Origin of the sequence: Caballeronia cordobensis (genome assembly GCF_001544575.2) — a bacterium.
Taxonomy (GTDB): domain Bacteria; phylum Pseudomonadota; class Gammaproteobacteria; order Burkholderiales; family Burkholderiaceae; genus Caballeronia; species Caballeronia cordobensis.
Genome location: NZ_FCNY02000004.1, coordinates 229,538 through 286,047, shown reverse-complemented (window position 1 = coordinate 286,047; position 56,510 = coordinate 229,538). Strand labels below are relative to the sequence as shown.

At 64.4% G+C, this 56,510-nt stretch carries 50 protein-coding genes, 1 pseudogene and 1 riboswitch (2 of these 52 running past the window's edge); of the genes and pseudogenes, 32 read left to right on the top strand and 19 right to left on the bottom strand.

Translation table 11 applies throughout. From position 1 onward, the window contains the following. Positions 1-1,157, top strand: the 3' portion of a protein-coding gene (locus AWB70_RS09945; RefSeq protein ID WP_053571864.1) for a metal-dependent hydrolase family protein. It extends 79 nt beyond the left edge of the window; only the last 1,157 of its 1,236 coding nucleotides appear in the window; its start codon lies beyond the left edge, outside the window; it ends in the stop codon at positions 1,155-1,157. A 48-nt stretch (positions 1,158-1,205) separates the two neighbouring features. Continuing rightward, on the top strand, positions 1,206-1,895 hold the full coding sequence (locus tag AWB70_RS09940) for a GntR family transcriptional regulator (protein ID WP_014253069.1): 690 nt from the start codon (positions 1,206-1,208) through the stop codon (positions 1,893-1,895). Here AWB70_RS09940 and AWB70_RS09935 read toward each other — a convergent pair. Together AWB70_RS09935 and AWB70_RS09930 are read right to left on the bottom strand one after the other, a co-directional pair. After that, positions 1,882-2,322, bottom strand: coding sequence for an aconitase X swivel domain-containing protein (locus AWB70_RS09935; protein WP_053571865.1), 441 nt, complete (start codon positions 2,320-2,322; stop codon positions 1,882-1,884). The two genes, AWB70_RS09940 and AWB70_RS09935, sit on opposite strands and share 14 nt — an antisense overlap. Continuing rightward, positions 2,309-3,562: an aconitase X gene (locus AWB70_RS09930; protein WP_053571866.1), complete on the bottom strand. Its 1,254-nt coding sequence runs from the start codon at positions 3,560-3,562 to the stop codon at positions 2,309-2,311. The genes AWB70_RS09935 and AWB70_RS09930 overlap by 14 nt, the downstream gene beginning before the upstream one ends. A gap of 145 nt (positions 3,563-3,707) precedes the next feature. Here AWB70_RS09930 and AWB70_RS09925 point away from each other — a divergent pair, with 145 nt between their 5' ends. Next, on the top strand, positions 3,708-4,868 hold the full coding sequence (locus AWB70_RS09925; RefSeq protein WP_053571867.1) for a CaiB/BaiF CoA transferase family protein: 1,161 nt from the start codon (positions 3,708-3,710) through the stop codon (positions 4,866-4,868). A gap of 59 nt (positions 4,869-4,927) precedes the next feature. On the opposite strand, the gene AWB70_RS09920 is transcribed toward AWB70_RS09925, so the two are convergent. Beyond that, a complete protein-coding gene (locus AWB70_RS09920) occupies positions 4,928-6,814 on the bottom strand; it encodes a feruloyl-CoA synthase (protein ID WP_053571868.1) in 1,887 nt (628 codons plus the stop codon). Positions 6,815-7,109: 295 nt separating this feature from the next. Between AWB70_RS09920 and fae the strand changes: the two genes are divergently transcribed. Next, positions 7,110-7,643, top strand: a complete 534-nt coding sequence (gene fae / locus AWB70_RS09915; RefSeq protein WP_053571869.1) for a formaldehyde-activating enzyme — start codon at positions 7,110-7,112, stop codon at positions 7,641-7,643. Here fae and AWB70_RS09910 read toward each other — a convergent pair whose 3' ends face one another. Both AWB70_RS09910 and AWB70_RS39185 read right to left on the bottom strand, forming a co-directional pair. Then, the gene (locus tag AWB70_RS09910) at positions 7,644-8,123 is read right to left on the bottom strand and encodes an HVO_A0114 family putative DNA-binding protein (RefSeq protein ID WP_053572140.1); all 480 of its coding nucleotides are present in this window, start codon (positions 8,121-8,123) and stop codon (positions 7,644-7,646) included. It lies immediately after the preceding gene. After that, on the bottom strand, positions 8,120-8,422 hold the full coding sequence (locus AWB70_RS39185) for a toxin-antitoxin system TumE family protein (protein ID WP_045461980.1): 303 nt from the start codon (positions 8,420-8,422) through the stop codon (positions 8,120-8,122). The genes AWB70_RS09910 and AWB70_RS39185 overlap by 4 nt, the downstream gene beginning before the upstream one ends. A gap of 444 nt (positions 8,423-8,866) precedes the next feature. On the opposite strand from AWB70_RS39185, the gene katG reads away from it, so the two are divergent. Together katG and AWB70_RS09895 are read left to right on the top strand one after the other, a co-directional pair. After that, the gene (gene katG / locus AWB70_RS09900; protein ID WP_053571870.1) at positions 8,867-11,131 is read left to right on the top strand and encodes a catalase/peroxidase HPI; all 2,265 of its coding nucleotides are present in this window, start codon (positions 8,867-8,869) and stop codon (positions 11,129-11,131) included. A 157-nt stretch (positions 11,132-11,288) separates the two neighbouring features. Continuing rightward, positions 11,289-12,113 (top strand): isocitrate lyase/PEP mutase family protein, encoded by an 825-nt coding sequence (locus AWB70_RS09895; RefSeq protein ID WP_053571871.1) that lies wholly within the window; start codon positions 11,289-11,291, stop codon positions 12,111-12,113. Positions 12,114-12,146: 33 nt separating this feature from the next. On the opposite strand, the gene AWB70_RS09890 is transcribed toward AWB70_RS09895, so the two are convergent. From AWB70_RS09890 to AWB70_RS09860, 7 genes are all read right to left on the bottom strand, one after another. Continuing rightward, on the bottom strand, positions 12,147-13,025 hold the full coding sequence (locus AWB70_RS09890; RefSeq protein WP_053571872.1) for an isocitrate lyase/PEP mutase family protein: 879 nt from the start codon (positions 13,023-13,025) through the stop codon (positions 12,147-12,149). Between the two features lie 20 nt (positions 13,026-13,045). After that, a complete protein-coding gene (locus tag AWB70_RS09885; protein ID WP_053571873.1) occupies positions 13,046-14,458 on the bottom strand; it encodes an MFS transporter in 1,413 nt (470 codons plus the stop codon). 56 nt (positions 14,459-14,514) lie between these two features. Further along, a complete protein-coding gene (locus tag AWB70_RS09880; protein WP_053571874.1) occupies positions 14,515-15,219 on the bottom strand; it encodes a GntR family transcriptional regulator in 705 nt (234 codons plus the stop codon). An 83-nt stretch (positions 15,220-15,302) separates the two neighbouring features. Continuing rightward, positions 15,303-16,124 (bottom strand): cytochrome c, encoded by an 822-nt coding sequence (locus AWB70_RS09875; protein ID WP_053572141.1) that lies wholly within the window; start codon positions 16,122-16,124, stop codon positions 15,303-15,305. A gap of 31 nt (positions 16,125-16,155) precedes the next feature. Beyond that, entirely contained in the window at positions 16,156-17,763 is a 1,608-nt protein-coding gene (locus AWB70_RS09870) for an acyl-CoA synthetase (protein WP_053571875.1), read from the bottom strand. 51 nt (positions 17,764-17,814) lie between these two features. Further along, positions 17,815-19,371: an MFS transporter gene (locus AWB70_RS09865; protein WP_053571876.1), complete on the bottom strand. Its 1,557-nt coding sequence runs from the start codon at positions 19,369-19,371 to the stop codon at positions 17,815-17,817. Further along, positions 19,368-19,856 carry a MerR family transcriptional regulator gene (locus AWB70_RS09860; protein WP_053571877.1) on the bottom strand — a complete coding sequence of 163 codons (489 nt, stop codon included), beginning with the start codon at positions 19,854-19,856 and terminating at the stop codon, positions 19,368-19,370. The genes AWB70_RS09865 and AWB70_RS09860 overlap by 4 nt, the downstream gene beginning before the upstream one ends. Positions 19,857-20,029: 173 nt before the next feature. On the opposite strand from AWB70_RS09860, the gene pssA reads away from it, so the two are divergent. After that, positions 20,030-20,638 (top strand): CDP-diacylglycerol--serine O-phosphatidyltransferase, encoded by a 609-nt coding sequence (gene pssA / locus AWB70_RS09855; RefSeq protein ID WP_014253085.1) that lies wholly within the window; start codon positions 20,030-20,032, stop codon positions 20,636-20,638. On the opposite strand, the gene AWB70_RS09850 is transcribed toward pssA, so the two are convergent. Together AWB70_RS09850 and AWB70_RS09845 are read right to left on the bottom strand one after the other, a co-directional pair. Further along, complete coding sequence (locus AWB70_RS09850) at positions 20,628-21,578, bottom strand: LysR family transcriptional regulator (RefSeq protein WP_053571878.1); 951 nt, start codon at positions 21,576-21,578, stop codon at positions 20,628-20,630. The genes pssA and AWB70_RS09850 overlap by 11 nt on opposite strands. A 92-nt stretch (positions 21,579-21,670) precedes the next feature. Continuing rightward, entirely contained in the window at positions 21,671-22,894 is a 1,224-nt protein-coding gene (locus tag AWB70_RS09845; RefSeq protein ID WP_014253087.1) for an MFS transporter, read from the bottom strand. A 226-nt stretch (positions 22,895-23,120) separates the two neighbouring features. Between AWB70_RS09845 and AWB70_RS09840 the strand changes: the two genes are divergently transcribed. The 17 genes and pseudogenes from AWB70_RS09840 to aroQ all read left to right on the top strand — a co-directional run bounded on the left by AWB70_RS09840 (position 23,121) and on the right by aroQ (position 46,879). Continuing rightward, entirely contained in the window at positions 23,121-23,477 is a 357-nt protein-coding gene (locus tag AWB70_RS09840; protein ID WP_235024191.1) for a response regulator transcription factor, read from the top strand. Positions 23,478-23,605: 128 nt separating this feature from the next. Further along, positions 23,606-25,456: a PAS domain-containing sensor histidine kinase gene (locus AWB70_RS09835; protein ID WP_053571880.1), complete on the top strand. Its 1,851-nt coding sequence runs from the start codon at positions 23,606-23,608 to the stop codon at positions 25,454-25,456. Then, on the top strand, positions 25,446-26,108 hold the full coding sequence (locus AWB70_RS09830) for a response regulator transcription factor (protein ID WP_053571881.1): 663 nt from the start codon (positions 25,446-25,448) through the stop codon (positions 26,106-26,108). The genes AWB70_RS09835 and AWB70_RS09830 overlap by 11 nt, the downstream gene beginning before the upstream one ends. A gap of 280 nt (positions 26,109-26,388) precedes the next feature. After that, positions 26,389-27,129, top strand: coding sequence for a response regulator (locus AWB70_RS09825; protein WP_053571882.1), 741 nt, complete (start codon positions 26,389-26,391; stop codon positions 27,127-27,129). A 31-nt stretch (positions 27,130-27,160) separates the two neighbouring features. Continuing rightward, complete coding sequence (locus AWB70_RS09820) at positions 27,161-27,823, top strand: response regulator transcription factor (RefSeq protein WP_060854076.1); 663 nt, start codon at positions 27,161-27,163, stop codon at positions 27,821-27,823. A gap of 448 nt (positions 27,824-28,271) precedes the next feature. Continuing rightward, positions 28,272-28,379 (top strand): annotated as a pseudogene (locus AWB70_RS39690) (ESPR-type extended signal peptide-containing protein); the annotation flags it as partial. A 54-nt stretch (positions 28,380-28,433) separates the two neighbouring features. Next, positions 28,434-30,746, top strand: coding sequence for a two-partner secretion domain-containing protein (locus tag AWB70_RS09815; RefSeq protein WP_053571884.1), 2,313 nt, complete (start codon positions 28,434-28,436; stop codon positions 30,744-30,746). A gap of 291 nt (positions 30,747-31,037) precedes the next feature. Beyond that, the gene (locus tag AWB70_RS09810) at positions 31,038-32,954 is read left to right on the top strand and encodes a peptide transporter (protein WP_159680206.1); all 1,917 of its coding nucleotides are present in this window, start codon (positions 31,038-31,040) and stop codon (positions 32,952-32,954) included. A gap of 311 nt (positions 32,955-33,265) precedes the next feature. Then, entirely contained in the window at positions 33,266-34,978 is a 1,713-nt protein-coding gene (locus AWB70_RS09805; RefSeq protein WP_053571885.1) for a ShlB/FhaC/HecB family hemolysin secretion/activation protein, read from the top strand. Positions 34,979-35,050: 72 nt separating this feature from the next. Continuing rightward, positions 35,051-36,907 carry a peptide transporter gene (locus AWB70_RS09800; RefSeq protein ID WP_053571886.1) on the top strand — a complete coding sequence of 619 codons (1,857 nt, stop codon included), beginning with the start codon at positions 35,051-35,053 and terminating at the stop codon, positions 36,905-36,907. Positions 36,908-36,914: 7 nt separating this feature from the next. Beyond that, on the top strand, positions 36,915-38,702 hold the full coding sequence (locus AWB70_RS09795; protein WP_053572142.1) for a methyltransferase domain-containing protein: 1,788 nt from the start codon (positions 36,915-36,917) through the stop codon (positions 38,700-38,702). A 196-nt stretch (positions 38,703-38,898) separates the two neighbouring features. Further along, a complete protein-coding gene (locus AWB70_RS09790) occupies positions 38,899-39,315 on the top strand; it encodes a hypothetical protein (protein WP_143281623.1) in 417 nt (138 codons plus the stop codon). Positions 39,316-39,429: 114 nt separating this feature from the next. Beyond that, positions 39,430-40,260 carry a response regulator gene (locus tag AWB70_RS09785; protein ID WP_327349141.1) on the top strand — a complete coding sequence of 277 codons (831 nt, stop codon included), beginning with the start codon at positions 39,430-39,432 and terminating at the stop codon, positions 40,258-40,260. After that, entirely contained in the window at positions 40,260-43,538 is a 3,279-nt protein-coding gene (locus AWB70_RS09780) for a hybrid sensor histidine kinase/response regulator (RefSeq protein WP_053571889.1), read from the top strand. The genes AWB70_RS09785 and AWB70_RS09780 overlap by 1 nt, the downstream gene beginning before the upstream one ends. Positions 43,539-43,830: 292 nt before the next feature. Next, complete coding sequence (locus AWB70_RS09775) at positions 43,831-45,252, top strand: MFS transporter (RefSeq protein ID WP_045459641.1); 1,422 nt, start codon at positions 43,831-43,833, stop codon at positions 45,250-45,252. Positions 45,253-45,342: 90 nt separating this feature from the next. Continuing rightward, positions 45,343-46,401: a Gfo/Idh/MocA family protein gene (locus tag AWB70_RS09770; RefSeq protein ID WP_075644318.1), complete on the top strand. Its 1,059-nt coding sequence runs from the start codon at positions 45,343-45,345 to the stop codon at positions 46,399-46,401. Positions 46,402-46,432: 31 nt separating this feature from the next. After that, positions 46,433-46,879, top strand: coding sequence for a type II 3-dehydroquinate dehydratase (gene aroQ / locus AWB70_RS09765; RefSeq protein ID WP_014253094.1), 447 nt, complete (start codon positions 46,433-46,435; stop codon positions 46,877-46,879). Between the two features lie 60 nt (positions 46,880-46,939). Here the strand turns inward: aroQ and AWB70_RS38990 are convergent, their stop codons facing one another. Both AWB70_RS38990 and AWB70_RS09760 read right to left on the bottom strand, forming a co-directional pair. Then, positions 46,940-47,101 carry a hypothetical protein gene (locus tag AWB70_RS38990; RefSeq protein ID WP_167351020.1) on the bottom strand — a complete coding sequence of 54 codons (162 nt, stop codon included), beginning with the start codon at positions 47,099-47,101 and terminating at the stop codon, positions 46,940-46,942. An 85-nt stretch (positions 47,102-47,186) separates the two neighbouring features. Further along, positions 47,187-47,450 (bottom strand): hypothetical protein, encoded by a 264-nt coding sequence (locus AWB70_RS09760; protein ID WP_053571890.1) that lies wholly within the window; start codon positions 47,448-47,450, stop codon positions 47,187-47,189. Between the two features lie 347 nt (positions 47,451-47,797). Here AWB70_RS09760 and AWB70_RS09755 point away from each other — a divergent pair, with 347 nt between their 5' ends. Next, entirely contained in the window at positions 47,798-49,186 is a 1,389-nt protein-coding gene (locus AWB70_RS09755; protein ID WP_053571891.1) for an amino acid permease, read from the top strand. Between the two features lie 24 nt (positions 49,187-49,210). Beyond that, the gene (locus AWB70_RS09750; RefSeq protein WP_053571892.1) at positions 49,211-50,410 is read left to right on the top strand and encodes an amino acid aminotransferase; all 1,200 of its coding nucleotides are present in this window, start codon (positions 49,211-49,213) and stop codon (positions 50,408-50,410) included. Positions 50,411-50,413: 3 nt separating this feature from the next. Here AWB70_RS09750 and AWB70_RS09745 read toward each other — a convergent pair whose 3' ends face one another. Next, entirely contained in the window at positions 50,414-50,785 is a 372-nt protein-coding gene (locus tag AWB70_RS09745; protein WP_053571893.1) for a hypothetical protein, read from the bottom strand. 146 nt (positions 50,786-50,931) lie between these two features. Between AWB70_RS09745 and AWB70_RS09740 the strand changes: the two genes are divergently transcribed. From AWB70_RS09740 to AWB70_RS09730, 3 genes are all read left to right on the top strand, one after another. Next, positions 50,932-51,180, top strand: a complete 249-nt coding sequence (locus AWB70_RS09740) for a hypothetical protein (RefSeq protein WP_014253098.1) — start codon at positions 50,932-50,934, stop codon at positions 51,178-51,180. A gap of 53 nt (positions 51,181-51,233) precedes the next feature. Next, a complete protein-coding gene (locus AWB70_RS09735) occupies positions 51,234-51,557 on the top strand; it encodes a hypothetical protein (protein WP_014253099.1) in 324 nt (107 codons plus the stop codon). 166 nt (positions 51,558-51,723) lie between these two features. Continuing rightward, positions 51,724-54,213 carry a glucose/quinate/shikimate family membrane-bound PQQ-dependent dehydrogenase gene (locus tag AWB70_RS09730; RefSeq protein WP_053571894.1) on the top strand — a complete coding sequence of 830 codons (2,490 nt, stop codon included), beginning with the start codon at positions 51,724-51,726 and terminating at the stop codon, positions 54,211-54,213. Between the two features lie 22 nt (positions 54,214-54,235). Here AWB70_RS09730 and AWB70_RS39520 read toward each other — a convergent pair whose 3' ends face one another. Beyond that, complete coding sequence (locus AWB70_RS39520; RefSeq protein WP_268760626.1) at positions 54,236-54,370, bottom strand: hypothetical protein; 135 nt, start codon at positions 54,368-54,370, stop codon at positions 54,236-54,238. A 154-nt stretch (positions 54,371-54,524) separates the two neighbouring features. On the opposite strand from AWB70_RS39520, the gene AWB70_RS09725 reads away from it, so the two are divergent. After that, positions 54,525-55,001 (top strand): hypothetical protein, encoded by a 477-nt coding sequence (locus AWB70_RS09725; RefSeq protein ID WP_053571895.1) that lies wholly within the window; start codon positions 54,525-54,527, stop codon positions 54,999-55,001. Here AWB70_RS09725 and AWB70_RS09720 read toward each other — a convergent pair. Then, positions 54,998-55,444, bottom strand: a complete 447-nt coding sequence (locus tag AWB70_RS09720) for an ester cyclase (protein WP_063786755.1) — start codon at positions 55,442-55,444, stop codon at positions 54,998-55,000. The genes AWB70_RS09725 and AWB70_RS09720 overlap by 4 nt on opposite strands. 99 nt (positions 55,445-55,543) lie before the next feature. Beyond that, positions 55,544-55,715, top strand: a riboswitch (yybP-ykoY riboswitch). 8 nt (positions 55,716-55,723) lie between these two features. Here AWB70_RS09720 and mntP point away from each other — a divergent pair. Both mntP and alr read left to right on the top strand, forming a co-directional pair. Next, positions 55,724-56,293, top strand: coding sequence for a manganese efflux pump MntP (mntP, locus tag AWB70_RS09715; RefSeq protein WP_045459656.1), 570 nt, complete (start codon positions 55,724-55,726; stop codon positions 56,291-56,293). A 131-nt stretch (positions 56,294-56,424) separates the two neighbouring features. Continuing rightward, a protein-coding gene (gene alr / locus AWB70_RS09710; protein WP_053571896.1) for an alanine racemase crosses the window boundary here: on the top strand, positions 56,425-56,510 show its beginning. It continues 1,018 nt past the right edge of the window; 86 of the gene's 1,104 nt are visible here — the first part of the coding sequence; it begins with the start codon at positions 56,425-56,427; the stop codon falls past the right edge of the window.

Genomic DNA, 56,510 nt, shown 5'->3' with positions numbered 1-56,510 from the left:
GCGATACGATTCGCGAAGTCACGCGCGAGCCCGTCGAGGCGAGCGGTGCGAAGGTCATCGACGTCGGCGGCAGGACGGTGATGCCCGGCATGATCGACTGCCACGCGCATGTGATCGCATCGGTCGCGCATCTCGGCAACAACAGCCGTCTGCCGAATACGTTCGCCGTCTTGCGCGCGGTGCCGATTCTCGCGGGCATGCTCAATCGCGGCTTCACGACCGTGCGCGATGCGGGCGGCGCGGACTACGCGCTCTCGCGTTCGATCGAAGACGGCACCATCGCCGGGCCGCGCCTGTTCGTCGCGGGCAAGGCGCTTTCGCAGACCGGTGGCCACGGCGATTTTCGCGAGCGCTTCGACAACTCGGACCCCGACCCGTGCGGCTGCAACCGCAACATGGGCGCGATCGGCCGCGTGGTCGACGGCGTCGATGAAATGCGCCGTGCCGTGCGCGAGGAGATGCGCGCGGGGGCGCATCACATCAAGATCATGGCGTCGGGCGGCGTGGCGTCGCCGACCGATCCCATCGGTAATCTGCAATTCTCCGTCGATGAGGTGAAGGCCGCCGTCGAGGAAGCGGAGTCGCATCAGACCTACGTGATGGCGCATGCGTACACGCCGAAGGCGATCGCGCGCGTGGTGAAGCTCGGCGTGCGCACCATCGAGCACGGCAATCTCGCCGATGAAGAAGCCGCGAAGGTCATGGCGGAGCACGGCGCGTATGCGGTGCCGACACTCGTCACGTATGACGCGATGTCGAAAGTCGGCGCGCAAATGGGGCTCGCGCAAGACACGCTCGACAAGAACGAATCGGTGCGCAAGCGCGGTCTCGAAGCGCTGGCGATGCTGCACGGCCTTGGCGTGAAGATCGGCCTCGGCACCGATCTGCTCGGCGACATGCATCAGTATCAGAGCGATGAACTCGCGATACGCGCGGATATCGTCGGCGCATTCGAGGTCATCCGGCAAGCCACGGCGACCGGCGCGGAGATCGTCAACATGAAGGGCAAGCTCGGCGTGATCGCGGCCAACGCGTATGCGGATCTGCTCGTGGTCGATGGCGATCCGCTGAAGGATATTCGCGTGCTGACGGGGCAGGGCGAGCGCATCGCGGGGGTGATGAAGAATGGCGCGTGGGTGCGTCAGACTTTGCTGTGAAAGCGCGTGCTACGATGCCGCAACCCTTCGAATAGCACCTGAAAAGCCATGTCTCGCGTCGCCACGAATCCGAGCCCAAGCGACTCCACGCACAAGATCGTGCGCACGACGACGGTCGAGCTCGTCACGACGGCGCTGCGGCAACGCATCCTGTCGGGCGATCTCGCGCCGGGCGAAGTGCTGCGCCAGGAAGCGCTCGCCGACGAGCTCGGCGTGAGCCGCGTGCCGGTGCGCGAGGCGATCACGCGGCTGACCGGCGAAGGCCTGCTGACGAAAGTGCCGCACAAGGGCGCGTATGTCGCGGAGCTGTCGATCGAAGAGGTGCAGGAGACGTTCGAGATTCGCCTGCGGCTGGAGCCGTGGCTTTTTTCGCAGGCGATTCCGCGTATCACCGAAGCCGAAATCGCGAAGGCCGAACGGCTCGTGCGCGACATGGACGATGCGGATTCGGGCGTCTGGGGTCAACTGAACTGGCGTCTGCACGAAACGCTTTATCTGCCCGCGCGGCGCGATATCACGCTGCAAATGCTGCGCGTGCTGCACGATCGCAGCGACCGCTACTTCCGCTTTCAGGTCGTGCAGGTGCCGATCCGCGAGCAATCGCACGACGAGCACATGAACCTGATCGATGCATGCCGCAAGCGCGATGCGAAGCTCGGCGCGAAGCTGCTCGAACAGCACGTGAAGACGGCGGGCCAGCAGATCATATCGGTGGTCGAGACGATCATGGCGCGATGAGGCGCACCGTCGCGGGCTGTGCCGCATCGCGCGCCTCGATTTCGATGTCGAGGCGCGCTTCGGCGCGGGCGAGTTGCGCGAACGCGGCTTCATCGACCATGACGACGGGCACGTTGGACGCATAGAGTTCGTTCGCAACGATCGCCCCGATCGACACGATGAGATCGCGCTCCGCGAGCACGATGCCGGCGGGCCCGGTGCCGTTGCGCAACGCTTCGGCCAGCACGCTGCTGCTCGAACTCGATCCGCGCGCCCGCGGCATCACGAGAATGCGCGACGCGAGACTTTGGCCGAGACCGGCATGCGTGGCATCGACAATCACACCCCGTCCGGCGTCGTAGCCGCCCCAGAAGCTGAGCGGCGGCAACGCGATGGCCGCGGCGCGCGCGCGTCCCGGCACGAGCGTGACGGCTTCAAACGAGTTCATCGATGCACACCTTTCCTTCGAACGCGGATCGCACGCATTCGCTCATGCTGCCGAACGCGACGGTCACGCCGATATTCGCCGGCGCGTAGTGCGCCCATTTGCCCGAGTTGGTCATCACGAGCCCGCTGATCTGCTTCATCACCGGCGTGATGTACGTGCACGTGTCCACGACGATCTGCACGCGGCGCGCGGCGAGCCTTGGCGCAATGCCTTCCGCTTCGAGCTGCCAGAGCACGAAGCGGCTCGTGTTCACATAGACGTCGCAGCGAGGCGCGCCTTCGTGCTGCTCGAAGAGCGCGTCGAGCGCGCGGAATTCATCGACGGAAAAATGCGGGGTGCCGAGACTCACGGCGGCGAGCGCATCGCCGGGCTTCGCGCGATTCCAGCGCTTGCGCACCGCGTGAAGATCCGCCGCGCTCACGGCAAGCGTGCGTTCGGGCGCGTGGCCCTGCAACGCGAGATCGAGCGTCGCGGCCTCGGGCGTGATGCCGACCGCGTGAAAGAGCGCCACCGCGCCGCTCGATGCCGCCGCCGCGCCGAGCGCCTTCAGCTCGTCTTCGGTCGTGTCGCCGGGCAGATTCGTGATGGCCGCGACGGTCGCGCCGGCTTCGTGGCCGAGCAGAAAGCCGAGCGCGGCGAAATCCGCATCGCGATGCGGCGAGGCGCGCAAGTCCGGCGCTTCGATCACGATGCGCGCCGCGCGGTTCGCGCTCACGTGCAGGCCGGCGTTGGGCACGCGGCCGGTGATGGCGGCGGCGAGATCGAGGAAATCGCCATAGCGGCTCGTGCGCGCGCCGAGCACGGAGTTGGCGAAGACGATCGCGTTCGATTCGGCCCAGGCGATCTGCTCGCCGAGCTTCGGCCGATGCTTCAACTGATACGGCGCGCACGTGAAGCTCGCCTCGCAGCCGAGTTCGACATGCGCCTTCATGAGCCGCGTGCCCGCGCTCGCGATGGCGGCATCGCCGCGAAAGAGTTCGGGATGAATGAGATCGAGCGAGCCGACATTGAGCGTGGTCGGCACGGCGACCTTCGCGCCGCTCGCCACGAAGCGCTCGACGAAATCGAGGCTCGCGGCGCCGTGATAGAGACAGCCGTCGATATGCGCGCAGGCGATGTCGATGAGCGTGTCGGCGTCCATGACGCGCGCCGTCGCCGCGACGATGCGCATTGCGAGGGCGAGGCCGTCGCCGAAATCGCCGCCGAGCATGGCGGTGTCGCGTGGGGAAAGAGTAAGCATCGGCTCCGATGACCAGCGCTTGAGGATGTCGTCGCAGGATAACGGATCGGGCGGAATCGATCTACCCGTGCGGGGTGGTCCCATGCGGCGCGGAATCTGGCTTACTGGACGCGCGTGAATCTTTCAAATCTGGAGGGAAGTCGTCATGGGCGTATTGAGCGGAGTTCGGGTTCTGGAGTTCGAGGCGATCGGTCCCGCGCCGTTCGGCTGCATGTTGCTCGCCGATATGGGCGCGGATGTGCTGCGCATCGACCGGCCCGTCGCGGCGGCCGATCTCGGCCCGAAGGTCAGCGGCAAGCACAAGAACGTGATGGGACGCGGGCGGCGCTCGATCACGCTCGACCTGAAGAAGCGCGAATCGGCCGATGCCGCGCTCGACCTGATGTCGAAGGCCGATATCGTCGTCGAAGGGTTTCGCCCGGGCACGATGGAGCGGCTCGGCCTCGGTCCCGACGTGGCGCTCGCGCGCAATCCGCGGCTCGTGTACGGACGCATGACGGGTTGGGGCCAGACGGGGCCGCTCGCCGCGCGCGCGGGGCACGATCTGAACTACATCGCGCTGTCGGGCGTGCTGTCCGGCATCGGGCGCGCGGGCGAGGCGCCGGTGCCGCCGCTGAATCTCGTCGGCGATTACGGTGGCGGCGGCATGCTGCTCGCGCTCGGCGTGGTGGCCGCGCTCTTCGACGCGCAGCGCGGCGGCGCGGGGCAAGTGGTCGATGCGGCGATGATCGAAGGCGCCGCGCAACTCGGCACGACGGTCTGGGGCTTGCTCGCATCGGGCAACTGGCGCGAGACGCGCGAAAGCAATCTGCTCGACGGCGGCACGCCGTGGTACGACAGCTATCGCACGCGGGACGGGCACTACATGGCCGTCGGCGCGGTGGAGGCGCGTTTCTATGCGGAGCTGCTGGAGAAGCTCGAACTCGCCGATGAAGATTTGCCCGCGCAGCACGACCGCGCGGGATGGCCGGTGCTGAGGCAGCGATTCGCGGCGGTGTTCGCCGGGCGCACGCGCGAGGAATGGTGCCGCGTGTTCGACGGAAGCGATGCCTGTGTCGCGCCGGTGCTGGGATTTTCGGAGGCGCCGACGCATCCGCATCATCGGGCGCGCGGAAGTTTCGTCGAATTCGATGGCATCGTGCAGCCCGGCCCCGCGCCGCGTTTTTCGCGCACGCCGTCGCGGATCTCGCGACCGGTGCCGCAGCGTGGAGAGGGCGGACGGGAGGCGTTGGAAGAGTGGGGATTCGACGACGCGCGCATCTTGGGCTTGCAGGCGCGTGGGCTGGGGTTCGTCGCGGAAGATTGATCGAGGGGAACGCCGCGAGCCTGCGCCCGGCGTTTGCCGGCGGCTCGCGGCTCGCGCGCTCAGTCGCTCGCGCGACACGCGATTTGTGAAGCCGGGGCGGCGTGATAGAGCGCGTCGATCAGATGCGCGCGGCGGGCACGCGCCATCGCCTGATTGACGTAGCCCTTGTCGGCGATTTCATTGGCGTCGAGCGAGGGCGGCTCGGCCATCAGCATCAGCCGCTCGATGACGAGCGTGGCGCCGCCTGCCTTCTGCCGCGCAAGACGCCGGCTCAATTCGGCGACGACGAGCGGATGCGCGACGAGTGCGTCCGCGTCGAGCGCTTCGAGTTCGGGCGCGATGCGCCGGCACGCCGCGAGGTTCGGCCATGCGAGCGCCGTCAGATAGTCGCGGTCGTGCCCGCAGATCACGGCGTCGGACAGGAGCGGCGCGCAGCAGTCGATGAGCGCGAGCCGCACCGCGCCCGTGCGCACCCAGGAGCCATTCGCGAGCTTGAAGTCCTCGACCGTGCGTCCGGCGAAGATCATGCCTTGCGCCGGGTCGGCGGGATCGGCGAGACGCACGGCATCGCCGAAGCGGAAGAATCCTTCTTCGTCGAATGCGGCCGCGGTCAGTTCCGGCTGGCCGATATAACCGCCGAACACGTTCGGGCCGCGCAGGCGGATTTCATAGCGGCCGCCGTCGCCTTCGAGCGGCACGAGCTTCACTTCCGAGCCCAGCGCAGGCGTGCCGATGTTGCCCGGCGCGTCCGTCGGCCAGCTGCAATAGGTGCCCATGCCGCACGTTTCCGTCGCTGCAAGACCGGTGCAGAACGCGATGCGCTCGCCGATCGTCTCTTGCGCGACGGTCTGGATGCGATTGCACACGTCCGCCGGCAGGCTCGCGCCGCCGTAGCCGAAGAAGCTCGCGTGGGCGAAGAGACTTTCCGCGAGCTTCCGATCCCGTTCGAGTTCCGCGGCGAGCACCGTCCACGCGGACGGCACGGTCGCGAAAATGGTCGGCGACACGTCGCGCAGATTGCGCACTGTGCGCTCGATCATCCCGGCAACCGGGCGGCCATCGTCGATGTAATGCGTCGCGCCGAACTGGATCGCGCGGCCGAAGTGCAGCACGCCGCCCAGTCCGTGATGCCACGGCAGCCAGTCGAGAAACACCGGCTGCGCGTCGTGCAGCCATGCGAGGTTGTCGGAGAAATACGCGGCGACCGCACCGAGATTGCCGTACGTGAGCCGCACGGCTTTCGGCAGACCGGTCGAGCCGGACGTGAAGAGCACGCGGGCGGTGTCGTCGGTGCGGACGGTGGCGTGCGCGCGTTCGACTGCGCGTTCCGCGGTTTCATCGAGCGGGCGATGCGCCAGCGTTTCCCACGCGAGCTGTCCTTGCCGCGCGCCCTCGACCGCGATGACGGGCGCATCTGCGAAATCGATCGACGCGAGCGCACGCGCATACGGCGCGGCCGACTGCACGAAGATCCCGCCCGGAGGCACCGACGCGCAAACAGCCTTCAGGCGCGCGAAGTCCTTGCTCGCGAGCGCATAGGGCGGCGAGACCGGCGCGGCCGGAATGCCCACGTATTCCGCCGCGAGCAGCGCCACGGCCTGCTCGATGGAATTGCCCGACAGCAGCATAAGCGGACGTTGCGGGTTCAGTCCTGCTTCCAGCAGCGCGGCCGCCACCGACCGCACTTGGCGCCACAGTTCGTTCCAGCTGAGCGAGCGCCATTCGCCCTGTGCGTCGCGCTCGCAAAACGCGGCGGTGTCGCCGCGTCGCGCCGCCCAGAGCGCAACGAAGTCCACGAACGAACGCTGTTCGATGCGGGGCAGCGCGCGAGCGCTGCGCAGAATCAGCGTGCCGTCCGCGCGGCGCTCCACGAGCGTCTCGCGCTCGGGAAACCGCACCGGGCGATAGGACGGCGACACCTTGCCGCTTGCTTCGAGCGTGCTCATTGCATCTGTCTCCCGAGCATGAATGCGCGTGTGCGAAGTTCTGGCCGCGCTCGCCTGCACGAAACGCGGCCGCCCGGTCGTACATTAAGTGCGCGCGTGAACGGCATCGCCACCCGAAACAGGGAGGACAGGGAAAACGCGTCCCGCGCAATGTGTCACGCCGCGCGGACAGTCTGTCTTGGCGCGAGCGGCGGATGCGCCTCCACGGCCTCGTCCGCGTGAATGGCATCGTCCTTGCGTGGGGGTGTTCCTTTGGTCTTTCGAACCCTCGTTCTGCCCTTCAAGGAGAGTGCTCATGAGTCTGGATCTGACGTTTCGCGCAGGCGAAGCAACCGTGCTGGCCGCGCCCGGACAAGCGACCGACGCCATGCCGGAGATTCTGATCGGCCGCGTCGATGGCCCGGTCGGCCACGCGTTCGCCAACATGATGGCGCAGTCGAAGGGGCACACCGCGATGTTCGCGATCCGGGCGTGCAACCAGCTCGTGCGCCCCGCGACGATGATCGTTCCGAAGGTGACGCTGAAGGACATGGCGAACATCGACCTGTTCGGCGGCGTGGTGCAGTCCGCAACCGCCGATGCCGTCGTCGATTGTCTGATCGAGGGCATCTTGCCGAAGGATCAGGCGAACGAGTTGTGCATCATCAGCCTGGTGTGGATCGATCCGCGTTGCGCGACGGACGCGAATCTCGACAAGAAGGATATGTACCGCACCAACTACGAAGCGACGAAGCTCGCCATCCAGCGCGCGATGAACAACGAGCCGAGCGTCGACGAACTCATCGCGAACCGGCACAGCATCAAACACGACATGGACGACTGGAGCTGATCAGCGGCTTCCCGTGGGACGCGGCTCGCGTTTTCGCGGCGCGGCGCGGCGGCGCGGGCGGCGCGATGGCGCGCTGTTTTCATCGATCGCGGATTCGGCCGTCTTGTCCGACGCGGCGCCGGGCAGCGCGAGATCGGCCGCCGTCAACGTGAAATTGACGTGCACGGTGTTGTAGGGAAACACGATGCCGCCCTGTTCGTCGTGTTGAAGCAGGCCGGCTTCGAGCAGCGCCTTGACATCGCGATGCACGCCTTTCACATCGCGCTCGAGACGCCGCGACAGTTCGCGGATCGACATCGGCCCGGCGCCGGTCATCGCGCGGATGATCTGCCAGCGCGGCGTGGTGAAGGTGCGAAACAGCAGTTCGGGGGTGGCGTAGCCGAAGAAAGCGCCGTGGTACTTGCCGGTATCGAGTTCGGCCAGCGTCTGTTCGGCCATCTCTTCGAGTGACAGAATGCCAATTCTCACGGTCTCGTTCATCTCGACCTCCATCTGTTCCACACCTGCACGTTCAAAAAGAAGTCGGCGCTCAATTGCTTGACCGACCTGAATTCATAGGGCGTCTCGGCGTTCCCGAAATGACGGTGATCGCCCTTGCCTCGCTCATTGTCGTAACGAAGCACACACTCGCCGTTTATGACGTAGGCGAGCCTGTATTTGTACGAATGAGTACATCCCGGGACAGGTTGCGGAACCCGCCAGATATTCAGTTCAACGAACGCTCCGGGAGATACTTCCTCGTGTATATAAAAAACTCTCGTTGCTTTGCTGTTGGACATTTTGACAACACCCTCGTGTGTTGTCAAATACTCCAACATCTCGACGCCGCCGACCATTTCCCGAACGGACGACTTGACGCATCGCCGGATTCGGCGTTCGCGCATTTCGTCAGCCAAGCGCGCGAGACGCTGATAGACTGAAAGACCCTGTCTCGTCATGCGAGGCACGTACGATCCGCAAGAAGCTTTCATGACGAACCGCAGCCGTCGTCATTCTGCACTGCAGCAAGCCGCGAGCAATTCGCAAGCGCTTTTCGTCTTATAGCCGTCTCCTATCAACGGCATTGCAAAAATCGCATTCTATTGAGGGTCGCTCTCACGTATTTTTTAAGGTGGAACAGGCCCGCCTCGACGATCGACGCATCGCCCGATGCAGGCCGCGAGCTCTCTTTGGCAGTCGGTAGCAGAACAACTAGTGGGTACGTCCTCGCAAGGAGATAACGCATGTCGAACGAATCGAAGTGTCCGTTTACTCATGCCGCAGGCACAGGCACGACGAACCGTGACTGGTGGCCGAAGCAACTACGGGTGGATCTGCTCAATCAGCATTCGAGCAAGTCGAATCCGCTCGATCCTGGCTTCGACTACGCCGAGGCGTTTAACCGCCTCGATCTCGCCGCGGTCAAGAAAGACCTCGCGGCGCTGATGACCGATTCGCAGGAATGGTGGCCTGCCGACTTCGGTCACTATGGCCCGCTCTTTATCCGCATGGCGTGGCATAGCGCCGGCACGTATCGCATCGGCGATGGCCGGGGGGGCGGCGGTCGCGGCCAGCAGCGCTTTGCGCCGGTCAATAGCTGGCCGGACAACGTCAGCCTCGACAAGGCGCGGCGTCTGCTCTGGCCCGTCAAGCAGAAGTACGGCCAGAACATTTCCTGGGCCGACCTGCTGATTCTTTCCGGCAACGTCGCGCTGGAAACGATGGGCTTCAAGACCTTCGGCTTCGCGGGCGGCCGCGAAGACACGTGGGAACCGGACCAGGACGTCTACTGGGGCAATGAAAAGACCTGGCTCGGCGGCGATGTCCGCTACGGCAAGGGCGCGGCCGGCAACGACGACGACCAGGGCGTGATCACCGCCGACGAACAGAAGCACGGCGAAGAAGTCAGCCGCACCGACAACGGCCGCAATCTGGAAAACCCGCTCGGCGCGGTGCAGATGGGTCTGATTTATGTCAATCCGGAAGGCCCCGACGGCAATCCCGATCCGCTGGCGGCGGCGCACGATATCCGCGAAACCTTCGCGCGCATGGCGATGAACGACGAAGAAACGGTCGCGCTGATCGCGGGCGGCCACACCTTCGGCAAGACGCATGGCGCGGGCCCGGCCGATAACGTCGGCCCGGAACCGGAATCCGCCGATCTGGAGAACATGGGTCTCGGCTGGAAGAACAGCTTCGGCAGCGGCAAGGGCGCGGACACCATCACGAGCGGCCTCGAAGTCACCTGGACCACGACGCCGACGAAGTGGGGTCAAGGCTTCTGGGAGAACCTGTTCGGCTACGAGTATGAGTTGACGAAGAGCCCGGCGGGCGCGAACCAGTGGGTCGCGAAGGATTCGGGCGAAACGGTTCCGCACGCGTACGATCCGTCGAAGAAGATCAAGCCGACGATGTTGACGACGGACCTGTCGCTACGCCTCGACCCGGAGTACGCGAAGATTTCGAAGCGCTTCTGGGAAAACCCCGACCAGTTCGCCGATGCCTTCGCCCGCGCGTGGTTCAAGCTGACGCACCGCGACATGGGCCCGAAGGCGCGCTATCTCGGCCCGGAAGTGCCGCAGGAAGAGTTGCTGTGGCAGGACCCGATTCCGGAGGTCGATCATCCGCTCGTCGATGATGCGGATGTCGCGTCGCTCAAGCAGAAAGTGCTGGCGGCGGGCTTGCCCGTATCCGAGCTCGTGTCGGCGGCGTGGGCGTCGGCATCGACATTCCGTGGCTCCGACAAGCGCGGCGGCGCGAACGGCGCGCGCATCCGTCTCGCGCCGCAGAAGGACTGGGAAGCGAACCAGCCCGAGCAGCTCGCGAAGGTGCTGACGGCGCTGGAAGGCATTCAGAAGGCGTTCAACGGCGCGCAATCCGGCGGCAAGAAGATTTCGATTGCCGACCTGGTCGTGCTCGCGGGCGGGGCCGCGATCGAGCAGGCAGCGGAGAAGGCTGGCCAGAAAGTGACTGTGCCGTTCACGCCGGGCCGCATGGACGCGTCGCAGGAAAAAACCGACGTGCTCTCGATGTCGGCGATGGAACCCGTCGCCGATGGCTTCCGCAACTTCATCAAGGGCAACGTGCGCGTGTCGCCGGAGACGCTTCTCATCGACAAGGCGCAACTGCTGACCTTGACCCCGCCGGAAATGACGGCGCTCGTCGGCGGGTTGCGCGCGGTCGGCGTGTCCGCCGGAACGACGCCGCATGGCGTGCTGACCGACCGGCCCGGAACGCTGACGAACGACTTCTTCGTCAATCTGCTCGACATGGGCACGGAATGGCTGCCGCTCTCGTCGAGCCGCGACGTGTTCGAGGGACGCGATCGCAAGACGGGGCAGCGGAAGTGGACGGGCAGCCGCGTCGATCTGGTCTTCGGGTCGCATTCGGTGCTGCGTGCGCTGTCCGAAGTCTATGCGAGCAGCGACGGGCAGGCAAAGTTCGTCAAGGACTTCGTCGCAGCGTGGACGAAAGTGATGAACCTCGATCGCTTCGATCTGAAGAAGTAAGCCTCGCGGCGTCTTCGCGACGTGAAGCGGCTCCGGTTTTTCCGGAGCCGTTTTTTTTGGGCGGAAAACGAAATCGCCCTGCAACGCATCGCGCAGCGCATTCGCGGCGAATCGCGTATCGTCTACGTTCCGCCCGATCATCGACAGGAGGCACGCCATGCCCCGCACCGTCGCCGAGAAACGCGCCGCTTTTCGCGCGCTGCACGAATCCGGTTGCTTCATGTTGCCGAATCCCTGGGATGCCGGTTCCGCGCGCTATCTCGAAACGCTCGGCTTCAAGGCGCTCGCGACGACGAGTTCAGGCTTCGCATGGTCGCAAGGACACGCGGACAATCACGTCTCGCGCGATGCCGTGCTCGCGCATCTGCGCGCGATGGTCGAGGCCACCGATCTGCCCGTCAACGCGGATTTCGAGAGCGGTTTCGGCGCGAGCCCGGAAGACGTCGCGCAAAGCGTGAAGCTCGCGGTGCAGACGGGCGTGGCGGGCTTGTCGATCGAAGATTCGACGGGCGACGCGGCAGCGCCTTTGTTCGATATCGATGTCGCCGTCGCGCGCATGAAGGCGGCGCGGCGCGCGATCGACGAAAGCGGCGGCGATACCTTGCTCGTCGGCCGCGCGGAAAACTTCTTCGCCGGCAAGCCCGATATCGACGATGCGATCGCGCGTCTCAAGGCCTACGCCGACGCGGGCGCGGATTGTCTCTATGCGCCCGGCATCAGGACGCGCGAGCAGATCGAGGCGGTCGTCAAGGCGGCCGGCCGCAAGCCGGTGAATCTGCTGATCGGCGGCGTCTCCGAATTCACGTTGAGCGATGTGGCCGCGCTCGGCGTGCGGCGCGTAAGCGTCGGCGGCGCGCTCGCGCGGGCCGCGTGGGGCTCGTTCATGCGCGCGGCGCAAGGGCTCTGCGATGGACGTTTCGACGGCTTCAGCGACGCCGCGGCGGGGAACGATCTCAATGCGATATTCGAGGGCCGCGCGTAGCCGGCGCGGGCCCTTCCGGATGACGCCGCGTGCTCAATCCGCGTGCGCGCGGTCGAACGCCCAGACCTCGGGAAAACCCATCAGCTCGCACATGCCGGAGAACGAATACAACGCGTCGGCAGCGCCTTCCGTGCCCTTTTGCGCGAGGATCTCGCCGTACACATCCTTGAGCGCCTTCGCGACGGCGAGAAACCCCGACGCCGGATAAATCGCCAGCGAGAAGCCGAGCCGCTGCAATTCGGCAGGCGGCAATTGCGGCGTGCGCCCGCCTTCGACGACATTCACGAGCAGCGGCATATCGAACGCGCGCCCGATTTTCTCCAGCTCTTCCACACTCTCCGGCGATTCGATGAACAGCACATCCGCGCCGGCCTTCGCGTACGCCTCGCCACGGCGCAACGCTTCGTCGAGCCCGAGCGACGTCCGCGCATCGGTTCTCGCGACGATCTGAAAGTTGCTGTCGCTGCGGCTTTCCACCGCGACCTTGATCTTGCGCACCATGTCTTCGAGCGGGATCACGCGCCGCCCCGGCGTGTGGCCGCATTTCTTCGGGAACTCCTGATCTTCGAGCTGGATGCCCGCCGCGCCCGCGTGCTCGTAGCCTCGCACCGTATGCGCGACGTTGAGCAGGCCGCCGTAACCCGTGTCGCCGTCGCAGATCATCGGCGTTTGCGTGCCGCCGCAAAACGCCGTGACGCGATTGACCATGTCCGTGTACGTGGCGAGGCCCGCATCGGCCAGGCCCAGGTACGACGCGACCGTGCCGAAGCCCGTCATGTAGAGGCAATCGAAGCCCATCGAGTCGGCCATCTTCGCGGATACCATGTCGAAGATGCCGGGCGCGGTGACGATTTCCTTGCGCGCGAAACGCGCTTTCAATGCCTGACGCTTGTTTTCGTGCGTGACGCTCATGAGTGTGTCCTCTGAAAGTTTCAACGATGCGATTCCCGCGTGACCGCCGACGCCGCGAGCGCGCCATCCGTATCCGGCGCGGGCGCGATGTCTTCGAGCGAGCGCCGGTTCGTTTCGATGCCGAACACCGCCAGCACGACGGCCATCACGACGAGCGCGCCGATGATCATCGAAAGCACGTCTTTCACGCCGCCCGTGGCGTACATCACGACGACGAGCTGCGGCGCGAAGATGCCGGTGATGCGCCCCGCGCAACCCGCGATGCCGTTGCCGCGCATGCGGTTTTCCGTGGCGAATAGTTCGGGCACGTAGGTCGCGACGCCGAGCGCGACCATCAGATACGTCAGCGTGAAGAGCAGGAAGCCGAGCAGCGTGGCCATCGCGACGCCGGTGGAGTGGCCGTAGAGCCAGCCGATCACGGCCGCGAGCACCGACACCGCGATCAGCCCGTTCTTGCGCCCGACCTTGTCGGCGATCAGCACGCCGATGAGCGCGCCCGCCGGGCCGCCGAGCGACATCAGCGTCGTATAACCGAGCGACGACGCCATGCCGATGCCCTGCTTCATCAGAAACGTCGGCACCCAGACGATGAAGCCGTAGATCACCATGTTGATCGTGATCTGCACGACGATCGCGACAAACGTGCGGCGAATCTGCGAAGGCGAGAAGAGTTCGAGCAGTGTGGTTTTCTTCGTCACCGTGCGCGGCGCGTCGTCGACGGGCGGCAGCGGCGAGCGCTTGGCCGATTCCGCTTCGGCGTCGCGCAGGATCGCTTCGGCTTCTTCGTACCGGCCTTTCGATTCGAGCCAGCGCGGCGACTCGGGCATCTTCTTGCGAATCACCCACACGAACAGCGCGCCGATGCCGACCATGGCGAACATCGCGCGCCAGCCGATCGACGGAATGATGAGATAGCCGAGAAAAGTCGAGAAAAAGAGCGCCGAGTTCGTGATGAGCGACAGATACGCCGACCATTTCCCGCGCACCGCGGGTGGCATGAATTCGCCGACGGAGCCGTATCCCACGACGATCTCCGCGCCCAGTCCCAGCCCCATGAAAAAGCGGCAGACGATGAGCCAGGTCATGTCCGGCGCGAACGCGCCCGCGAGCGACGCGAGCCCGAACACCGCGAGATTGAACTGATAGGTGAACTTGCGGCCTTTCGCATCGCCGAGCACGCCCGCCGTGAACGCGCCGATCAACATGCCGATAAAGGTCGACGACAGAAACGCGGCGTTCAACTGCATCGTCGACCAGCCGGTCTTGGCGAGCGCGCCGAGCACGCCGCCCGCGAGATAGATATCGAAGGAATCGAGAAACATGCCCGCGCCGATGAGCCATAGCACGCGCTTGTGAAAACCGGAAATCGGCAGCCGGTCGAGCCGTGGTCCGGCGCTGACGGTGCTTATCGTGGTGCTATCGGTGCTCAGCATGCGTGTCTCCAGTGGATTTCTGGTAATGCTGTTGCGGCCCGGACCGCCCGCGCGTGTCAGGGCGCGCGATGCTCTCTGTCGTAGCGGTCGAGCACCGCCTTTTCGGCGGCGAGGATATGGCAGCGCGTGACGGCTTCCGCCCACGCGGCATTGCGCTGTTCGAGCGCCAGAACGATTTCGAAATGCTGGCGCGCGCTGCGTTCGCGGTCTTCGTCGCTATAGGTGTCGAAGGTCCACTTGATGAGCGGCGTTTCCTTCATCGACCGCAGCGAGCGGTCGAGGCGCGCGTTGTTCGCGGCGGCCGTGATGATCGCGTGGAATTCTCCGTTCGCGGTGAACCACGCTTCGCAGGTTTCGGGCGTCGACGGATGTTGCGTGATGGCGAGCATCGCATCGGCGAGCGCTTTCAGGCGCACGATGTCCGCGGCGCCGATGGCAAGCGCCGCGCGCCCGGCCAGATACGGCTCGACGAGCAGCCGCGCTTCGAAGATTTCGCGCGCATCCTGCAGGGTCCACGCCTTCACGCGCACGCCGTAGTTCGGGCGCGTTTCGACCCAGCCTTCGGCGTCGAGCCTGCGCAGCGCTTCGCGCACCGGCGTGCGGCTCACGCCCAGGCCCTTTGCAAGCTGCTCCTCGCGCAGATACTGGCCCGCGCCGTACTGGCCGCCGGCGAGCGCGTCTTTGATCGCGAGATAGACGTCGTCTGCCGAACGCGCGGGTTCGGGCGGGATTGTATGCAAAGCGGGTTGAGTCTGCGGCATCGCGGCCCCGTTTCAGACGACTGACGGGAACATTGTATGCAAAGTGGCCGCGATGAAACGTGGGGATTTCCCTCAGTGCCCGCTTACTTCCGGTGCTTCGCCATATAGCCGAGATAGGCGATGACCGCGTCGAGATCGCCGTCGCTGAGCGCGTTCTTGTCGAAGCCGGGCATCTTCATGTCGGCCCAGGCGCGAATCGACTTCGGATCGCGGATGAACGACTTCAGCACCCACGGCTGAAAGTATTCGGTCGGATTGTGCGGCCGGTTGAGGTCCGGGCCCATCGAGGCGTCGCCGGCGCCGTTGAGCTTGTGGCACACCATGCATTGCGTCGCGAAGACGCGCTGGCCGCGGCGGATCGGCGAATCGGCGGGCACGTTCTTGCCGACCGCGATCTGCGGCCAGCGCGCGGCGAGCGTCGGCGCGATGCGGATCGCATCGACCTTGAAGGGCCATTGCTCGCTGGACACGCCCGATGCGGCCGGATCGATCCAGACGAGATAGAACGGACCGATATCGCCGCTGCCCGAGACCTGTGGCCACGGTTCGTCCGGCGTCTCGATCGCGAGCCACGGTTCGGCGCGCTTTTTCGCATCGCCGAAAAGCAGCCTGGCGGGCAGGTGCGTGACGAAACCGTCGGTGGCGGTGATCTGCAGTTCCTTGTCGGCGGGCAATGCGGCGATACCGAGCAGGGCGCGCAACGGCACCGCGCGATACGTCATCGTGCGATGAAACGTGACGTCGTTCGGCACGCGGATCGTCGCGGCATCGGGGCGCGCGAGCAGTTGTTCGGCCGTGAGCGAACGCTCGCCGCCGACGTTGATGACGAGGCTCGCCGCCATCGACGACGCGCAGGCGAGCATCAGGCCCGCCAGTGCGATCATGCGTTTCAGGTTCGTGTTCATCGCCGTCTGAAGAAAGGCCGCGCGAAGCGGCTCAACGTTCACCGCCCGCGAACTGCGTGCGCAGCGACTTGCGGATGACCTTGCCCGTGGCCGTCATCGGCAGTTCGGAGACGAAGCGCACGTCGCGCGGATATTCGTGCGCCGCGAGGCGTGTGCGGACGTGTTCCTGCAATTCGCGCACGAGCGCCGCGCCGGGCTCGAAGCCCTCGTTCAGCACGACGGCCGCGCACACGATCTCCGTGCGCTGCGCATCCGGCACGCCGATGACCGCCGCGAAGCGCACCGCCGGATGCCTGAGCAGGCAATCCTCGATCGGACCCGGCCCGATGCGATAGCCCGCGCTCGTAATGACATCGTCGTCGCGGCCGATGAAGCGGAAGAAGCCGTCGCCGTCGAGCGTGCCGAGATCGCCCGTCAGCAGGAAATCGCCGCGAAACTTCTGCGCGGTCGCGGCTTCGTCGCGCCAGTAGCCGAGGAACATGACCGGATCGGGCCGCGCTATCGCGATGTGTCCTTGCGTGCCGTGGGGCACGGGCACGCCGTCGTCATCGACGATCGCGACGCGATGCCCCGGCACCGCGCGGCCGATCGCGCCGTTGCGCGGCCCGAACCATGTTTCGCACGACGACAGCACCATGTTGCACTCGGTCTGCCCGTAGAACTCGTTGATGGTGACGCCGAGCATGGCGCGCCCCCACGACAGCAATTCTTCGCCGAGCGATTCGCCGCCGCTCGCCACCGAGCGCAACGCGAGACCGTCGCGCTTCGCGTGGGGCGTCGCGCGCATCATCTTGAGCGCGGTCGGCGGCAGGAACGTGTGACTCACCTTATGGCGCGCGAGCAAATCGAACGCGGCGACGCCGTCGAACTTGTCGAAGCGGCGCGCGAGCACCGGCACGCCGTGATGCCACGAGGGCATGAGCACGTCGAACAGCCCGCCGATCCACGCCCAGTCCGCGGGCGTCCAGAACAGCGTGGCGTCGCGCGGAAAGCACTGCTGCGACATTTCCACGCCCGGCAAGTGGCCGGGCAGAATGCGATGCCCGTGCAGCGCGCCCTTCGGCTTGCCCGTCGTGCCGGATGTATAAATGATGACGGCGGGATCGTCCGCGGCGGTATCGACGAGCGCGTCGTCGTCGGATGCGGTTTCGATCGCGGGCCAGAAGTTCGTGTCGGTGTCGAAGAGGTGCTGCAACGCCGGCAGCGCGCCGCGAACCTGCGCGATTTTCGCGGCGCCCTCGGCATCCGTGACGACGGCCTTCGCGCCCGAATGCGCGAGCCGGAACTCGATGGCATCGATGCCGAACAGCGCGAAGAGCGGCACCGCGATGCAGCCCATGCGATACGCGGCGAGATGCGCGATCGCCGCTTCGACCGATTGCCGCACGAAGATCGCCACGCGGTCGCCACGCGCGACGCCTTGCGCTTTCATCGCGTTGGCGAAGCGGTTGGAGAGGCGCTTGAGGTCGTCGAAGGTATAGCGCTGTTGCGAGGCATCGGCGGCTTCGACGATCAGCGCGAGACGGCCCGAGCCGTCGGCCCATTTGTCGCACACATCCTGCGCGATGTTGTAGCGCGCGGGAATGCGCCATTCGAACTGACCTGCTACGGCTTCATAGGCGTGGCCTGGCGGGAGCATGGGCGTGAGCGCGGGAGGGTGGATCGTGCGCTCATCATACTTCGAGACGGATCAGTCGATGCGCGTCTGCCAGGCCGCGACCGCGCTCGCGCACAGCGCAACGCCGATGATGAAGTAGAAGCCGTCGAGCGAGCTCAGGAAGTTCGCCTGCTGCGTGACGAGCCGGCCGATCTCGCCGACCGCCAGACTCTTCGCCGCCGCAGCGCCGTGGCCCATGCGTTCGAAACTGTCGATCAGGCCTTGATACGTGTTCTGGAAGACCGGATTGAACGGATTGACCGTTTCGACGAGCCGCGTCTGGTGCAACGCGGCGCGATGCTGTTCCAGAATGATGACGGTCGCGGTCGAAAACGAGTAGGTCAGTTGCTTGACGATGTTCTTGAAGCGGTAGCCGTGACTGTATTCGTCGATGGCGAAGATGCGGAACGTCAGGTTCGCGACCGGCAGCGCAATGAAAAGCAGCAGCATGCCGCGCAGGATCATGGGCGCGACGAGCCACGGCATGCTGACATCGGGCGGCATGTTGATCATCCACGCGCCGATGAACGCGGCGAGCAGAAAGCCCGTCATGATCAGCCACTTCTTGTGCTTGATGCGCGATGAAAAGCGAAAATAAACGACGGCCATCGCGAGCGACGCCATCGACGTGAAGCCGACGAGCCGCCCCGCGTTTTCCACCGGATAGCCGAGCCCGGCTTCGAGCAGGCGCGAGACGAGAAAGCTCATCGCGTTGCTGATGTAATAGAACGCGATGTACAACACGATGCCCACCTGAAACGTCTTCTCGCGCAACGCGTGCAGCCGCAGCAACGGCTTCGGATGATGCCACTGATGCCACACGAACCAGCCGAGCGCGACGAGCCCGGCGAGCGTCAGCAGGATCAGTTCCGGCGACGTGCTGAAGAGTTCGAACCGCACTTGCTGCATGACGATCTGCAACGCGCCTTGCGCGAACGCGAAGATGATGTACGGCCAGAAATGCGACTCGCCGCGTGCTTCGGGATGCACGCGCCCCGAAGACGGCACCGCGACGTACGCCAGCACGCCGAGCGCCACGCCCGCGAATGCGGTGCATGAGAACAGCGCGCGCCAGCCGACCCACGCGACGAGATAGCCGCCGCACAGCGGCGCGAGCGCGGTGCCGAGCAGGATCAGGTTCAGGAAGCGGCGCGTCGCGGCGGGGCGTGCCTGCGGCGTGAAGCGCGTCTGGATCAGAATGCGCGCGGCGCTCATCATCGGGCCGATGAAATAGCCCTGAAAGCCGCGTGCGAGCGCGAGTTCGATGGCGGACTCGGAGAACGTGGCCGCGACGGCGCCCGCGGCGAACAGAAACAGGCATCCGGCGATATAGCGGCGATTGCCGATCCGCTCGATCCACCATTGCTGCTGCAGAATGCCGAGCACCGACGCGACGGCATAGGCGCTCGACGCCCACACGAGTTCATCGGACGATGCGTTGACGCCGCCCGCGATATAGCTCGTGAAGAAAGAGAAGATCGAGTTGTCGAAATAATCGAGACCCGTGGCGAGCGCGATAGCCCACGGAAAGAGATCGCCGAGCAGACGATCCGCAAGCTGCTTCGGATAACGAAACGATACCGAGATCATTCGGCATCCGTGCGCGGCTTGCGCGCGGCCATGCGTTCCTGCAACAGCGCTTCCTTGCTCTCGCCCGCGATTCTGCGTCTCAGATAGTCGAGATCGTGCGCCAGTTCGTTGCGCACCGCCTGCGCTTCCTTCAGTTCGCGGCGCACGGCGGCGATGCGCGCATCCACCGCGTCGACCTGCTGCGCCAGCGCCTGCTCGATTTCCCGCAAGGACGACGCCGAAAAACCGGTGCGGCCTTCGCCGAGCGTTTCCATCGGCCGTTTCAGTATTTCGACGATGCCTTGCAACGAGAAACCGAGCGAGCGCAGCCGCAAAATGCGCGCGAACAGTTCCAGATCCTGCTCGCTATACAGCCGGTAACGGCCTTCGCTGCGCGTGGGCGTGACGAGGCCGCGCTCTTCGTAATACTTGAGCGTGCGCGGCGTGACCTGCAGCCGTTCGGCGGCATCGCGGATGGTGAGCCGCGCGGGCTTGATCGTGGACATGGCGGGCGTCGAGAGTGCGGAGTCGATGCCGTGCAGTATAACGCAAACCTGTACGTTCGCGTACAGGTTTGGCTGGCATGCGGAGTGCTAAGGAAAGAGGGCGCGATGATAGACTTGTCAGCTTCGCGGCGCCGGTTTTCGGCGCTGCCCGAACGTCACGAAAACCGAAACGCATGAAACGATTCTCGATGATCCGCGATTTCCACCTGGCGGACTGGTTCACGCTAGGCAATGCGGTGTGCGGCACGGGGGCGCTGTTCTCGTCGATGTCCTATCTCGACGACTCGGACGTGCTGCATATCTATCTGGCCTGCGCGCTGGTGTTCGCGGCGCTCGTCTTCGACGTGCTCGACGGCCGCATCGCGCGCTGGCGTCAGAAGGCGTCGCTGCTGGGCAAGGAACTGGATTCGCTCGCCGACGTGATCTCGTTCGGCGTCGCGCCGGCGATCATCGGCTATGGATTCGGCATGCGCGGGCTGTATGACCGCGTGATTCTGGCGTACTTCGTGGCGTGCGGCGTGTCGCGGCTTGCGCGCTACAACGTCACGACCGAAGAGATGTCGGGCGCCAGCGGCAAGGTCACGCACTTCGAGGGCACGCCGATTCCGACTTCGTTTCTGATCGTGCTGCTGCTGACCATCGGCGCGTGGTCCGGCGCAATCGGCGAAAGCATGTGGCTCGGCACGTGGCGCATCGGCGGTTTCACGCTGCATCCGCTCGTGCTGATCTACGCGATTTCCGGCTCGCTGATGATCAGCCGCATCCGCATTCCTAAGCCATGACTGCCTGAGTTTCGAGCGGCGGCGCGCTGATCGCGGGCGCCGCGTCGAACTTTTCCTTTAGCGACGCCGACAAGAACTCCACGAAGGTCCGGATCTTCGCGTCCACATGCTGGCGCGACGGATACACCGCGTACACGCTCGCGCCCTGCAGCGGATAGTCCGGAAATAGGCGCACGAGCCGGCCGGCGCGAATGTCGTCGGCGACGAAATAATGCGGCATCGCGGAGACGCCCGCGCCCGCCAGCAAGGCGACGCGAAGGGCCTGCGCGTCGTTTACCACGATCTGATCGGCGGCTTCCGCCTGGGCCGCGGCGCAGGATGCAAGCTCCGCATGCCAGTCGCACGGATGTGCGAACGGCGCATTAATGCGCGTGAGCGCGTGCATCGGCAGATCGCCGATCGATTCGACCGCGTTGCGCTTGAGATACGCGGGCGCGGCGACGAGCACGCGCTGAAACCGCCCGACGACGCGGTACGCGTTGCCCGAATCCGGCAGCGCCGCCGCCGAGAGCACCGAGACGTCGAACTGTTCCTGCACGAGATCGGGCATGCCGGGCAGCAGCTTCAGATCGACCGTCACTTGCGGATGCACACGGCGGTACTCGACGATCGTGGACATCAGTTGCGTGAGCCCCAGATCCGGGGCCGCGTGCACGCGCAGGCGGCCGCGCGGCGTGGTGGCGGCGTCGCTGGCTTCGGCGTCGGCGGCGTCAATTTCAGCGAGAATCGTCTTGCACTTGCGGTAATAGCGCGCGCCGCTGTCGGTGAGCGAGACGCGGCGCGTCGTGCGCTGCAAAAGCCGCGTGCGCAGGCCGTCTTCCAGCGAGACGACCGCCCGCGACACGATGCCTACGCTGCAATCCATGTCTTTCGCCACACCGCTGAAGCTGCCGGTCTCGGCGACGCGCGAAAACACGCGCATGCTGAAGAGCTTGTCCATGTCCGCCTGCCTCCCGATTCCGCTGTTGTCCTCGATGGAATCAAGATACGTTCGCGCAACGCTTCACGCCATCAGCCGTGCATACAGGCAAGTCATCCTTGCGTATAGGTGTGCGCGGCATGCCGGCGGCCGATCAGGACGAAATGCGCCATCGCGATGAGCGGGAAAGCGGTGGCGACCCAGGCGACCAGCGTCCAGCCGCCGCGCTCGTAGAGCGGGCTTGCGAAAGCCGAGCCGATCGCGCCGCCCACGAAAATGCTCGTCATGTACACCGCGTTCAGCCGGTTGCGGCTCGCGGCGTGCAGCGCGTAGATTTCGCGCTGGCCAAGCACCATGTTCATCTGCACGGCGAAATCGAGGGCGATGCCCGTCACGACGAGCGCGCCGACGCCCCACGCCGGATGGAACACCACGGGCAAATACGCGAGCGCCGCGAGAATCAGCGCGATGAAAGTCGCGCGCACCGTGTGGCCGGCGTCGGCGAGACGCCCGGCGATCGGCGCGGAGGTCGCGCCCGTCGCGCCGATCAGCGCGAAGATGCCGATGGCCGTCTGCGAAAGTCCGTAATGCCGCGTCAGCTCGACCGGAATGCCGGTCCAGAAGAGGCTGAACGACGCGAACATCAGCCCCTGATAGAGCGAACGGTGACGCAGCACCGGCATCGTGCGCACGAGGTGGCCGAGCGAGCCGATCAACTGGAAGTACGTCGCCCGGTGGTCCGGCTTGCGGTTCGGAATGGTGAGCGCGAGCACGGTCGTAATGCCGATCATCAGCACGGCGGCGGCCCCGAACATCGCGCGCCAGCCGAAGTGACCCGCGACGAGGCTCGATATCGGCCGCGACAGCAAAATCCCGAGCAACAGCCCGCTCATGATGGTGCCGACCACTTTGCCGCGCGATTCGTCCGGCGCGAGGTGCGCCGCGAGCGGAATCAGAATCTGCACCGCCACCGAGGAAAAGCCGATCAGCAGCGAAATCACGAGGAACCAGCCGGGCGTGTGCGTGAACGTGGCCGCCGCGAGACTCGCGATGGAAACCAGCGCGGTCGCGATCATGAGCTTGCGGTTTTCGACCAGATCGCCGAGCGGCACGATAAAAAAGAGCCCGAGCGCATAGCCGATCTGCGTGAGCGACACGATGAGGCTCGCGGTGCCGCCCGCCATGTGCAGATCGGGCGCGATGAGTTCGGTGATCGGCTGCGCGTAATACAGATTGGCGACGATCGCGCCGCAGCAAAAAGCGAACAGCGCGATGAGGCCGCGCGTCAGCGGGACGTGCCGGGCCGGGTCGAGCGAGGTCGATGTTGGGGTCGACATGGGGATTCCTTGGATGGCAGTCCGCGACTATACGTCGCCGGTGCATAACGCGCTTGCACGGGCCGCGATTCCGTCATATGAAAGGTCCGCGCGGCGTCCCACATATACGTACATATGATTTCGCCGCCGCGGCCGCGTGCGTAAGATGACTTCATCCAAGCGGCGGACGGTCCCATGCCCGCCGAAATTCAGGACAACGCCCTTGCAACCGCCTTCAAGAGTCTCCGTGATCGACGATGACGAATCTGTCCGCGTCGCCTCCTCCAGCCTGCTGCGTTCGCTCGGCTGGGAGGTGAGCCTGTATCCGTCGGCCGAGTCGTTTTTCGATGCCGATCCGCTCGACGGACTCGCGTGCGTCATCACCGATCTCAACATGCCCGGCATGTCCGGCCTGCAACTGCAGCAGCGTCTGCGCGCGCTGAAACCGCGCGTGCCGGTCATGTTCATCACCGCGTTCGCTTCCGATGCCGCGCGCCGGCAGGCCATCGACGGCGGCGCGGTGTGCTTTCTCAGCAAGCCCGTCGATGGCGGGGCCGTCGCGGATTGCCTGGAACGCATCAAAGAAGGCTTTTTGAAGGGATAGAATGCAGTGCGTCATCCGGCCTTTCGCGCCGCGATGTTCTCAACGAACGCTCTTTTCGAACGCCCCATGACCCTGCCGCTCGTTTCGTTCGTCGTTCGTTTCCATTCGCCGGGCTTGGACCGGCCGTGATGGAGACATTTCAAAGCGCGCCGCGCCCGGTGCGTCACGATATCCGCATCGTGTCGATGCTCGCCGCGGCCATCGCACTCGCCGTGTTTCTCATCGACGCGCTCACGCCGCTCGATATCGCCATCGCGGTGCTGTATGTCATCGTCGTGCTGCTGGTCGCATCGACGGGCAATCGCACCGCGACCGTCAGCACGGCCTGGGGCTGCGTGATCCTCACGCTCGTCGGCTTCATTCTTTCGCACGACGAGAACGTCTCGGGCGGCGCGCTCGCGCGTTGCGCCGTGAGCCTGCTCGCGATCGGCACGACGGCGATTCTCTCGCTGCGCAATCTGGCCACCACGACGAAGATGCAGGAGCAGCTCGAACTGCTCAATCTGACGCACGACGCGATCGTCGCGCACGACATGAACGACCGCGTGACGTTCTGGAACCGCGGCGCGGAAGCGCTCTACGGCTTTACGGCGCAAGAGGCGATCGGCCAGCCGATCCAGCGCATGACGCAGTCGAATTCGCCCGTGCCGCATACGCAGATCCACGCCGAACTGCTGCGCTCGGGCCGCTGGGACGGCGAAATCACGCGCGTTCGCCACGACGGCGGCGAGATCGTGATCGCCAGCCGCGCGGCCTTGCTGCGCGACGCGAAAGGCCTGCCGCACGCGGTGCTCGCGACGAGCAACGACATCACCCCGCGCAAGCGCATGGAAGCCGAACTGCAGTGCCAGCGCGATGCCTTGCAGCGCAGCGAGGCGTTCCTGCTCGACGCGCAGCGCCTTTCGCGCACCGGCAGCATCGCGACGCGCCTGCCCGCCGGCACGATGTGGTGGTCCGACGAGGCGTATCGCATCTTCGACTATCCGCGCGACATCACGCCGTCCATCGACGCGGTGCTCGCGCGCACGCATCCCGACGATCTGGAAATCGTGCGCCGCGCGCATCAGGCGGCCGAGGCGGGCGCGTGCGACATCGAGATCGAGCATCGGCTGCTGCTGCCGGACGGATCGGTGAAGCACGTGCATTTCGTCGCGCATCGCGCATCGACGGAAAGCGACGGCGACGAGTATGTCGGCGCGCTGATGGACGTCACCGACACCAAGCGCGCGCAGGAGGCGCTCGCGCGCTCGACCGCCGAGCTTGCGCACGTCACGCGCGTCACGATGCTGGGCGAGCTGGCCGCGTCGATCGCGCATGAAGTCACGCAGCCGATGGCCGCGATCGTCACGAGCGGCGACGCCGGGCTGCGCTGGCTCAACCGCCCGCAGCCGGAGATCGCCGAGGCGCAGCAGTCGATCGCGCAGATGATCCGCGACGCCAAGCGCGCGAGCGAGGTCATCGCCCGGATCCGTGCGATGGCGCGAAAGCGCGACAGCCAGCTTGCGACGCTCGACGTGAACGAGATCGTCGGCGAGACGATCGAGCTGGTGCGGCGCGAGCTCGACCGGCATCGCGTGGACGTGCGCACCGAACTGGCCGCACCTTCGCCGACGGTGCGTTGCGATCGCGTGCAGTTGCAGCAGGTGCTCATCAATCTGATCATGAACGCCGCGCAGGCGATGTCCGGCGTAGACGGGCCGCGCGTGCTGCGCATCGTGACGGGCGCGAGCGCGAGCGACGCCGGCTATGCGCAGATCACGGTGCAGGATTCCGGCACGGGCGTGAGCGAAGAGAATGCGCGGCGGCTTTTCGAGGCCTTCTTCACGACCAAGGCCGAGGGCATGGGCATGGGCTTGTCGATCTGCCGCTCGATCATCGAGGCGCACGGCGGCAGGATCTGGGCGGAAGCGCCCGAGGATGGCGGCGCGCGCTTGTGCTTCGTGCTGCCCGACAACGAAGGGGACGACGATGAGCTTTGAGAAGGACGGCGCGATGGTCTACGTGGTGGACGACGACGAATCCATGCGCGATGCGTTGCGCATGCTGCTGCGCTCCGTCGGCCTGAACGTGACGACGTTCGCGTCCGCGCACGAGTTCCTCGCGTACGACATGCCCGAGGTGCCGAGCTGCCTGATTCTCGACGTGCGGCTGAAAGGGCAGAGCGGTCTCGCCGTGCAGGAGCAGATGGCCGCGAGCCAGCTGGGCTTGCCGATCGTCTTCATGACCGCGCACGGCGATATCGCGATGACGGTGAAGGCGATGAAGGCCGGCGCGAAGGACTTTCTGGCGAAGCCGTTCCGTGATCAGGACATGCTCGACGCCGTCGCGCAGGCGCTGGACGCCGACGAGGAGCGGCGCGCGGCGAGCCGGTCGGTGGCGGACTTGCGGCGCTCGTATGAATCGCTCACGCCGCGCGAGCGTGAAGTGATGGCGTTCGTCGTGTCGGGCTTGATGAACAAGCAGATCGCGGCGGAGATGAGCCTGAGCGAGATCACGGTGAAGATTCATCGCGGCCAGGCGATGAAGAAGATGGCGGCAAGATCGCTCGCGGACCTTGTGCTGAAGGCGGAGGCGCTCGGCGTGAAGATGCCGCAAGGGGCGTCGGTGGCTTCGCGGGCGCAGAGACCGTGAAGCGCCTTTTGACCGTCATTCGAAGGACGCTGATATCGTAATCCCCCTCGCAAACTGACCCACCGGTCATTCCCCCGAAACCTTTCGACATCGTTCTATATGTCGGAAGACGGCGCGCCCGTATCTTTCACCTAAGTTACGACGGACCCAATGAATCGCGGGTCCGCTGCGCGCCGCCAGGCCGCATGATCGTGACGATCCTTAGCGCGGTCCGGCTCCCCAGGCACAAGAACGGTCGGTCGCGGTTATCGCCATTCGGGCCGTGCCAGGAGGTGAGGGAATGACTGAGACCATCAGGGTTGCCATCGCGGACGATCATCCGATCGTGCTGTCGGGGCTTCGCAAGACGCTGGAGAGTGCGGGCTTCGACGTGCTGGGTGCTGAAACCGGGCCGTCGGGATTGCTGGCCTTGCTCGAAAATTCATCGTGCGATGTCGTCATCACCGATTACTCGATGCCGGACGACGGCAAGGTCGACGGGTGGTGCTTCATCGCAACCGTGTCGAGCGACTTTCCCAAGATTCCGGTGCTCGTCTACAGCGAGTTCGAAGATCCGTTCCTGCTGGGAACGCTGGCGCAGCGCGGCATTCCGGGCATCGTGAGCAAGCGCGAAGAGATGCACGAGGTGCTCCGGGCGGTGCGCATTCTCGCGAAGGGCGGCCGCTATCTGTCGCCGATCGCGCACGAAGCGGTCGAGCGCTTCGGCGGGCTTCCCGAAATGCGGCGCTTCACTTCGCTCACGCGGCGGCAAATGGAAATCGCGGGGCTGATGTTGTGCGGCATGACGGTCGCCGAGACCGCCCGGCTCCTGCACAGGCGCATCAACACGGTGAGCTCGCAGCGGCACGAGGCCTGCCGGCGACTCGGTTTCTCCAGCGAATCGGACATCTACCGGTTTGCATTCGGTCATGGCTTGTCGCTCGAACGCTCCTCGCGGGACGTCGGCAGCGAACTGTACGAGGCCCTGGCGCCCGATGACCTGTGCGGATGGCGGGACACCGCGTCCTCGCGTGCGGCCTGAGGAGAGCGCGATGTCTCGGCAACAGATCAAGGTGGCGATCCTCGACGAACATCCGCTCGCCGTGTGCGGGCTGCGTCTGGCGCTCGTGGAAGCGGGCTTCGACGTGGTGGACGCCGTGACCGGCGCATCCGGCTTGTTCGACGTGCTCGACGAGCATGAATGCGATGTCGTGGTGGCGGATTACTCCATGACGCGCGGCAATTCGATGGACGGGTGGTGCTTCCTCTCCTCGTTGGCGATGAAGCATGCCGGCCTGCCCGTGCTCGTCTACAGCCGGTTCGACGATCCGTTTCTGATCGGCAGTCTCGCGCAGCGCGGCGTGGCCGGGATCGTCAGCAAGAGCGAGAACCTGAGCCAGGTGTTCGACGCGGTGCGCGCGCTCGCGCGGGGCCGGCGTTTCCGCTCGCCCCTGGTGGAAGCGGCGCTGCACCGCTTCCATGCGGAGCCGGAACTGCAACGCTTCGGCGCGTTGACGGCGCGGCAGATGGAAATTGCAGGCTTCATGCTGTGCGGCATGTCGGTGGTGGAAACGTCGCGGCTGCTGGGCCGTGGCAAGAGCACCATCAGCAAGCGCCGCATCATGGCTTATCAGCAACTCGGGTTCTCGCGCGAATCCGATCTCTACCTCTTCGCGTCCCGCCGCAAGCTCTGGCTCAACGGAATGCAGGCAGCGCTCGACATCCGGCGTGCCTGATACAGGCGGCGTCCGGCGATCGAAGATGTTCGATCGCCGGACGCCGTTTGCGCTTGCCGCCAGGCAGGCCGCAACGCGCGCTCGGACGCAGCGCGTTTCGCTTTTCTTCCCCCCGTCGCACCCTTCTTCCCCTCTCTTCGTTCCGGTTTCGCCTTCATCGAAGCGCCGGACGCACCTTTCGAATCTAGATTGCGACCATCGCCTCGATCTTCGAACTTCTTCTATATGGGCAACCTTTCGCTGTCCCTAATATCCGCCTTACAGGATTCGTGATAGCGCTTTCACATGTGCGGGCTTCGGATTGGAAGTATTCCGATAGAGGCATCGAGAGATAGCCGAGGCATGTCGCCCGAAGCCACCGCTAGAAGCGATTCCTGACACCAAGGTGGTGTTGGTCCGATGCCGTATCGACGGCACGGTGCATCCATTCAAAACGAGTCTCTTTTAGATGAACAAGTATCGGTTTCGCCGCCTGTTTAGCAAGCGTCTTGGTATGTTGGTGGCGGTTGCGGAAGATGTGAAGAGTCAGGGCAAAGCACCCGGTGAGGGCGTCGTATCCAGTGGTCGCGCACCTTCGAGCGAAGGCGCAACAGTCAGTATCGTGTCTTCCATGACAGCAACGGCGACCGCGCTGTTCATGCTCGACCCGTCGGTCGGTTATGCGCAGGCGCTGCCGACGGGCGGCAGCGTCGTCGCCGGTCAGGCCGCGATCTCGCAGTCCGGCGCGAACATGAGCATCAATCAGGGCAGCCAGCGCGCGGTCATCGACTGGAATTCGTTCAACGTCGGCAAGGACAACACGGTCCAGTTCAATCAGCCCAACGCGCAGGCGCAGGCCCTCAACCGCGTGACGGGCGCGGGCGCGTCGAACATTCAGGGCACGTTACTGGCCAATGGCCAGGTGCTGATCCAGAACGCGAACGGCGTGCTGTTCGGCAAGGGCGCGGTGGTGAACGTGGGCTCGCTGCTCGCGACCACCAAGGCCATCGATGCGGATCAGTTCATGGCGGGCGGTCCGCTCAAGCTGAACTCGACGGGCAAGAACGCGAGCGTGGTGAACGACGGCACGATCCAGGCGCACGGCTATGTGACGTTGATGGGCGATCAGGTGCGCAACACCGGCTCGATCGACGCGGGCAAGAACGGTCAGGTGGCGCTCGCGGCGGGCGACAGCGCGACGGTGGCGCTGGCCAACGGTCAGGGCATCCAGTTGACGCTGAACAAGGCCACGGCCGATGCGCTGGTGGAAAACAGCGGCACGATCAAGGCGGACAACGGCTCGGTGCTGCTGACCGCGCGCGGCAGCAACACGCTGCTCAAGTCGGTGGTGAATCTGGACGGCGTGGTGCGCGCGGGCACGGTGGTGGCCGATGCGGGCAGCACGGGCGACGTGGCGGTGTCGGGCAAGATCGACGCGTCCAACGCGGCGGGCGCGGGCGGCACGGTGGTGCTCTCGGGCGACCGCGTGGGCGTGTTCGGCAACGCGAGCATCGACGCGAGCGGCGCGACGCAGGGCGGCAAGGTCATCATCGGCGGCGACAGCCTGAAGAAGCTCGCTGGCACGCAGGCGGCGGGCATGCTGCAAGACGGCGTGCAGTTCGCGAATTTCACGCAGGTGGACAGCGGCGCGACGATCAAGGCGGGTTCGAGCCAGGGCGACGGCGGTTTCGTGGAAACGTCGGGCCATAGCCTGAACATGCAAGGCGAGGTGAGCGCCTCGGCGCCCAAGGGCAAGGCCGGCGAGTGGCTGATCGATCCGACGGACGTCACCATTGGCACTGGCACGGATGCGAATTACACGGGCACGGTGACGAGCGGCTTCAGCGGCGGCTCGAACAACAGCGCGACGGTCACAAACACGACCATCAACAACGCGCTGAACAACGGCACGAGCGTCACGATCACGACGGCGAGCGCGGGCACAGCGACCGGCAATATCGTGCAGCAGGCGGGCGCGGATAACGGCACGCTGAACATCGACGGCCACACGACCAACGGCAACGGCACGGTTATCGACGGCAACACGAATGTCTCGGGCAACGGCTCGGAAAACATTTCGGGTAACACGACGAACGGCGACGCTGTGGTCATCAACGGCGATACGAACGTGACGCAGAACGGCACGCTGAACATCGACGGCAACACGACCAACGGCACGGGCATAGTGGTCAACGGCGATACCCACGCGGGCGGCAACGGCACGGTGAACATCGACGGCAACTCGACCAACGGCAAGGGCACGGACATCAACGGTGACTTGAACGTGACGGAGAACGGCACGATCCGCGTCATCGACAACGGCAGCAGCAAGGTCATCAACAACACGGGCGGCGGCGGCGGTGGCGGTAGCGCGAACGGTGACAACGGCGGTGGCAGCAACGGCGGTGGCAACGCGGACGGCGGCAACAACGCCGACGGCGGCAACACTGGCGGCGGCAACGGCGACCACAACGTCACCAGCGGTGGCTCGTCGGACGGTGGCGCCATCGCTGCGGGCGTGGTGGGTGGTCTGGCGCTGGCTGGCGGTGCCGCGTATGTGCTGTACGAACATGCGATGCACTGGTACCTGGACGAGGCGCAGGCATTGACAGTGGAAGCCGGCGATGCAGGATTCTGGGCCGATGCCACGATGAGCGATCTGTCGGTTGACCTGACGTCGAATTCCGCCGAAGCGACGCTGACGACGCGCTCAGGCGTGATGAAGCGGCCGATGCAATACCGCGACGGCGCCGATGGCGTGAAGCACTTCGCCATGGAAGACAAGGCATCGCAACTCAAGGCCGACCTGTCGGTCAACGAGACGACGCATGAGTACTTCTATACGGAGAGCGGCATGCAAGGCGGCAAGCCTTATGTCATCAAGTCGCATGGCTGGCTGAAGCAAGGCCTTGAGAAGGCGGGCCGTTTGTCCGCAAGCAAGTAAGTCGACGCAGGGATGCGGCGGGCCAGCAACAGGCTCGCCGCCCCGACGTGTAGTCATGAGCCCGGCCATCGTGCCGGGCTTTCTGCTTTCTGAAACGCACTGAATCCAAGCGGCATAAACCGCCGCCCGCACGATCTCGAACATTAGAACTTCTTCTATTCGAATCGCGGGCTCAGGAACGTAACCTTTCTTCAAGGACGTAAAACGCGCGCCATACGAGTCGACCGGGCGGTCAGCCGAGTGACGGGCGCCGGCTTCGCTCTGCCCATTTCCTCCGTCAGGAACGAGTTCATGAAATTCAGCATCAACAAGTTTGAGTACCACTGCTATCGTCACGAGAAAGAAGCGGCAGGCCGCGAGCTCCTGAAACTGCTCGCCAGAATCGACGAGAATTTCGGCATTCTCAAAGACGTCGACGATTGGGCGCAATCCGGCGAAGCGCGCGCGATCCTGGACGATCACCTGCTGACCCGCATCACGTCGGCCATTACCGCGCTGGTGTCGGACCCGACGTTTCGTTTCTCCGACGCGGGCCTCAGGAAGGCGCGCCCGTATCAACGCTGGCTCGGCGGCATGTTCGCCGCAAGTCCGTTTCGCAACGCGGACCACATTCTGCGTTCGTTCGGCGATGTGGAAGACGCGCACAACTCCGTGCGCCTTCAACTCGTCAATTTTCCGAAATTCCAGCTCTTCTACATGCCGGAATCCGAAGTGCGCCTGGACTGGGACGTGCTCTGGAAGCACGACAAAGCCGCCACCGCGAGCATGGCGCTGACGCTGCTCTCGTCGCGCTTTCTCGGCACGCCCGCGGCGCATGCCAAGCGCGAGCAACTGCTCGCGTGGCTGCCCGACAAACTCGATCAGGTCGAAAGCATCGGCCAGTTGCCGGTGGGCGTCCTGCACTCCGCGTACATGCACTGCAGCTATGCGGACCTGCCGGGCAAGCACGACATCAAGAAGCCCATCAACACGCTGATTCGCCGGCAACTGGCGAGTCTCGGCATGCACGACGTCGAACGCAAGGCGCGCACGCCGAAGCCCGGCCAGAAGCCCGTGCTGCTGGTCGTGCTCGAATGGTTCTCGAAGAATCATTCCATCTACCGGACGCATTCGCAGACCATTGTTGCGATGCGCGAAAAATTTCATATCGTCGGCATGGGCATGGAGTCGCGCGTCGATGAAGTCGGGCGCGAGGTCTTCCACGAATTCATCCCGATCAAGGGCGACAACATGTGGGAGGACGTGCGCCAGGTGCGTCAGGTGAGCGAAGCGCGCGAGGCGCAGGCGCTCTATATGCCGAGCGTCGGCATGTTTCCGGTCACGGTGGTGCTCGCCTGCACGCGTGTCGCGCCGCTTCAGTTGATGGCGCTGGGTCATCCGGCCACCACGCACAGCCCGGTCATGGACTATGTCGTGGTCGAAGAGGACTATGTGGGCGATGAAGCCTGTTTCAGCGAGAAGCTTCTGAAGCTGCCGCACGACGGCATGCCGTATCGCGCGCCCGCGGCCATGCTCGGGCTCGATCTTCCGTCGAGGAAACACAGCAAATCGGATCCTGTAAAGATCGCGGTCGCCGGAACGTCGATCAAGCTCAATCCAGGGTTCCTGCAAACCTGCGCGGAAATCGCCAAGGCGGCGACGGTGCCCGTGGAGTTTCACTTCCTCGTGGGGCAGGCGACGGGCGTCATCTATCCGATGGTCCGCAATCACATCCAGCGGATCATGGGCAAGACGGCGGTCGTCCACAAGCAGCAGAACTACGACGCCTACATGAAGGTGATCGCCGAGTGCGACCTGTTCCTGAACCCGTTCCCGTTCGGCAATACGAACGGCATCGTGGATACGGTGTGGGCGGGGCTCGTCGGCGTGTGCAAGACGGGGCGCGAAGTGCACGAGCATATCGACGAAGGCATGTTCCGCCGCCTCGGCTTCCCCGAATGGATGATCGCGAAGACGAACGACGAATACAAGGCGGCTGCGCTGCGCTTGATCGGCGATGCCGGTGAACGGCTCGAACTGTCGCGCACGCTCGCGGGCCGGCAGGCCGTCGAGAAGCTGATTTTCAAGGGGCGTCCGGAGATTCTCGGCGAACGTATCGAGGCGCTCTGGCAGGAGCTTGCCGGCACGCCGGCGCGAAAGCAGCGCGCGGGCGCATCGCAATCGCGCTTGTCGATCGTGAAAAAGGCAGCGATTCCGGCGACTGCCTGATCTCCCTTCGCGAGCGTTTCGCATCGCTCGACCATGACCTTTACGGCCCGGCTTCGTCCGGGCTTTTTGTCGTGCGCGCGCTCACGAAGGGCGCTGCAAACCGCACGGACGAAACAGTCCGTTTCGCCTCTTGCAGTCTCGCGGATGCCCGCGCCACGGTGCTTTGCGGCCGATCCCCACCTCACTTTAGAAGTTCTTCTATTCGATTTGAACGCCTCGAAACGTAACCTTGGTTTCGAAGGCGGACGTTGCCTCTAAGCGGTGAACAAGACACGACGTTCGGGCATTTTGTTCAATCAAGGTTAGGTGCAATGTTCAAGACGAAGGAATTGACGGCAGCAACGCGACAGATGTTGTGGGTCGGATCGATGCTGCTGGTCGGCGTGACGAGCGCGAAAGTCGCGTGCGCCGCCGATGCAGGTTCGCTGGTGCAGGACTCGGGCGCGATGGATGCCGCCCCGGTTGGCGATCAGAGTGTGGCATCGGCGAAAGTGGTGCCGGGCGGCGGCGCCGATGCATTGAACGTCGAGCAAGTGGTGACGCAAGGTCTCCGCCGACTCGGCGCTGCGCCGCGCGAGATCAAGGAGGTCGAGCGCTGGTCCGACGTCCTGACGCTCGCTTTGCGCCAGGGCGGCTATCCGCTCGGACAGGTGCTCATGACGGAGCAGGACTGGCAGGCCGCGCGTCAGGGCGGCAAGCCGCAGTTCACGGTCTTTCCGGGCCGCATCGGCAAGATCAGCGTCAACAACAAGTCGCGTGTCGCCGACGCGCGTTTGCAGCGGCTCATCACGCATGCGCTGTGCGGCGGCAGCACGCTCGATGGCGACTGCATGTTGCGCACCGGCCGTCTCGAACGCGCGACGCAACTGCTGCAAGACGTGCCGGGCGTTTCGCTGGACGGCGCGCCGAAGGTGTCCGCGGGCGCGTCGACAGGCGATATCGACGTCACCTTCAATATCGCGCAGCGGGGCAAGCCCGTCTCCGCGGATCTGATCTTCGATAACAACGGCAACCCATCGACGGGGACGTACCGGTTCGGCATGACCGCATCGGCGAACAACTACTTCGGCATGGGCGAGAGCTACGCGCTCACGCTGATGGACACCACCAAGAACATGTGGACCGGCTCGCTGACCGGCAGCATGCCGATCTTCGACGATGGTCTGCGCCTGACTGCGGGCCTCACGCGCCAGCAATACAACGTGAACGTCGGCACGCCGACCAAGGGCGTGGCGACCACCGCGCAGGCGGGCGTGCAGTATCCGTTCATGCGCGGGCTCGACGCCAATCTCTGGGGCGGCGCATCGTTTCTGCACAGCCGCTCGTCGACGACTTTCACGGAGCTCGGCTCCAGCACGAACGGCACGATCAACTCCATTCAACTGACGCTGCAGGGAAACAACGGCGAGCGTGCGCGCGCCTTGCGCTCGAACATGGTGGGCGGGCAGCTCGCGCTGACGCTCGGCCACCTGAGCACGAACGACTTCTCGGACGACGTCACGCACCGCGGCGGCAACTACGCCAAGTTGAGCGGCAGCGGCTTTGCGACCTACAACCTCACGCCGAGCGGCAACCTCTTCGTTTCGACCGCCGCCAGCGCGCAACTCGCGAGCCGCAATCTCGACGGCAGCGAAAAGCTCAACCTCGGCGGCCCGACGGCCGTGCGCGCCTATCGTGCCGACGAAGGATCGGCGGACGAAGGGGCGGTTTTGAGCGTCGGTCTGTATGACCGCGTGCCGATCGCGGCGGGACATCAACTGCAGTTCGGCGTGTTCAGCGATTTCGCCTACGGCCGCGTGAACCACTCGCCGTGGTACGGGTGGGAGAACACCTATCCCGGCGTGGGCGGCGTCACCAACAACCGCGTGCTCGGCGGCTACGGCGCGAGTCTCGACTGGCTCACGCCGTGGGGCGCGACGGTCTCTGCTTCGATCGCCCGGCCCTACGCCTTCTCCGGAACCTCGTGGGTGGAACCGGGAAAGAAGCCGACCCAATACTGGCTGTCGGTCACCTGGAGCCATTGACCGAATCGCCCGCCTGCGCACCCTTCGGGGCATCGGGCTCACGTATCACATCAGATCTTCAAGGAATACATCATGCAATTCAGCATCAACAAGTTCGAATACCTTTGTTATCGCCGCGATCATGGCGAGGCCGGCAGCGAACTGCTCAAACTGCTCGCCCGAATCGACCAGCACTACGGCGTGCTCATGGATATCGATACGTGGGCGCAGTCGAACGAAGCGCGCGACATCATGGACGATCATCTGCTGACGCGCATCGCGTCCGCGATCACGACGCTTCTGAGCGATCCGAACTTCCGCTTCTCGCACGACGGCATTCGCAAAATGCTGCCGCTCCAGCGCTGGATTGCCGGCTTGTTCGCGGCGAGCCCGTTCCGGAACGCGGATCACATTCTCCGCTCGCTCGGTCATAACGAAGACGCGCGCAACTCCGTGCAACTGCGCACCGCGGACATGCACAAGTTCCAGTTGCTCTACACGCCGGAATCCGAAGTGCGTCTGGATTGGGACGTGCTGTGGAACTTCGACAAAGTGGCGACGGCGAGTCTCGCGATGACGATCATGTCCTCACGCTTTCTCGGCACGCCCGCGGCGCACCAGAAGCGCGAAATGATCCTGCGCTGGCTGCCGGAGCGGCTCGATCAGGTCGAAAGCATCGACCAGTTGCCGATGGGCATTCTGCACGACATGTACATGCATAGCAGCTATGCGGACCTGCCGGGCAAGCATGACATCAAGAAGCCCATCAACACGCTGATCCGCCGCAAGTTCGCGAGCCTGGGCCTTCACGATATCGAGCGCAAGCCGCAGGCGCCGAAGGAAGGCGAAAAGCCGGTGTTGCTCGTGGTGCTCGAATGGTTCTCGAAGAATCATTCGATCTATCGCACGCATTCGCAGACGATCGTCGCGATGCGCGACAAGTTCCACATCATCGGCATGGGCTACGACGGCCGCGTGGACGAAGTCGGCAAGGAAGTCTTCCACGAGTTCATTCCGCTCGAAGGCAGCTTGTGGGACAGCGTGAAGCAGGTGCGCGATGTGAGCGAGGCGCGCGAAGCGCAGGCCATGTATATGCCGAGCGTGGGCATGTTCCCGATCACGATGGCGCTCGCGTGCCTGCGCGTCGCGCCGCTGCAATTGATGGCGCTCGGGCATCCGGCCACCACGCATGGTCATGCGATGGATTACGTGGTCGTCGAAGAGGACTATGTGGGCGACCCGGCCTGCTTCAGCGAAACGCTGCTGCAATTGCCGCGCGATGGCATGCCGTATCGGCAGCCGGCGGCCATGCTGGAACTCGACTTGCCCGCGCGAAAGCGCGCGAAGGGCGATCCGGTGAAGATCGCCGTCGCGGGTACGACGATCAAGCTCAATCCCGGCTTCCTGCAGACGTGCGCGGAGATCGCCAGGGAAGCCTCGACGCCGGTGGAATTTCACTTTCTCGTCGGGCAGGCGACGGGCATCACGTTCCCGCAGGTCCGCAACCTCGTGCGTCGCCTGATGGGCGACAAGGGCGTCGTTCACAAGCACCAGAACTACGCGAACTACATGAAGGTGATCGCCGAGTGCGACATGTTCCTGAACCCGTTCCCGTTCGGCAATACGAATGGCATTGTCGATACGGTGTGGGCGGGGCTCGTCGGCGTGTGCAAGACGGGGCGTGAAGTGCATGAGCATATCGACGAAGGCATGTTCCGCCGTCTCGGCTTCCCCGAATGGATGATCGCGAAGACGACCGAAGAGTACAAGACCGCGGCGCTGCGGCTCATCGACGACGGAAAGGAGCGCGCTCAGCTCGCGCGCAAGCTGGCCGGCCGCAAGGCGGTCGAGAAGCTGATTTTCAAGGGTCGCCCGGAAATCCTGGGCGAGCGTATCGAGGCGTTGTGGCGGGATCAGATCGCTGTCGAAGCATCGTGCGAAGCGGCGTGAGGTGAACATGAAAGAGACTAGCAAGGCATCATTGCGCCGTTCGCGCGACCCGTCCTTCGTTCAGCGCTATCTGGTGGGTGACGGGCTCGATATCGGCGGGAAGGACGATCCGCTGACCCAGCACATGGCCTCGTTTCCGCTCATGCGCAGCGCGGCCGTGCGGGACGCATCGCAAGGCAGCGTGACCGCGATGGACGGCGTGCCGGACGCCCGATACGACTTCGTGCACGCGAGTCACATACTCGCGGAGCAGGACAATCCGCATAAGGCGCTCGCGCGCTGGCTCGATCTCCTGAAGCCGGGCGGCCACGCGGTCATCACCGTGCCCGATGAGGATCTCTATGGCAAGGGCGACTGGCCGAGCCGGTTCAATCGCAATCACAAGGCGAGCTTCACGATCTGCAAGCCGGCGCACAAACTGCCGCGTTCGATCGATGTGCTGGAACTCGTGTCGGCCATGTCGAACGTGGCGCAATGCGAGCGCGTGACGCTGCTTCGCGATCACTATGACGACCAGCGGCATAGCGTGGATCAGACCGACAAGGGTTTTGCGGAGTGCGCCATCGAGATCGTCCTGCGCAAGCGCGACGTGCCGACCGCGCGCGCGATGCTCGAGACGGCGGCGCAGGCGCGCAGCGCCGGGCAGGGCATTGCCGCGTGCAAGGACGCAGCGCGCACGTATCCCTATCGTTTCGATGTCTATCATCGTGCGATGCTCGAATTCCTGCGCTGGGAGGTTCCGCACGAAGCCGACGCCTTATGGGACGAGTGCGCGAAGCGGCTGGCCGGCGAACATCCGCCGCAGCTCTACAAGGTGCTGCACGCCATATCGCGCGGCAAGCTGCAGGAAGGCTTCGCCATGCGCGAGGCGCTCATGGCTCCGTTCGGCTGGAGGCGCAGGACCACTGTGCAGCCGCCGCATGGCGTGGCGCAATGGACGGGGCAGCCTCTGAACGGCAAGTCCATCGCCATCTGGAGCGAGTTCGGTCTGGGCGATGAAATCTTCTTCCTTCGCTTTGCACGCATTTTTCGCGAACGGTGCGGCGCGCAGAAAGTCGTGGTGGTGTGCCAGGCGCCGCTCGCGGAGCTGTATGAAGCATCGGGCGAGGCCGACGAGGTCGTCAGCGTCGAGAACGTCGCGAAGCTGCCTCACGTCGATTTCTGGGTGTTTCCCCATGCCATTCCGGCCTGGCTGAAGCTCGATCTCGAAGCGTTGCCCAGCACGACGCCGTATCTGCGCGCGCCGGAGGGCGTGCCTTCGAAGCTCCCGGCGGCAGCGCATGACAAGCTGAAGGTGGGGATCGTCTTCAAGGGCAATCCCACCCACGAGAACGACCGCCACCGCTCGTTGCCCTCGCTTGCCGTGCTCGACGACGTGTTCAAGCTCGAAGGCATGGAGTTCTACAGCCTGCAAAAGGGCGCCGGCGCGGATGAAGCCGCCCGGTACGCGAGTGAACGCCCGAATTTCCACGATGTCGGCGTCGCGCTCGAGACGATGGCGGAAACGGCCAGCGCAATCGCGTCGCTCGACCTCGTCCTCACCGTCGATACATCGGTCGCGCATGTCGCGGGCGCAATGGGCAAGCCCGTCTGGTTGATGCTGCCGTGCTATGGCGACTGGCGCTGGCATTACACGCGCGAAGACAGTCCGTGGTATCCGAGCATGCGATTGTTTCGCAGACGCTTTGGCGCCGACTGGTCGGAAGTGGTCGCTCGCATGGTCGGACATCTGCAGCAGTTCAGGTTCTCCATGCCTGCGCGTTTGCTCGCGAACGCGCGCGCCTCCGGCATCTGATGGTCATCGTGGCGGCCGCGGGATGTTCTCCCGCGGGCCGCTACGCTTCGATTGCTGTGAGAGAGCAACGATATCGGGGGAATTCGACATCCGTCTATATCTGCTCCCAAGGCCGTAATCTAAATTCCTGATCAACGCGTTTCGGCGCGCTGCCAACAGCGCCGCCGCGGTCCGCGTTCCACCGAGGCATTCAATCATGCACTGCTCGCACCGCTTATCCGGGTGCGATCGAATCGTCAGCTACTCCTGTCCAGAAAATCCTATGTCTGTTCCAAAGCATCTTGTCCGCGTGTTTCACTTATGTTGTAAAGGCGTCGGCTGGGCCAGCATGTTTCTGCTTCCGGTGTTCTTCACGCTGTCATTCTTTATTCTCGCAGCGTTGAGCTTCGGGATCTGGCAATCGCTTATTCCGGTCGCGGTCGTGTTCGCCTCGTTCATGATCGCGATCACGGGCATGGTGTTCATCGAAAGCGGGAAGTACGCGCACGCCACCGCCTTTCACCGGGCTTCGATGCCGCTGCATCGTTTCGCGTGGCCTTCATTGGAGCCGATCGGACCTGCGCCTCGCGGCGACCTTCGCGCGGAGGGCGCGCAGCAGCATTGCGAACGGTGAAACGACCGCTTCGGTTCATTACGGATGGAGATAATAAACACTCCAAATCATCGAGGAAGGATTGGTGAAAGGTAGTGACGCAAAATCGTAAAACGTCCTGCATCCACGCGATGCATGCTTTGCATGCGTTCGGCTGTGCCGTACAATCGGCTCCAGAGGACATGCAGGTCGGGCAACGGGATGATAAACCGCAGTCTGACGCCGAGGTGTATTGAGGAATCCATGTCGTCTGTTTCAGTTTTCGATTCGAAGTACGATGCATTACATTCGGGTCAGCCTATGAATGGACAGACAAACAAGGTCCGCATAATAATCGCCGACGACCATCCCATTGTCTTGCTCGCGCTTGCCGATCAGTTCTCGAAGCTTCCTGGGTACGAAATCGTTGCAACCGTGCATTCGGGGAAAGAGCTAATCCGCGTGCTCGAGAGAACGCCAGTGGATCTCATCATCACGGACCTGGTCATGCAAGGTGACGAGGAGGCGGAACTCGATGGCTTGCGGCTCGTCAGCATGCTGAGACGCTCGCATCCGGAAGTGCCCATCGTCATCGTCACCATGACGACGAGCGGCGGCATGTTCCATGAGCTATGCAAGCTCGGCGTGGCCGCCATCGTCAGCAAGGAAGAGCCGGCGCACGAACTGGCGCAGATGAGCCTTCGCGCGATGAGCAAGACGGAAACCCTCATTTCGCCGAAGATCGAACATCGTCTGGCGCGCGAGGGTTCGACAACCCGCGATCTCGCGCGTGAGCAGCCGCTCTCGCCGAGGGAGCTCGAAGTCGTGCGTCTGTTCGCGCAGGGGCTCTCCGTGACGGAGATCGCGCGCACGCTGAACCGGTCCGTGCCGACCATCGCCACGCAGAAGCGCTCGGCCATGCGCAAGCTGCATGTCGACAATCACGTTGATCTCGTCAAGTACGCCGCCAAAACGGGACTGGCCTGATGGAACGCTTCTTCGCCGCATCGCAGGATTCGCCTCTGCAGATGCTGCGGATGCTCGAAAGCAATCTGAAACGTGAGCGGCGCATCTTTGCGATTGCAGTGGGCCTGTTGATCTTTGCCTCGGTGTGCGTGGCGGCGGGCACCACTGCTTTCCTGATCGGCACCACGGTCAAAAGCGAGCAGGTGGACGTGCAGATGACGGTGCGCAGCCTGAACGTCGCGATCTTCGATCACTATGCAACCGTTACGCCTGGCGGGCTGCTGCTGGAAGTGAATGCAAACCGGCTGTCCGCGCCGAGCCAGAAGGCGCGCGCGCAATCGGAATGCGCGCCGTATCCCTCCACCGTGCAGGACACGGTCCTCAGCCGAAGCTGTGAGCAGGCGTGGCATTCGCCCATCGACATGAGCAAGCCGCTGCCCTTGCAGTTCGCGTTGGCGGACCGGCCCGCATCTTACGGATTCAATTTCTTCCCCGATACGGATGTACCCGCGCGCGCTGTCGAAAAACTGGCCGTGCTCGTCGAGGCTGCGAAGGCCCGCATCTCCGACTACGGCATCGACATTCTGGAGGCCGCCCGGACGCGTCGCGTGATGTGGTTGTCCGCCCCGCCCGCGCTGCACCTTCCGCGTTCCTCGATCGTCGTCTTCATGGCGGTCGAGAAGGACGGCCAGCCCTACGGTTTCGTGTTCACGTATTTCGTGCTGGAGACGCTGCTCGCCAACGCCACGGCGAACGCGTCCATGTCGGAGATAGCCGTTTTCGGCATGGACGGCCAGGTCGTCGCCGGTAAGGAAAGCGACCAGACTGAGTTTATGGAGTTGAATTTGAGAACGAGTCCCGTGGCTGTGCCGCGCTGGTTTGTCGGTCAGGGCTGGGGCTTGAGAATGCCGCCCCTCGACCTCAGGGTCGGGCGTATCGTCGCAGCGTTGCCGCTCAAGGTCGTCATTTCGGCGCTGCGCCAGGAGATCGGCGTCGTCCTGCTCGTGACGGCCGCGCTCGTGGCCATGCTGCTCGCGATGTACCGGTACTGGAACTATCGCTTCCTCACGCGCACTTACGAGCGAACCTGTCGCGCCGTCGAGGGCGAAATCCTGAATCACTTGCTGGTGCAGGCTACGCCCGTGGGGCTGTGCATCGTGTTGCAGAAGGATTTCAGCATCATCGCGGCGAATCAGGTCGTGCGCAACATGCTCGACCGCGACGGCGCGGCCGTGAGAATTCCCCCCGAGCTGTGCACCGAGTTCAAAGCGCGTATCGCCGAAGACTCGCCGGAAAACCGCGACGGCGCCATCAGGCAGTTCAAGTTTTCATTCGCGAAGTCGGACGCCGCGCCGATTCACACCGAGATTTCCTACACGTCGGCGGTCGTGAACAAGACGCAGGTGCTGTTCTGCGCGATTGCGGATATCAGCGACCATCACGAGGCCGAACGGCTCCTGCGGCAAGCCAAGGAAGCGACCGACGCCGCGGCCAAGGCCAAACTGAGCTTCTTCGCGTCGATGAGCCACGAGATCAGAACGCCCTTGTCGTCGCTCGTCGGCAATCTGGAACTCGTGGCGCTCGGCTCGCTCTCGCCCGAGCAGCAGGCGCGAGTGCAGGCCATGCAGGCATCGGCGAGCGCGTTGCTGCATGTGGTCAACGACGTGCTCGATTTCTCGAAGATGGATATCGGCGAAATGCGCCTGTACCCGGAATGGAGCTCGATCGAGGATCTCGTCGTGCGCGCGACGATCGCGCAGGCGCCGCTCGCGAACCGGCAGGGACTGCGGCTCTTCGTGATCATCGATCGGGCATGTCCTCGCAAGCTCTGGTTCGATCCGATTCGCATCACGCAGATTCTCAACAACCTGTTGAGCAATGCCCTCAAGTTCACCTATTCGGGCAAGGTCGTCACGCGGGTGCGCTGGGTCGATGCCGCGCTCGAACTGAGCGTCGCGGATTCGGGCGTCGGCATTCCGGCGGAACAGTGCGAAAAGCTGTTCCAGCCTTTCGTGCAGGGCGATGCGCAACGTCTGACGCAGGCGCATGGAACCGGGCTCGGCCTGTCGATCTGCGCACACCTTTGCAAGCTGATGGGAGGGCGTGTGTCGCTCAGGAGCACGGAAGGCGTGGGGACCCGGATCACGATTTCACTGCCGCTGAAAGCGCCCGAACCCGAAAGCGGCGATCGGCGTGCGCTTCACGGCAAGCCGGCGATCATGTGCCGCGCCGGCGAGTATCGGGAGTGGTTCGATAACCTCTACGAAAAGAGCACCAGCGTGCTCACCTATGTGACCGGCAAAAGTCCGGCGGCAGCCGTGAACGCATGCGACTATCTCGTCGCAACGGACGAGTTCGAAGACCAGGAGATCGACGCGATCTGGAAGGACCGCACGCGTCTCATCCGTGTCACGCAAAAAGGTCCGCTCGTCCCCGTGATTCACGACGACGGCTCGTTCGAGATGAGCGTGTACGGTATCGAGAGCTTTCGGGAGGCGGTGCGGAGCATCGGCGTTCGGGCCGATCCTGCTCGCGGGCAAGCGAGCGTCGCAGCGGACCGGCGCGTTGCATCGGCCCCGCGCGAGGAAAAAATGCAGGTGCTGATCGCGGAAGACAACGTGCTGAATCGCAGCCTGTTGCGCGATCAACTGCTGGAGCTCGGCGCAGCGGTGCTCGAAGCGGTGGACGGCGAAGAAGCGCTCGATGTGCTGCGCAAGCATCGGGTCGACATCGTACTGACCGACATGGACATGCCGCGGATGACGGGCGCGCAATTGCTCGTCGCCGCACGCCAGCTCGATCCGTCCATGCGCATCTATGCGGTCAGCGCGAGCGCGAGCGCACAGGACGTGGAACAGGGCCGCGCCCGCGGCTTTACGGACTATCTGACCAAGCCCGTGCCGCTTGCCGTGCTGGCCGGCATCCTGCAGGCGAATGCCGCGCAAGAACCTGCATCCGGGCCGGCAGCCGGCGAGGACGACGATGACTTGCCCCCGCGCTTGCCCGCGGTGCCGCCCAGCTATGCCCACGTGTTCCTGCGGCAACTCGATGAGGATATCGTCACGCTCGACGCCGCGTGCCAGCACCGCGACCTGCGGGCGTTGAGCCGCTGGGCGCACAAACTGGCGGGCGGGCTGTCGGTGCTGGGCCCGTCGATGCTGCTCGACCAGTGCCAGGAATTGCGCGCGATCCTGGAAGAAACCGGCGACTGGGTGGCGGATATCTGCGAGTTCGTCAAGCTCATCCGCGTCGATCTGATCGAGATGCGCGATCTTCATCAGGTCTCTTTCAAGACTTAGGCGAGCTCTCCCGCCCGCTCCCGCCGATTATTCTCCCACAGCGCATTCTGACTTTCCTGCCAGCCGGATTATGTTTTTCCGGCGACATAGTACTTTACGCCCCAGTCCTTTCAAATTCACCGCGCGCACGGGTTTTGCCTCATCGAAAGCTTTCGTTTCAAAGACGATCATGAGTGGATGTCCCTGCGCGCCGCGCATCGGATGCCGTCGAGTGAAACTGTGATATCGCTGTAAGGACAATGTCGCGAAGCCGGCCGCAAGAACCGTCGCGCGACCCAAAAATGGAGACATCATGGATACGAACTCTGTCACACCGCCCGGTGCAAAAGGCGCGTCGCACGCCGATAACCACAAGCAGACGAAGAAGGCGACCGCGAGCGGCTGGATCGGCTCGGCGCTCGAGTACTACGACTTCTTCATCTACGCGCAGGCCGCGGCGCTGATCTTCCCGCAGCTTTTCTTTCCATCGGGCAATCCGAAAGTGGCGATCGTCGCGTCGCTTGCAACTTACGGCGTCGGCTACGTCGCGCGGCCGATCGGGGCATTCGTGCTCGGCCACTGGGGCGACACGCACGGCCGCAAGACCGTGCTCGTGCTGTGCATGTTCCTGATGGGCGTCTCGACGATGGCAGTCGGCCTCTTGCCGACGTATCACAGCGTCGGCATGCTCGCACCCACGCTGCTCGTGATCCTGCGTCTGGTGCAGGGTTTCGCGGTCGCGGGCGAAATCTCCGGCGCGAGCTCGATGATTCTCGAACACGCGCCGTTCGGGCGGCGCGGCTTTTTCGCGAGCTTCACGCTGCAAGGCGTGCAGGCCGGGCAGATTCTCGCCGCGGCCGTGTTCCTGCCGCTCGCGTACTACATGCCCGAGGACGCGTTCAATGCGTGGGGCTGGCGCATTCCGTTCCTGCTCTCGGCGTTCGTGCTGATCGCGGGCTACATCATCCGGCGCGAAGTGCACGAGACGCCCGCGTTCGAGAACGAAGGCGAAAAGGGCGCGGTGCCGCGCTCGCCGATCGTCGATGCCTTCAAGTACAACCTCGGCGACATGTTCCGCGTCGTCTGCATGGCGCTGATGAACGTGATTCCCGTCGTCGCGACCATCTTCGGCGCGGCCTACGCGGTGCAGGCGGCCTACGGCGTCGGCTTTCACAAGAGCGTGTATCTGTGGATTCCGGTCGTCGGCAACATTCTCGCCGTGCTGGTGATTCCAATCGTCGGCAACCTGTCGGACAAGATCGGGCGCAAGCCGCCGATCATCGTCGGCGCGCTCGCTTCCGGCGTGCTGTCGTATCTGTATCTGTACGCGATCAGCATCCACAACGTCTGGCTCGCGATCTTCGCGTCGCTGATCATGTGGGGCATCGTGTATCAGGGCTATAACGCGATCTTCCCGAGCTTCTATCCCGAGCTCTTCCCGACGCGCACGCGCGTCTCCGCGATGGCCATCTCGCAGAACGTCGGCACCACGATCACGGCGCTGCTGCCCGCGCTCTTCGCGACCGTCGCGCCGCCCGGATCGACGAACATTCCGTTCACGATCGGCTCGATCACGCTCGCCGTGACGATCATCTCGGCGATCGCCGCGTGGAGCGCGCGGGAGACCTATCGCATTCCGCTCAACCAGCTCGGCGAAGCGAACGCGCGGCCCGTCGAGAAAGCGGAGTACGACCGGCTGCGGGCGGAATCGGTCGCCAACGCGCGCGCTTCTTAAATCTCCTTTGCTTTTTTCCTTCTCGGGCGGTGCGTGAAAACGCGCCGCCGGGGTGAACTCGCGTTTTCTTTTTGACACGGTGGAATCGAAGTGAACACAGACTCAGGCAAGACACGCATCGCGGTGGCGGGTGCGGGCTATATCGGACAGGCGCACATGGGCGTCGCGCAGACGAGTGCGGATTGCACGCTCTCGGCTATCGTCGATCCGGCGCCGGCGGCGGCCGCCATCGCCGAAAAAGCGGGCGTGCCGCTCTACAGGACGCTCGACGAACTGCTCGCGAAAGACCGTCCCGACGGCATCGTGCTCGCGACGCCGAATCAGTTGCACGTCGAGCATGCGCGCATCTGTCTCGCGGCGGGCGTGCCGATGCTGCTGGAAAAGCCGATCGCGCCGACCGTCGAGGAAGCGCAGGCGCTCGTCGACGAAACCGAACGCTCGGGCGTGAAAGTGCTGATCGGGCATCATCGCGCGCATAGCCCGATCATGGCGCGCGCGAGGCAGGTGATCGAGGAAGGGCGGCTCGGCAAGCTCGTCGCGGTGATGGGCAGCGCCGTGTTCTTCAAGCCCGACGAGTATTACGCGAGCGCGCCGTGGCGGCGCGAGCCGGGCGCCGGCCCGATCCTGCTGAACATGATCCACGAGGTCCACAATCTGCGCATGCTGTGCGGCGATATCGTCGCGGTGCAGGCGTTCGCCTCGCACGCGACGCGCGGCTTTCCCGTCGAAGATACGGTGGCGATCAATCTGCGTTTCGCGAGCGGCGCGCTCGGCACGTTCATGCTGTCCGATACGGCCGCGTGTCCGCGCAGCTGGGAGCAGACCTCGCAGGAGAACAAGGCGTATGCCACGTATCCCGACGAAGACTGCTACGTGATCGCGGGCACGACCGGGTCGCTTTCCGTGCCGACGATGCGTCTCAAGTCCTACGCCCGCGCCGAAGATCGCTCGTGGTGGAAGCCGTTCGAGGAAAGCATCGTGCCGATGACGCGCGACGATCCGCTCGCGCATCAGATGGCGCATTTCGCGAGTGTAGTGCGCGGCGAAGCCGAGCCTATTGTCAGCGCGCGCGACGGGCTGCAGAATCTGCGCATCACCGAGGCTATCGTGCTTGCCGCCAGCACGGGCGGCATCGTCGAAATCGCTTAACTCCGCTTAACTCTCCACGCAAGGAAATCTCATGGCAAAGATCCTGACGCTGCATGGCGTCAACCTCAACATGTTCGGCAAGCGCGATCCGAAGCAGTACGGCACGGCGACGCTCGCGCAAATCGACGAGCAAATGGCCGCGCTAGGCAAGGAACTGGGCGTGGACGTGGAGTGCTACCAGACGAACATCGAAGGCGAGATGTGCTCGCGCATTCACCGCGCGTTCGAGGAAAAGGTCGATGCGATCGTGATCAACGCGGGCGCGTGGACGCATTACAGCTACGCGATCCGCGATGCGCTCGCCATTCTGAGCGCACCGATCATCGAAGTGCATATGTCGCACGTGCATGCGCGCGAGGAATTCCGCCACAAATCGGTGTTCGCGGAAATCGCGAAGGGACAGATTTCGGGATTCGGCGTGGACAGCTATCTGCTAGGCCTGCGTGCGGCCGTCGCCGCGATCAACGCGGGCAAGTAAGGCCGATCAGGCAGGTGAAGCAAGCGGCGAGGCGTGGTTGCGCCTCGCCGGTTCATCGGGTCAGGCCGGGCGGCTGAAATCCTGCGAGCGGCCCGTTTTCGGCTCGCGCTCCGCCTGCGGGCGCAGCGGCTCCGTATTGCGCTGCGCTGCGCCGCGGATGAACAACACCGCGCATACGGCGCACAGTCCCCACACTACGGCGATGATGGTCAAGTAGTTCATTTTCACTTCCCCGATGAACGCGGAGCGGCGTGCGTCCGCTCTCGCGCTTAGATCTTGTTTCCTGTTTCCCGGTCCCTTGGTCCTGTCACGCCTGCGACGCGGGCATCGCCAGCAACCGGCCGATCAACTGCTCCGCGAGCGCCTGCTGCTCGGTGATCGACACGGCGTCGGCGTCGGTGGCATCGCGCCCGGCGTGCAAGCGCCCGGCGAGTCGCATGATGTTGTCCGACACCGACTGCAGCGTGCTCAGCAACTCGGCTTGCGTGGCCGGCGTGCCGTCCTGCGGTGCTTCAGCGAAACGCTCCGCCGTACGATGCGGCCTGGCGTTTCCTTCCATCGTCTGATACATGGCGACTCCCCGTGAGTGGATGATGCGATTGTCCGCCGTCGCGCCGAAATCAATCCTCCGAATAACACCTGATTCCGGTCTCAAATCGTTTGTTGTTCGCTCTGAAGATTGGCGCGCGATCACGGGTTGTCCACTCAGCAAGGTCTGCGGGCCGCCGGGCGGTAAAATCGCAGACTCCCTTGCCGAGATAGTGAGCGTTTTTTCCGCCGGCCAATATGACCATCCGCACCAAAAAACCACACTTTTTGCCCGATTGGCGGTGCGTGGAGAGGTCGGAATGAGGCAGGACAGCGAGCGGCGCTTCTAAAGCGGTAATTTGTGCGATACAGCAGGCATTTAACATCGACATGGTTCAGGGCAACACGAACGAAGCTTCTCTCAAGCGCGGCCTGAAAAGCCGCCACATTCAGCTGATTGCGCTCGGCGGGGCGATCGGCACCGGACTTTTTCTTGGCGTCGCGCAAACGATCAAACTCGCCGGGCCCTCCGTGCTGCTCGGCTACGCCATCGCCGGCGTGATGGCGTTTTTCATCATGCGGCAACTGGGCGAGATGATCGTGGACGAGCCGGTCGCGGGCTCCTTCAGCCATTTCGCGGACAAATACTGGGGCCATGCGTCCGGCTTCATCTCGGGATGGAATTACTGGGCCATTTACATCCTGGTGAGCATGGCCGAGCTCTCGGCGATCGGCATCTACATGCAGTACTGGTGGCCGGCTTTGCCGACCTGGGTATCCGCGCTCGCGTGCTTCGTGATCGTCAACGCGATCAACCTGACGAGCGTGAAGTCGTACGGCGAGACGGAGTTCTGGTTCGCCATCGTGAAAGTCGCGGCGATCGTCGGGATGATTCTTTTCGGCGGCTATCTGCTCGCATCGGGCAAGGCCGGTCCTGAGGCGAGCGTCGCGAACCTGTGGCAACTCGGCGGCTTCTTTCCGAACGGCGTGAACGGGCTCGTGATGTCGATGGCCGTGATTATGTTTTCGTTCGGCGGCCTGGAACTCGTGGGCATTACGGCGGCGGAAGCGGAAGACCCGTCGAAAAGCATTCCGCGCGCGACCAATCAGGTCATCTACCGCATTCTCATTTTTTATGTCGGCGCGCTCGGCGTGCTGCTTGCGCTGTATCCGTGGGACAAGGTCGCGACCGGCGGCAGCCCGTTCGTGCTGATCTTCCGCGAGATGAACAGCACGCTCGTCGCCAACGTGCTCAACGTGATCGTGCTGACCGCGGCGCTTTCCGTGTACAACAGCGGCGTCTACGCGAATAGCCGCATGCTCTACGGCCTCGCGCAGCAAGGCAACGCGCCGCGCATGTTTGCAAACGTGAGTGCGCGGGGCATTCCGCTGACGGCGCTCGGCGTCTCGGCGCTCGTGACGGCGGCGTGCGTCGTCATCAACTATGTGATGCCGGGCCGCGCGTTCGGCCTGTTGATGGGCCTCGCGGTGTCGGCACTCGTCATCAACTGGGCGATGATCAGCATCATCCATCTCAAGTTCCGGCGGCAAAAGCGCGCGCGCAACGAAACGACCCTGTTCCGCAGCTTCGGCTATCCGCTCACGAACTACGTGGTGCTCGCGTTCCTCGCGGGGATCGTCTGGGTGATGTTCGAGACGCCGGACCTGCGGCTGTCCGTGTACCTGATCCCGGTTTGGCTGGCCGTTCTCGTAATCGGCTACTATCTCAAAAAACGGGGCACTGACGCGCAACGCGCCGGCCGTCTCGAATCCCGCTGAAATCCTCGCTCCGACACACATACCATGTTCGAACATATCGATGCCTACCCTGGCGACCCGATCCTCTCGCTGAACGAAAACTTCCAGAAGGACCCGCGCACGAACAAGGTCAATCTGAGCATCGGCATTTACTTCGACGACGAAGGCCGTCTGCCCGTGATGCAGGCGGTTCGCGAAGCGGAACTGTCGATCCTGAAAGAGCTCGGCCCGAAACCGTATCTGCCGATGGCCGGTTTCGCGCACTATCGCGACGCCGTGCAGCAACTCGTGTTCGGTCACGACAGCCCCGCGCGCGCCGCGGGCCGCATCGCCACGGTGCAGACGCTCGGCGGCTCGGGCGCGCTGAAAGTGGGCGCCGATTTCATCAAGCGCTATTTCCCGCAATCGAAAGTGTGGGTGAGCGATCCGACGTGGGAAAACCATCGCTTCATCTTCGAGCGCGCGGGTTTCGAGGTGAACACGTACCCGTATTACGACGAAGCCACCGGCGGCCTGCGCTTCGATGCGATGCTCGAAGGCATCGACAAGCTGCCCGCGAAGAGCGTCGTGCTGCTGCATGCGTGCTGCCATAACCCGACGGGCGTCGATCTGGATCAGGCGCAATGGCTCAAGCTCATCGACGTGCTGCAAAAGCGCGATTTGCTGCCGTTCGTGGATATGGCGTATCAGGGCTTCGGCTCCGGTCTCGATGACGACGCGTTCGCCGTGCGCGAACTCGCGCGCCGCGGCGTGCCGGCGTTCATCGCCAATTCGTTCTCGAAGAATTTCTCGCTGTACGGCGAGCGCTGCGGCGGCCTGCACGTAATCTGCGACGATGCCGCCGAAGCCGACCGCGTGCTCGGCCAGTTGACGAGCGCGGTGCGCGCGAACTACAGCAATCCGCCGACGCACGGCGCGAAGATCGTGACGCACGTGCTGAACACGCCCGAACTGAAGCAGTCGTGGGAGAAGGAACTCGCGTCGATGTGCCAGCGCATCGCGCGCATGCGCCAGGCGATCCACGACGGCCTGAAGGATCACGTGCGCGGCGAAATGCTCACGCGCTACGTGAAGCAGCGCGGCATGTTCACGTACACGGGCCTCGTCGCGGAACAGGCCGACCGGCTGAAAGAAGAGTTCGGCGTGTATATCCTGCGCTCGGGCCGCATGTGCGTCGCGGGCCTGAACGAGCGCAACGTGCAGGCCGTCGCCGATGCGATCGGCAAGGTGCTCGCGCCAAAGTAAGCGCTACAGATCGGGGCAGGACAGCACGTTCTGCCTGGGCAGGCTGCCCGGCCCCGTCTCCACTTTCGTGCCGCGCACCGGCGTGAGGATGAGCCTCACGCTCGTCGTGCCTTCGTTCGCGAGCACGTACACGTCGCCGCTGCCTTCCGGCTGCCAGTACACGCGAAACACCTCGCCTTCCTTGTAGACGTGCAGCGCGCCGTGCCTCACGACGCCGCCACGCCAGAAATTCACGCTTTCCCCTTCGCGCAGCGCGAACATGCCGTCTTGCCCGTTCGTGGCGCTTTCGAGCGTGCCGCACACGGCGTCGGCGGCGCGCGCATGGGTGCAGACGGCGAGCGCCGTCGCGCACAGGATGATCGATCCGCGGTTCATCGGTCATGCCCTCCTCATGAAAAATAATCGGCAGGCGCGTTCATCGTAAGCGCGTGCGCCGTGCCGCGCTTATCGCAAGATATGCGCCGACGTTCCGCCGCGCGTGTGCTAATTTGAATGGAAGCACTTCGATCTTGGAGGGCGTCATGACCGTGATCGCACCGGACGAAAGAGCGGATTTTCTGGCGATCCTCGCGCGGCATCGGCTGGAGGAAAGCGACTTTCTCGTGCAGGAAGGCGGCGCGTCCGATGTCGTGGACGATGTTTATCCGCTGCAGGGCCACGTCACCATCACGCGGCGTTCCACGTTGAAGGAACGCGAATATCGCATCGGACACGGCACGGAATGGACCGCCGCGTTCGAAAAGGATTTGAACAAGGGCGTGTTCGGCTGAACAGGCACGCCGCAGGCAGGTTTTTCACGCACTTTTTCGACGCGGAGCACGCGATGAGACCGTCCGAATTCGAATCGTTCAAGGCGCATGTCGCGATGCTGCTGCGGGATTTGCCGCGCGGCATGACGGCGGATCTCACCGATGTCGCCGTCGCGTACTGGAACGGCACACAGGTGGTCGGTGCGTATCTGCGCGATAACGGCCGCATCGACGAAGATTTCGAATTCGACGAAAACGCGTGGGGCAACTGGCGCGACGAATTTCTGCTCTGGTTCGACGCGCCCCGTTTCACCGAGCGCGCCGACTTGAAGGCCGCGTTCGTCGCCGGCGTCATGACCGCGAACCTGCCCGGCGGGCGCTGGCCGCGTCCGCTCTGACGTCCGCTTTGACTTCCCCCGACTTCATCCCTGACGAAGTCCTTGCACGCACGCCGTTCATTCCTCAGAACGGCACAACGATTGCTCCCTCCGACGACGCCCCAGGCCCGAACCGCGACCGCTCGACGGCCGCGTTCCGGCATCCATCGTCACGGAGGAATTTCGCATGGCTGTTCACGGCAGACTTCATCCGCTCACGTTTTTTACGGCCATCGTGTTCATCGTCATCGGCGCGGCGCTGGCGGCGGGCGGCGCGTATCTCGTGACGCTGAAAGGATCGTGGTACTACGCGATCGCGGGCGCGGCCATCGTCGTGACCGGGCTTCTGCTGCTGATACGGCGGCGTTCCGCGCTGCTGCTCTTTGCGCTCATGCTGTTCGCCTCGACGATCTGGGCGGTCGTCGAAGTGCGTTTCGATTTCTGGCAGTTGATGCCGCGTCTGTGGATCTGGCTGCTGCTCGCGATCTGGCTGCTCATGCCGTTCGTGCATCGCGGCGCGCTGTTCGGGCCGCCCTCGACCGCGCGTGCGGCGCGCACGCCGCTCGCCGCGGCGATCGTGATCGTGCTGCTGCTCGGCATCGGCACGTTCTTCAACGATCCGCACGACCGGCCCGGACGCATCGACGTGGACGTGGCCGCCGATGCCAATCAGCCCGATCTCAACGCCGCGACGGGGCGTAAGCCGGGCGACTGGACCGACTATGGCGGCTCGCCGCTCGCGCAACGCTATGCGCCGCTTGCGCAGATCACGCCGCAGAACGCGCATCAGCTGAAAGTGGCGTGGACGTATCGCACCGGCGACATGCCTGGCGATGACGATCCCACCGAAACCACGGACGAGAACACGCCGCTCAAGGTCGGCGACACGATCTTCCTGTGCACGCCGCACAGCAAGGTGATTGCGCTGGATGCCGCGAGCGGCAAGGAAAAATGGCGCTTCGATCCGCAGATTCAGAGCCCGGTCGGGTTCAAGCACTGGGAGCACATGACCTGCCGGGGCGTCGCGTATTACGACGCGGCGATGCATCCGATGCCTGCGGTTGCGGTTGCGGCTGAGGCGCCCGCAGCGGCCGAAGCGAGCGCGCCCGATGCCGCATCGGCGACGCCCGAAGCGCCCGCGCAGACGCCCGCCCAGACCACCGCGCTGGCTGAATGTCCGCGTCGCCTGTTCCTTCCGACAGCGGACGCGCGCCTGATCGCCCTCGACGCGGACACCGGCAAGGCGTGCACGCGCTTCGGCAAGGACGGCGCGGTCGATCTGCGCGCGAACATCGGCCCGTTCACGCCGGGCGGCTACTATTCGACCTCGCCGCCGGCTGTGTTTCGCAACCTCGTGATCGTCGGCGGCCACGTCACCGACAACGAATCGAACAATGAGCCTTCAGGCGTGATCCGCGCGTTCGACGTGAACGACGGCCATCTCGTCTGGAACTGGGACCCGGGCAATCCCGACGCCACCGAGCCGATCGCGCCCGGTGGCACCTACGTGCGCAATTCGCCGAACATGTGGTCGATGTTCAGCGTCGACGAGCAGCGGGGCATGATCTATCTGCCGATGGGTAATCAGACGCCCGATCAGTGGGGCGGCGAGCGCACGCCGCAGGCGGAAAAGTTCGCCGCGGGCCTCGTCGCGCTCGACGCCGCGACGGGCAAGCTGCGCTGGAACTATCAGTTCACGCATCACGATTTGTGGGACATGGATGTCGGCGGCCAGCCGACGCTCGTCGATTTGCAGACGGCGCGGGGCATGCAGCCGGCGGTGATTGCATCGACGAAGCAGGGCAGCATCTACGTGCTGAACCGCGAAACCGGGCAGCCGATCGTGCCGATCGCCGAGACGCCCGTGCCGCAGGGCGCGGCCAAGGGCGATCGCACCGCGCCGACGCAGGCCGTCTCCGCGCTCAATTTCAATCCGCCGCGTGTGAAGGAAGCGGACATGTGGGGCACGACGCCTTTCGATCAACTCTGGTGCCGCATCAAGTTCAAAAGCCTGCGTTACGACGGGGCGTTCACGCCGCCCTCAGAGCAGGGCACGCTGGTGTTTCCGGGCAATTTCGGCGTGTTCGACTGGGGCGGGATTTCCGTCGATCCGGTACGGCAGATTTTGATCGCGAATCCGGATTACATGGCGTTTGTGTCGAAGCTGATTCCGCGCGAGCAGATTCCGGAAAGCAATGGCGAGAAGAAGGGCAGCGAGACGAGCGGCATCAAGCTCGCGCGTGGCACGCCGTTCGGCTATGAGATCAGCGCGTTCCTTTCACCGCTCGGGATTCCGTGCCAGGCGCCGCCGTGGGGCTACATGGCGGGCGTGGATCTGCGCACGAACAAGATCGCGTGGATGCACAAAAACGGCACGATCCGCGACAGCGCGCCCCTGCCGATTCCCATGCCGCTCGGGGTGCCGAGTCTCGGCGGGACGATGGTGACGGCGGGCGGCGTCGCATTCCTCACGGGCACGCTCGATCAATACGTGCGCGCCTACGACGTGCGCGACGGCAAGAAACTGTGGGAGGCGCGCTTGCCGGCGGGCGGACAGGCCACGCCGATGAGCTATGCCGATGCAAGCGGCAAGCAGTACGTGCTCGTGACGGCGGGCGGTCATGGCTCGCTCGGCACGAAGGCGGGCGATTACGTGATCGCCTACACGTTGCAATGAAGCGCGGAGCCTTCGTCGTGCTTTACGCGCGGCGATAGGCTTCGGCCATCAGGGCGCTGACTTTCGCGCGCGCGGCCAGGGCGTCGCGCGCGGCGCTGCGCAGCTTGACGGCGATGAACGAAACGAAAGCGATAGGGGTGGCGGCGATGATGCCCATGATCGAACTCCTGACTAGGGGTAACTAACTAGGTAATAACCCTAGGTTAGCATACTCGACGCATCGCAACAAATTCCTTTCGGGAAATTGACTGTGCGCGCGGGCGAATCGTCGATGCGCTATATTCATGAATATATAGCGCATCGACCTTTTCATGCTGACGCAAACCATCGAATCCTCCAGCCGTGAGTCCGCCGGCGTCGGCTACGGCGCGACCATCACCACCGTCAAGGCGGCGCGCGATCACGAGCGCGCCGAATCGATACGCGATCTCGTCGATGCGCATCGGCGCTTGCACGGCAGCGTGCTGCGCTTTTTATCCCTTTTCGACGGTGGTCGCGCCCGCATCGCGCGACGCGCGCCGCAATCGCTCGAAGCGTTGGCCGGGCTGCTGGAAGAGAAAGCGCGGGCGGCGGGATTTGGCCGCATGCGTGAGCTGAGCGCGGCCGTGCAATCGGCGCGCGTGGCCGCCCGTCAGCGCGAGTTGCTTTTCTTCGACTCCTTCGGCACCGATACACCCGCGTTGCGCGAAGCCGCGTGCGCGCTGGAGCGCCTCGACGCGACGCTCGTCGGACTATGCGTGGAGCATGTTCTGCGCGTGAACGCGAAAAGCGCAACGCGCCGCGGCTAGACCGGCGGATCGATCTTCTGCGGCACGGCGTCGAGTTGCCGGAACACGCTGAGCCAGTCTTCGAGATGCCAGGTCTTCGCCACGCGGCCGTCGCGCAGTTCGTGGAACGAATGGATCGCGAAGCGGATCGGCTTTTTCGTCGCGGCAATGCCCATCAGCGGGCCGGACTGTGTGCCGCTCACTTCCGCGCGTGTGCCCACGCGGTTGTCCTGCACCAGCATGTCGAGAATCTGGATGCGCATGTCGGGCAGCGCGCTCGCGAGATCTTCGAAGATGGGGATCATCTGATCGGGGCCATGCCGTTGTCCGGGCGGCTCGGGAAGGTATTCCCAGTCGGGCGTGACGGCTTCGCGCAAGAGCGCGACGTCCTGCGTGGCAAACGCGCGATAGAGACGCTCGACCGCTTCGCGCGCGGCCGGCTGGGTCAGGTGGGCTGCCTGCATGGTGCCTCCTTGGAAACGGTGAGGGCGCGGCACTGCGGATTCACTCTATCCCAATGGCCCCGCGAGCGCAGGAACGGCCGCGCAGCCGTGTTAAGCTCACGTTTCTTCGCTGGGGAGTAGCCGGCTTTTCCGCACCGGAAAAGCGCTCATGTCAACACGCTCGGCCGTTCAGGTCGTGGCATGAGCAGCCATCACAGGTTGGCAAGACCATCGACAGAATTCGCGACCGGTCGGGCGCGCGTTCTGTCGTTCCATCTTGCCCGACCAGAGCGCTACTCGATGAACCTCGCATCCACGATATTCCTTGCCTTCGCCATGTCCACCGACGCCTTCGCCGCCGCGGTCGGCAAGGGCGCGAGCCTGCACAAGCCCCGCATCGCGGAAGCGCTGAAGACCGGCGTGATCTTCGGCGTGATCGAAGCGCTGACGCCGCTCGCCGGCTGGGCGCTCGGCAAGGCGGCCGCGCAATACGTGACCGCCTGGGACCACTGGATCGCGTTCGGCCTGCTCGGCCTGCTCGGCGCGCGCATGATCCGCGAGGGCTTCGGCGCGCCGAGCCACGACGAGGAAAAACCCAACTCGCATTCGTTCTGGGTGCTGGCGCTGACGGGCTTTGCGACCAGCATCGATGCGATGGCGGTCGGCGCGGGCCTCGCGTTCATCGACGTCGATATCTTCTCGACCGCCGCGACCATCGGCTTCGCGACCATGCTGATGGTGACGATCGGCGTGATGGTCGGCAGGATCGTCGGCGCGACGATCGGCAAGCGCGCGGAGATTGCGGGCGGGGTGATCCTGATCGGCGTCGGCTGCGTCATTCTGGCCGAGCATCTCGGGTATCTGAGCTGACGGCGAAGGGCGGCGAAGGGCGGCGAATCAGGCGTATCGACTGAAAATCGGCAGAAATATATTAACAACCACTGCCATTGAATCGATACGATCGGTCAATCCACTGCCTATCGACCGAAAAACAGATCGCCATGCCACGTCCGATTTCCGCGCGCATTCATCTCGATGCCATTCGTCACAATCTCCGGGCCGTCAAACGCACCGCGCCGTCTTCGCG

What these genes read in the sequence shown, in the direction of transcription:
- AWB70_RS09865 (WP_053571876.1), bottom strand. Translation starts at nt 19,371, where the DNA reads ATGATCTCGGTATCGTTTCGTTATCCGAAGCAGCTTGCGGATCGTCTG.
- mntP (WP_045459656.1), top strand. Translation starts at nt 55,724, where the DNA reads ATGAACCTCGCATCCACGATATTCCTTGCCTTCGCCATGTCCACCGAC.
- AWB70_RS09880 (WP_053571874.1), bottom strand. Translation starts at nt 15,219, where the DNA reads ATGCCGCAGACTCAACCCGCTTTGCATACAATCCCGCCCGAACCCGCG.
- AWB70_RS09720 (WP_063786755.1), bottom strand. Translation starts at nt 55,444, where the DNA reads ATGCAGGCAGCCCACCTGACCCAGCCGGCCGCGCGCGAAGCGGTCGAG.
- AWB70_RS09910 (WP_053572140.1), bottom strand. Translation starts at nt 8,123, where the DNA reads ATGAACGAGACCGTGAGAATTGGCATTCTGTCACTCGAAGAGATGGCC.
- AWB70_RS09940 (WP_014253069.1), top strand. Translation starts at nt 1,206, where the DNA reads ATGTCTCGCGTCGCCACGAATCCGAGCCCAAGCGACTCCACGCACAAG.
- AWB70_RS09730 (WP_053571894.1), top strand. Translation starts at nt 51,724, where the DNA reads ATGGCTGTTCACGGCAGACTTCATCCGCTCACGTTTTTTACGGCCATC.
- AWB70_RS09795 (WP_053572142.1), top strand. Translation starts at nt 36,915, where the DNA reads ATGAAAGAGACTAGCAAGGCATCATTGCGCCGTTCGCGCGACCCGTCC.
- AWB70_RS39185 (WP_045461980.1), bottom strand. Translation starts at nt 8,422, where the DNA reads ATGTCCAACAGCAAAGCAACGAGAGTTTTTTATATACACGAGGAAGTA.
- AWB70_RS09805 (WP_053571885.1), top strand. Translation starts at nt 33,266, where the DNA reads ATGTTCAAGACGAAGGAATTGACGGCAGCAACGCGACAGATGTTGTGG.
- AWB70_RS09850 (WP_053571878.1), bottom strand. Translation starts at nt 21,578, where the DNA reads ATGGACAAGCTCTTCAGCATGCGCGTGTTTTCGCGCGTCGCCGAGACC.
- AWB70_RS09760 (WP_053571890.1), bottom strand. Translation starts at nt 47,450, where the DNA reads ATGTATCAGACGATGGAAGGAAACGCCAGGCCGCATCGTACGGCGGAG.
- AWB70_RS09755 (WP_053571891.1), top strand. Translation starts at nt 47,798, where the DNA reads ATGGTTCAGGGCAACACGAACGAAGCTTCTCTCAAGCGCGGCCTGAAA.
- pssA (WP_014253085.1), top strand. Translation starts at nt 20,030, where the DNA reads ATGAAACGATTCTCGATGATCCGCGATTTCCACCTGGCGGACTGGTTC.
- AWB70_RS09835 (WP_053571880.1), top strand. Translation starts at nt 23,606, where the DNA reads ATGGAGACATTTCAAAGCGCGCCGCGCCCGGTGCGTCACGATATCCGC.
- AWB70_RS09860 (WP_053571877.1), bottom strand. Translation starts at nt 19,856, where the DNA reads ATGTCCACGATCAAGCCCGCGCGGCTCACCATCCGCGATGCCGCCGAA.
- AWB70_RS09920 (WP_053571868.1), bottom strand. Translation starts at nt 6,814, where the DNA reads ATGAGCACGCTCGAAGCAAGCGGCAAGGTGTCGCCGTCCTATCGCCCG.
- AWB70_RS09885 (WP_053571873.1), bottom strand. Translation starts at nt 14,458, where the DNA reads ATGCTGAGCACCGATAGCACCACGATAAGCACCGTCAGCGCCGGACCA.
- AWB70_RS09830 (WP_053571881.1), top strand. Translation starts at nt 25,446, where the DNA reads ATGAGCTTTGAGAAGGACGGCGCGATGGTCTACGTGGTGGACGACGAC.
- AWB70_RS09775 (WP_045459641.1), top strand. Translation starts at nt 43,831, where the DNA reads ATGGATACGAACTCTGTCACACCGCCCGGTGCAAAAGGCGCGTCGCAC.
- AWB70_RS09725 (WP_053571895.1), top strand. Translation starts at nt 54,525, where the DNA reads ATGCTGACGCAAACCATCGAATCCTCCAGCCGTGAGTCCGCCGGCGTC.
- AWB70_RS38990 (WP_167351020.1), bottom strand. Translation starts at nt 47,101, where the DNA reads ATGAACTACTTGACCATCATCGCCGTAGTGTGGGGACTGTGCGCCGTA.
- AWB70_RS09870 (WP_053571875.1), bottom strand. Translation starts at nt 17,763, where the DNA reads ATGCTCCCGCCAGGCCACGCCTATGAAGCCGTAGCAGGTCAGTTCGAA.
- AWB70_RS09935 (WP_053571865.1), bottom strand. Translation starts at nt 2,322, where the DNA reads ATGAACTCGTTTGAAGCCGTCACGCTCGTGCCGGGACGCGCGCGCGCC.
- AWB70_RS09745 (WP_053571893.1), bottom strand. Translation starts at nt 50,785, where the DNA reads ATGAACCGCGGATCGATCATCCTGTGCGCGACGGCGCTCGCCGTCTGC.
- AWB70_RS09800 (WP_053571886.1), top strand. Translation starts at nt 35,051, where the DNA reads ATGCAATTCAGCATCAACAAGTTCGAATACCTTTGTTATCGCCGCGAT.
- AWB70_RS09825 (WP_053571882.1), top strand. Translation starts at nt 26,389, where the DNA reads ATGACTGAGACCATCAGGGTTGCCATCGCGGACGATCATCCGATCGTG.
- AWB70_RS09845 (WP_014253087.1), bottom strand. Translation starts at nt 22,894, where the DNA reads ATGTCGACCCCAACATCGACCTCGCTCGACCCGGCCCGGCACGTCCCG.
- AWB70_RS09735 (WP_014253099.1), top strand. Translation starts at nt 51,234, where the DNA reads ATGAGACCGTCCGAATTCGAATCGTTCAAGGCGCATGTCGCGATGCTG.
- AWB70_RS09890 (WP_053571872.1), bottom strand. Translation starts at nt 13,025, where the DNA reads ATGAGCGTCACGCACGAAAACAAGCGTCAGGCATTGAAAGCGCGTTTC.
- AWB70_RS09930 (WP_053571866.1), bottom strand. Translation starts at nt 3,562, where the DNA reads ATGCTTACTCTTTCCCCACGCGACACCGCCATGCTCGGCGGCGATTTC.
- AWB70_RS09925 (WP_053571867.1), top strand. Translation starts at nt 3,708, where the DNA reads ATGGGCGTATTGAGCGGAGTTCGGGTTCTGGAGTTCGAGGCGATCGGT.
- AWB70_RS39520 (WP_268760626.1), bottom strand. Translation starts at nt 54,370, where the DNA reads ATGGGCATCATCGCCGCCACCCCTATCGCTTTCGTTTCGTTCATCGCC.
- AWB70_RS09740 (WP_014253098.1), top strand. Translation starts at nt 50,932, where the DNA reads ATGACCGTGATCGCACCGGACGAAAGAGCGGATTTTCTGGCGATCCTC.
- AWB70_RS09875 (WP_053572141.1), bottom strand. Translation starts at nt 16,124, where the DNA reads ATGAACACGAACCTGAAACGCATGATCGCACTGGCGGGCCTGATGCTC.
- katG (WP_053571870.1), top strand. Translation starts at nt 8,867, where the DNA reads ATGTCGAACGAATCGAAGTGTCCGTTTACTCATGCCGCAGGCACAGGC.
- AWB70_RS09810 (WP_159680206.1), top strand. Translation starts at nt 31,038, where the DNA reads ATGAAATTCAGCATCAACAAGTTTGAGTACCACTGCTATCGTCACGAG.
- aroQ (WP_014253094.1), top strand. Translation starts at nt 46,433, where the DNA reads ATGGCAAAGATCCTGACGCTGCATGGCGTCAACCTCAACATGTTCGGC.
- AWB70_RS09780 (WP_053571889.1), top strand. Translation starts at nt 40,260, where the DNA reads ATGGAACGCTTCTTCGCCGCATCGCAGGATTCGCCTCTGCAGATGCTG.
- AWB70_RS09815 (WP_053571884.1), top strand. Translation starts at nt 28,434, where the DNA reads ATGACAGCAACGGCGACCGCGCTGTTCATGCTCGACCCGTCGGTCGGT.
- AWB70_RS09785 (WP_327349141.1), top strand. Translation starts at nt 39,430, where the DNA reads ATGCTTTGCATGCGTTCGGCTGTGCCGTACAATCGGCTCCAGAGGACA.
- AWB70_RS09790 (WP_143281623.1), top strand. Translation starts at nt 38,899, where the DNA reads ATGCACTGCTCGCACCGCTTATCCGGGTGCGATCGAATCGTCAGCTAC.
- fae (WP_053571869.1), top strand. Translation starts at nt 7,110, where the DNA reads ATGAGTCTGGATCTGACGTTTCGCGCAGGCGAAGCAACCGTGCTGGCC.
- AWB70_RS09750 (WP_053571892.1), top strand. Translation starts at nt 49,211, where the DNA reads ATGTTCGAACATATCGATGCCTACCCTGGCGACCCGATCCTCTCGCTG.
- AWB70_RS09895 (WP_053571871.1), top strand. Translation starts at nt 11,289, where the DNA reads ATGCCCCGCACCGTCGCCGAGAAACGCGCCGCTTTTCGCGCGCTGCAC.